This window comes from Pseudomonas sp. YJ42 (assembly GCF_047225135.1).
In the GTDB taxonomy this organism is placed as follows: Bacteria; Pseudomonadota; Gammaproteobacteria; order Pseudomonadales; family Pseudomonadaceae; genus Stutzerimonas; species Stutzerimonas stutzeri_E.
On record NZ_CP178378.1, the window covers coordinates 1,263,233 to 1,319,053 of the forward strand.

At 60.6% G+C, this 55,821-nt stretch carries 60 protein-coding genes (2 of these 60 only partly in view); 8 read left to right on the forward strand and 52 right to left on the reverse strand.

Annotated features, from left to right (window positions below):
* The 6 genes from ACL0K2_RS05515 to ccmA all read right to left on the reverse strand — a co-directional run.
* Positions 1–790 carry the 5' portion of a heme lyase CcmF/NrfE family subunit gene (locus ACL0K2_RS05515; RefSeq protein ID WP_239611894.1) on the reverse strand. 1,184 nt of this gene lie to the left of the window's left edge, so 790 of the gene's 1,974 nt are visible here — the first part of the coding sequence; its start codon is at positions 788–790; the stop codon falls past the left edge of the window.
* The gene (gene ccmE / locus ACL0K2_RS05520) at positions 787–1,254 is read right to left on the reverse strand and encodes a cytochrome c maturation protein CcmE (RefSeq protein ID WP_413043972.1); all 468 of its coding nucleotides are present in this window, start codon (positions 1,252–1,254) and stop codon (positions 787–789) included. The genes ACL0K2_RS05515 and ccmE overlap by 4 nt, the downstream gene beginning before the upstream one ends.
* Positions 1,251–1,427, reverse strand: coding sequence for a heme exporter protein CcmD (gene ccmD, locus ACL0K2_RS05525; protein WP_045162709.1), 177 nt, complete (start codon positions 1,425–1,427; stop codon positions 1,251–1,253). Before ccmD ends, ccmE begins: the two co-directional genes overlap by 4 nt.
* On the reverse strand, positions 1,424–2,179 hold the full coding sequence (locus ACL0K2_RS05530) for a heme ABC transporter permease (protein ID WP_239611893.1): 756 nt from the start codon (positions 2,177–2,179) through the stop codon (positions 1,424–1,426). The genes ccmD and ACL0K2_RS05530 overlap by 4 nt, the downstream gene beginning before the upstream one ends.
* 154 nt (positions 2,180–2,333) lie before the next feature.
* Positions 2,334–3,005, reverse strand: a complete 672-nt coding sequence (ccmB, locus tag ACL0K2_RS05535; protein ID WP_045162711.1) for a heme exporter protein CcmB — start codon at positions 3,003–3,005, stop codon at positions 2,334–2,336.
* Positions 3,002–3,637: a cytochrome c biogenesis heme-transporting ATPase CcmA gene (ccmA, locus tag ACL0K2_RS05540; protein ID WP_045162712.1), complete on the reverse strand. Its 636-nt coding sequence runs from the start codon at positions 3,635–3,637 to the stop codon at positions 3,002–3,004. The genes ccmB and ccmA overlap by 4 nt, the downstream gene beginning before the upstream one ends.
* A 132-nt stretch (positions 3,638–3,769) precedes the next feature.
* Here ccmA and ACL0K2_RS05545 point away from each other — a divergent pair, with 132 nt between their 5' ends.
* Both ACL0K2_RS05545 and ACL0K2_RS05550 read left to right on the forward strand, forming a co-directional pair.
* Positions 3,770–5,293 (forward strand): flagellar hook-length control protein FliK, encoded by a 1,524-nt coding sequence (locus ACL0K2_RS05545; protein WP_413043973.1) that lies wholly within the window; start codon positions 3,770–3,772, stop codon positions 5,291–5,293.
* Entirely contained in the window at positions 5,290–5,613 is a 324-nt protein-coding gene (locus ACL0K2_RS05550) for an EscU/YscU/HrcU family type III secretion system export apparatus switch protein (protein ID WP_239611891.1), read from the forward strand. The genes ACL0K2_RS05545 and ACL0K2_RS05550 overlap by 4 nt, the downstream gene beginning before the upstream one ends.
* Here the strand turns inward: ACL0K2_RS05550 and ACL0K2_RS05555 are convergent.
* The 15 genes from ACL0K2_RS05555 to flhA form a co-directional block, all read right to left on the reverse strand.
* Positions 5,594–6,034, reverse strand: coding sequence for a rhodanese-like domain-containing protein (locus ACL0K2_RS05555; protein ID WP_045162715.1), 441 nt, complete (start codon positions 6,032–6,034; stop codon positions 5,594–5,596). The genes ACL0K2_RS05550 and ACL0K2_RS05555 overlap by 20 nt on opposite strands.
* 144 nt (positions 6,035–6,178) lie before the next feature.
* Entirely contained in the window at positions 6,179–6,592 is a 414-nt protein-coding gene (locus ACL0K2_RS05560; protein ID WP_413043974.1) for a DUF2802 domain-containing protein, read from the reverse strand.
* A 3-nt stretch (positions 6,593–6,595) separates the two neighbouring features.
* Positions 6,596–7,075, reverse strand: coding sequence for a chemotaxis protein CheW (locus ACL0K2_RS05565; RefSeq protein WP_019340623.1), 480 nt, complete (start codon positions 7,073–7,075; stop codon positions 6,596–6,598).
* Between the two features lie 80 nt (positions 7,076–7,155).
* On the reverse strand, positions 7,156–8,007 hold the full coding sequence (locus tag ACL0K2_RS05570; RefSeq protein WP_045162717.1) for a CheW domain-containing protein: 852 nt from the start codon (positions 8,005–8,007) through the stop codon (positions 7,156–7,158).
* Between the two features lie 85 nt (positions 8,008–8,092).
* Positions 8,093–8,881, reverse strand: a complete 789-nt coding sequence (locus tag ACL0K2_RS05575) for a ParA family protein (RefSeq protein ID WP_045162718.1) — start codon at positions 8,879–8,881, stop codon at positions 8,093–8,095.
* An 89-nt stretch (positions 8,882–8,970) separates the two neighbouring features.
* A complete protein-coding gene (motD, locus tag ACL0K2_RS05580) occupies positions 8,971–9,798 on the reverse strand; it encodes a flagellar motor protein MotD (RefSeq protein WP_413043975.1) in 828 nt (275 codons plus the stop codon).
* A 156-nt stretch (positions 9,799–9,954) separates the two neighbouring features.
* A complete protein-coding gene (locus ACL0K2_RS05585; protein WP_045162719.1) occupies positions 9,955–10,695 on the reverse strand; it encodes a flagellar motor protein in 741 nt (246 codons plus the stop codon).
* A complete protein-coding gene (locus ACL0K2_RS05590) occupies positions 10,695–11,789 on the reverse strand; it encodes a protein-glutamate methylesterase/protein-glutamine glutaminase (protein WP_045162720.1) in 1,095 nt (364 codons plus the stop codon). The genes ACL0K2_RS05585 and ACL0K2_RS05590 overlap by 1 nt, the downstream gene beginning before the upstream one ends.
* 47 nt (positions 11,790–11,836) lie before the next feature.
* Entirely contained in the window at positions 11,837–14,026 is a 2,190-nt protein-coding gene (locus tag ACL0K2_RS05595; protein WP_413043976.1) for a chemotaxis protein CheA, read from the reverse strand.
* A 12-nt stretch (positions 14,027–14,038) separates the two neighbouring features.
* Complete coding sequence (locus ACL0K2_RS05600; protein ID WP_413043977.1) at positions 14,039–14,833, reverse strand: protein phosphatase CheZ; 795 nt, start codon at positions 14,831–14,833, stop codon at positions 14,039–14,041.
* 23 nt (positions 14,834–14,856) lie between these two features.
* On the reverse strand, positions 14,857–15,231 hold the full coding sequence (locus ACL0K2_RS05605; RefSeq protein WP_172830728.1) for a chemotaxis response regulator CheY: 375 nt from the start codon (positions 15,229–15,231) through the stop codon (positions 14,857–14,859).
* A 118-nt stretch (positions 15,232–15,349) separates the two neighbouring features.
* Entirely contained in the window at positions 15,350–16,096 is a 747-nt protein-coding gene (gene fliA / locus ACL0K2_RS05610; protein ID WP_196298670.1) for an RNA polymerase sigma factor FliA, read from the reverse strand.
* Entirely contained in the window at positions 16,093–16,920 is an 828-nt protein-coding gene (fleN, locus tag ACL0K2_RS05615; RefSeq protein ID WP_045162724.1) for a flagellar synthesis regulator FleN, read from the reverse strand. The genes fliA and fleN overlap by 4 nt, the downstream gene beginning before the upstream one ends.
* 91 nt (positions 16,921–17,011) lie before the next feature.
* Positions 17,012–18,289 carry a flagellar biosynthesis protein FlhF gene (gene flhF / locus ACL0K2_RS05620; protein ID WP_413043978.1) on the reverse strand — a complete coding sequence of 426 codons (1,278 nt, stop codon included), beginning with the start codon at positions 18,287–18,289 and terminating at the stop codon, positions 17,012–17,014.
* Between the two features lie 16 nt (positions 18,290–18,305).
* Positions 18,306–20,426, reverse strand: a complete 2,121-nt coding sequence (flhA, locus tag ACL0K2_RS05625; RefSeq protein ID WP_239611884.1) for a flagellar biosynthesis protein FlhA — start codon at positions 20,424–20,426, stop codon at positions 18,306–18,308.
* A 235-nt stretch (positions 20,427–20,661) separates the two neighbouring features.
* Between flhA and sodC the strand changes: the two genes are divergently transcribed.
* Positions 20,662–21,183, forward strand: coding sequence for a superoxide dismutase [Cu-Zn] SodC (gene sodC, locus ACL0K2_RS05630; protein WP_413043979.1), 522 nt, complete (start codon positions 20,662–20,664; stop codon positions 21,181–21,183).
* A gap of 222 nt (positions 21,184–21,405) precedes the next feature.
* Here the strand turns inward: sodC and flhB are convergent, their stop codons facing one another.
* The 18 genes from flhB to fliE all read right to left on the reverse strand — a co-directional run bounded on the left by flhB (position 21,406) and on the right by fliE (position 36,929).
* The gene (gene flhB, locus ACL0K2_RS05635) at positions 21,406–22,542 is read right to left on the reverse strand and encodes a flagellar biosynthesis protein FlhB (protein ID WP_045162728.1); all 1,137 of its coding nucleotides are present in this window, start codon (positions 22,540–22,542) and stop codon (positions 21,406–21,408) included.
* A 36-nt stretch (positions 22,543–22,578) separates the two neighbouring features.
* A complete protein-coding gene (gene fliR / locus ACL0K2_RS05640; protein ID WP_045162729.1) occupies positions 22,579–23,358 on the reverse strand; it encodes a flagellar biosynthetic protein FliR in 780 nt (259 codons plus the stop codon).
* A 36-nt stretch (positions 23,359–23,394) separates the two neighbouring features.
* Positions 23,395–23,664 carry a flagellar biosynthesis protein FliQ gene (fliQ, locus tag ACL0K2_RS05645; RefSeq protein ID WP_019340606.1) on the reverse strand — a complete coding sequence of 90 codons (270 nt, stop codon included), beginning with the start codon at positions 23,662–23,664 and terminating at the stop codon, positions 23,395–23,397.
* Positions 23,665–23,676: 12 nt separating this feature from the next.
* Positions 23,677–24,453, reverse strand: a complete 777-nt coding sequence (gene fliP, locus ACL0K2_RS05650) for a flagellar type III secretion system pore protein FliP (protein WP_413043980.1) — start codon at positions 24,451–24,453, stop codon at positions 23,677–23,679.
* Positions 24,453–24,872: a flagellar biosynthetic protein FliO gene (gene fliO, locus ACL0K2_RS05655; RefSeq protein ID WP_045162731.1), complete on the reverse strand. Its 420-nt coding sequence runs from the start codon at positions 24,870–24,872 to the stop codon at positions 24,453–24,455. The genes fliP and fliO overlap by 1 nt, the downstream gene beginning before the upstream one ends.
* A gap of 1 nt (position 24,873) precedes the next feature.
* Entirely contained in the window at positions 24,874–25,341 is a 468-nt protein-coding gene (gene fliN / locus ACL0K2_RS05660; protein ID WP_045162732.1) for a flagellar motor switch protein FliN, read from the reverse strand.
* A 39-nt stretch (positions 25,342–25,380) separates the two neighbouring features.
* The gene (gene fliM, locus ACL0K2_RS05665) at positions 25,381–26,352 is read right to left on the reverse strand and encodes a flagellar motor switch protein FliM (RefSeq protein WP_045162733.1); all 972 of its coding nucleotides are present in this window, start codon (positions 26,350–26,352) and stop codon (positions 25,381–25,383) included.
* Between the two features lie 12 nt (positions 26,353–26,364).
* Positions 26,365–26,898, reverse strand: a complete 534-nt coding sequence (gene fliL, locus ACL0K2_RS05670) for a flagellar basal body-associated protein FliL (protein WP_413043981.1) — start codon at positions 26,896–26,898, stop codon at positions 26,365–26,367.
* Between the two features lie 342 nt (positions 26,899–27,240).
* The gene (locus ACL0K2_RS05675; protein WP_413043982.1) at positions 27,241–28,476 is read right to left on the reverse strand and encodes a flagellar hook-length control protein FliK; all 1,236 of its coding nucleotides are present in this window, start codon (positions 28,474–28,476) and stop codon (positions 27,241–27,243) included.
* Between the two features lie 133 nt (positions 28,477–28,609).
* Positions 28,610–28,918 carry an Hpt domain-containing protein gene (locus ACL0K2_RS05680; protein ID WP_045162791.1) on the reverse strand — a complete coding sequence of 103 codons (309 nt, stop codon included), beginning with the start codon at positions 28,916–28,918 and terminating at the stop codon, positions 28,610–28,612.
* A gap of 78 nt (positions 28,919–28,996) precedes the next feature.
* Positions 28,997–30,703 (reverse strand): SpoIIE family protein phosphatase, encoded by a 1,707-nt coding sequence (locus tag ACL0K2_RS05685; protein ID WP_413043983.1) that lies wholly within the window; start codon positions 30,701–30,703, stop codon positions 28,997–28,999.
* Entirely contained in the window at positions 30,704–31,009 is a 306-nt protein-coding gene (locus ACL0K2_RS05690) for an STAS domain-containing protein (RefSeq protein WP_045162737.1), read from the reverse strand. It lies immediately after the preceding gene.
* Between the two features lie 169 nt (positions 31,010–31,178).
* A complete protein-coding gene (gene fliJ / locus ACL0K2_RS05695) occupies positions 31,179–31,631 on the reverse strand; it encodes a flagellar export protein FliJ (RefSeq protein ID WP_025242397.1) in 453 nt (150 codons plus the stop codon).
* Between the two features lie 3 nt (positions 31,632–31,634).
* Positions 31,635–32,993 carry a flagellar protein export ATPase FliI gene (gene fliI / locus ACL0K2_RS05700; protein WP_045162739.1) on the reverse strand — a complete coding sequence of 453 codons (1,359 nt, stop codon included), beginning with the start codon at positions 32,991–32,993 and terminating at the stop codon, positions 31,635–31,637.
* The gene (gene fliH / locus ACL0K2_RS05705; RefSeq protein ID WP_413043984.1) at positions 32,983–33,768 is read right to left on the reverse strand and encodes a flagellar assembly protein FliH; all 786 of its coding nucleotides are present in this window, start codon (positions 33,766–33,768) and stop codon (positions 32,983–32,985) included. The genes fliI and fliH overlap by 11 nt, the downstream gene beginning before the upstream one ends.
* A 16-nt stretch (positions 33,769–33,784) precedes the next feature.
* Positions 33,785–34,804 carry a flagellar motor switch protein FliG gene (fliG, locus tag ACL0K2_RS05710; protein ID WP_045162741.1) on the reverse strand — a complete coding sequence of 340 codons (1,020 nt, stop codon included), beginning with the start codon at positions 34,802–34,804 and terminating at the stop codon, positions 33,785–33,787.
* Positions 34,797–36,584, reverse strand: a complete 1,788-nt coding sequence (gene fliF / locus ACL0K2_RS05715) for a flagellar basal-body MS-ring/collar protein FliF (RefSeq protein ID WP_045162742.1) — start codon at positions 36,582–36,584, stop codon at positions 34,797–34,799. Before fliF ends, fliG begins: the two co-directional genes overlap by 8 nt.
* 15 nt (positions 36,585–36,599) lie before the next feature.
* Positions 36,600–36,929, reverse strand: a complete 330-nt coding sequence (gene fliE / locus ACL0K2_RS05720) for a flagellar hook-basal body complex protein FliE (RefSeq protein ID WP_045162743.1) — start codon at positions 36,927–36,929, stop codon at positions 36,600–36,602.
* A gap of 284 nt (positions 36,930–37,213) precedes the next feature.
* On the opposite strand from fliE, the gene ACL0K2_RS05725 reads away from it, so the two are divergent.
* Positions 37,214–38,413 carry a benzoate/H(+) symporter BenE family transporter gene (locus ACL0K2_RS05725; RefSeq protein WP_045162744.1) on the forward strand — a complete coding sequence of 400 codons (1,200 nt, stop codon included), beginning with the start codon at positions 37,214–37,216 and terminating at the stop codon, positions 38,411–38,413.
* 18 nt (positions 38,414–38,431) lie between these two features.
* On the opposite strand, the gene ACL0K2_RS05730 is transcribed toward ACL0K2_RS05725, so the two are convergent.
* Positions 38,432–39,193 (reverse strand): SDR family oxidoreductase, encoded by a 762-nt coding sequence (locus ACL0K2_RS05730; RefSeq protein ID WP_045162745.1) that lies wholly within the window; start codon positions 39,191–39,193, stop codon positions 38,432–38,434.
* A 213-nt stretch (positions 39,194–39,406) separates the two neighbouring features.
* On the opposite strand from ACL0K2_RS05730, the gene ACL0K2_RS05735 reads away from it, so the two are divergent.
* Entirely contained in the window at positions 39,407–40,411 is a 1,005-nt protein-coding gene (locus tag ACL0K2_RS05735) for an NADP-dependent oxidoreductase (RefSeq protein ID WP_413043985.1), read from the forward strand.
* Positions 40,412–40,466: 55 nt separating this feature from the next.
* On the opposite strand, the gene pyrF is transcribed toward ACL0K2_RS05735, so the two are convergent.
* Complete coding sequence (gene pyrF, locus ACL0K2_RS05740) at positions 40,467–41,162, reverse strand: orotidine-5'-phosphate decarboxylase (protein ID WP_045162746.1); 696 nt, start codon at positions 41,160–41,162, stop codon at positions 40,467–40,469.
* Between the two features lie 150 nt (positions 41,163–41,312).
* On the opposite strand from pyrF, the gene ACL0K2_RS05745 reads away from it, so the two are divergent.
* Entirely contained in the window at positions 41,313–41,480 is a 168-nt protein-coding gene (locus ACL0K2_RS05745; protein WP_080890622.1) for a DUF2897 family protein, read from the forward strand.
* Positions 41,481–41,614: 134 nt separating this feature from the next.
* Positions 41,615–44,197: an EAL domain-containing protein gene (locus tag ACL0K2_RS05750; protein ID WP_413043986.1), complete on the forward strand. Its 2,583-nt coding sequence runs from the start codon at positions 41,615–41,617 to the stop codon at positions 44,195–44,197.
* A gap of 15 nt (positions 44,198–44,212) precedes the next feature.
* Here ACL0K2_RS05750 and ACL0K2_RS05755 read toward each other — a convergent pair whose 3' ends face one another.
* From ACL0K2_RS05755 to ACL0K2_RS05785, 7 genes are all read right to left on the reverse strand, one after another.
* Positions 44,213–44,761, reverse strand: a complete 549-nt coding sequence (locus tag ACL0K2_RS05755; RefSeq protein ID WP_413043987.1) for a hypothetical protein — start codon at positions 44,759–44,761, stop codon at positions 44,213–44,215.
* A gap of 25 nt (positions 44,762–44,786) precedes the next feature.
* Positions 44,787–46,217: a PLP-dependent aminotransferase family protein gene (locus ACL0K2_RS05760; RefSeq protein WP_413043988.1), complete on the reverse strand. Its 1,431-nt coding sequence runs from the start codon at positions 46,215–46,217 to the stop codon at positions 44,787–44,789.
* Between the two features lie 115 nt (positions 46,218–46,332).
* Positions 46,333–47,136 (reverse strand): OmpA family protein, encoded by an 804-nt coding sequence (locus ACL0K2_RS05765; protein ID WP_045162751.1) that lies wholly within the window; start codon positions 47,134–47,136, stop codon positions 46,333–46,335.
* Positions 47,133–47,444, reverse strand: a complete 312-nt coding sequence (locus ACL0K2_RS05770) for a DUF4398 domain-containing protein (protein WP_413044443.1) — start codon at positions 47,442–47,444, stop codon at positions 47,133–47,135. Before ACL0K2_RS05770 ends, ACL0K2_RS05765 begins: the two co-directional genes overlap by 4 nt.
* 49 nt (positions 47,445–47,493) lie before the next feature.
* On the reverse strand, positions 47,494–48,318 hold the full coding sequence (locus ACL0K2_RS05775; protein WP_413043989.1) for a substrate-binding periplasmic protein: 825 nt from the start codon (positions 48,316–48,318) through the stop codon (positions 47,494–47,496).
* A gap of 129 nt (positions 48,319–48,447) precedes the next feature.
* Complete coding sequence (locus ACL0K2_RS05780) at positions 48,448–49,377, reverse strand: electron transfer flavoprotein subunit alpha/FixB family protein (RefSeq protein ID WP_413043990.1); 930 nt, start codon at positions 49,375–49,377, stop codon at positions 48,448–48,450.
* Positions 49,378–50,127, reverse strand: a complete 750-nt coding sequence (locus tag ACL0K2_RS05785) for an electron transfer flavoprotein subunit beta/FixA family protein (RefSeq protein ID WP_045162755.1) — start codon at positions 50,125–50,127, stop codon at positions 49,378–49,380. It lies immediately after the preceding gene.
* 332 nt (positions 50,128–50,459) lie between these two features.
* Here ACL0K2_RS05785 and ACL0K2_RS05790 point away from each other — a divergent pair, with 332 nt between their 5' ends.
* Positions 50,460–52,115: an electron transfer flavoprotein-ubiquinone oxidoreductase gene (locus ACL0K2_RS05790; RefSeq protein WP_045162756.1), complete on the forward strand. Its 1,656-nt coding sequence runs from the start codon at positions 50,460–50,462 to the stop codon at positions 52,113–52,115.
* Between the two features lie 211 nt (positions 52,116–52,326).
* Here ACL0K2_RS05790 and ACL0K2_RS05795 read toward each other — a convergent pair whose 3' ends face one another.
* The 4 genes from ACL0K2_RS05795 to ACL0K2_RS05810 form a co-directional block, all read right to left on the reverse strand.
* A complete protein-coding gene (locus ACL0K2_RS05795; protein ID WP_045162757.1) occupies positions 52,327–52,536 on the reverse strand; it encodes a cold-shock protein in 210 nt (69 codons plus the stop codon).
* Between the two features lie 239 nt (positions 52,537–52,775).
* Positions 52,776–54,611 carry a Gldg family protein gene (locus tag ACL0K2_RS05800; RefSeq protein ID WP_413043991.1) on the reverse strand — a complete coding sequence of 612 codons (1,836 nt, stop codon included), beginning with the start codon at positions 54,609–54,611 and terminating at the stop codon, positions 52,776–52,778.
* Between the two features lie 10 nt (positions 54,612–54,621).
* On the reverse strand, positions 54,622–55,353 hold the full coding sequence (locus tag ACL0K2_RS05805; protein WP_045162759.1) for an ABC transporter permease subunit: 732 nt from the start codon (positions 55,351–55,353) through the stop codon (positions 54,622–54,624).
* A protein-coding gene (locus ACL0K2_RS05810; RefSeq protein WP_413043992.1) for an ABC transporter ATP-binding protein crosses the window boundary here: on the reverse strand, positions 55,350–55,821 show its 3' portion. 452 nt of this gene lie beyond the right edge of the window; the window shows 472 of its 924 coding nt (coding positions 453–924); its start codon lies off the right edge, out of view — the gene reads right to left on this strand; its stop codon occupies positions 55,350–55,352. Before ACL0K2_RS05810 ends, ACL0K2_RS05805 begins: the two co-directional genes overlap by 4 nt.

Consider the following 55,821-nt stretch of genomic DNA (forward strand, 5'->3'; position numbering starts at 1 on the left):
CCAGCGAATGAATCAACGCCGTGCCCACCAGCCAAGGCATGAAGGACGCATTCTCCACTGGATCCCAGAACCACCAACCGCCCCAGCCCAGTTCGTAATAGGCCCACCAGGAGCCGAGGGCGATACCGATGCCCAGGAAGGCCCAGGCGATCAGCGTCCAGGGGCGCGACCAGCGTGCCCAGGCGGCATCCAGGCGACCTCCAAGCAGTGCGGCAATGGCAAACGCAAAGGCTACCGAGAAACCGACATAGCCCATGTAGAGCATCGGCGGATGAACCACCAGACCGAAATCCTGAAGCAACGGATTGAGGTCCCGTCCGTCCATCGGTGCCTGCGGTAGCAGCCGTTCGAAGGGGTTTGACGTGACAATCAGGAACAGCAGGAAGCCGATGCTGATGAGCCCCATGACGCCCAGTACCCGAGCCAGCATGTCTTCCGGCAACTGGCGCGAGAAGATCGATACCGCGAAGGTCCAGCCCGCCAGGATGAAGGCCCATAACAGCAGCGACCCCTCGTGTGCCCCCCACACCGCGCTGAATTTGTAGTACCAGGGCAAGGCGCTGTTGGAGTTCTGCGCAACATAGGCCACGGAGAAATCATCCACCATGAAAGCGTAAGTGAGGCAAGCGAAAGAGAACGCCAGGAACGAGAACTGTCCCCACGCGGCCGGTTGCGCCAGCCCCATCCATTGCTGATCACCCCGCCAGGCACCGATCAATGGAAGCGTGCCTTGTACCAAGGCCAGGCACAGCGCCAGAATCATCGCCAGATGACCGAGTTCAGGGATCATTTCGCGTACTCCTGCTCGCCACCCACGTAGGGCTTGCTCTTGCCGCTTTTCTCAAGTGCTGCCGTGACTTCTGGCGGCATGTAATTTTCGTCATGCTTGGCCAACACCTCGTCAGCGACCAGCATGCCGTCGGCATTCATGCGCCCCAAGGCGACGATTCCTTGCCCCTCACGAAACAGGTCAGGAAGAATCCCTTGGTATTGAATGGTCACTGACTGAGCGTAGTCAGTGACACGAAAGGTCACCGTCAGCGAATCGTTGCTGCGTTGTACCGACCCCTCTTCGACCATTCCGCCCGCACGGATCCGCGTGCCTTCCGGCGCTTCGCCCGCGGCGATCTGCGTCGGCGTATAGAAGAGGTTGATGTTCTCTTGCAGAGCAGACAATGCCAGCGCCACCGCGATACCGACGCCAGCCAGAATGGCCAGTACGATGTACAGACGCTTCTTGCGCACAGGATTCACTTCATTTCCTCCCGGCGCAAACGACGCGCCTCGTCTTGCAAATAACGCCGACGCGCCATTACCGGCAACGCCACGTTGAGAATCAGGACCGCCAGGCTGATGCCATAAGAAGTCCAGACATACAGGCCATGGTTGCCCATGGCAATGAAGTCGGAAAACGAGGAAAAATTCATAAAGCTTTACCCGCCAACGCTTTCACCTCGGCTTTTACCCAGCTGCTTCGCGACTCGCGGCGCAGCACTTCCAGGCGCATGCGCATCAGTAGCACCACGGTGAAGAAGCAATAGAAGCCCAGCACCATAACCAGCAGTGGCAGCCACATCTCGGCCGGCATGGCCGGCTTCTCGGTAACGGTGAAGGTCGCCGGCTGATGGAGCGTGTTCCACCATTCCACCGAATATTTGATGATCGGAATGTTGACCACCCCGACGATGGCGAGCACCGCGCAGGCCTTGGCTGCGCTGTCACGATTGCTGATCGCCTGCCCCAGCGCAATGATGCCGAAGTACAGGAACAGAAGGATGAGCATCGAAGTAAGCCGGGCGTCCCATACCCACCAGGCGCCCCAGGTCGGCTTGCCCCACACCGCACCGGTGAGAAGCGCGATAAAGGTCATCCAGGCGCCGATCGGCGCGGCCTGCTGCAGGGCGACGTCGGCGAGCTTCATCTTCCAGACCAGGCCGACAATGCCGGCGACGGCGAGCATTACGTAGATAGATTGCGCCAGGAAAGCGGCGGGCACGTGGATATAGATGATGCGAAAGCTGTTGCCTTGTTGGTAATCCTGCGGCGCAAAGGCCAGGCCCCAGACGACGCCGACACCGATCAGCAGCAACGCGGCCCAGCCCAGCCAGGGCATCCAGCGGCTGCTGATCTCGTAAAACCATTTGGGCGAACCCAGTTTGTGGAACCACGTCCAGTTCATAGAACCCGCCTCACATCCACCACACAGGGCGATACTGCCTTGAAAAAGGGCAGCCGCCTCTTGCCCGCGATCAGTAAACTCATCGTTATCGAAACCACTCGTCTCGTATCGGTGACTCGCGCTCCGCTATCGGATAGATCCATGATGCAGTCCGTCATTCGCCAACGCTGATTTTCAGGCCGGCCGCTATTGCAAAGGGTGTCAGGGTAACTGCCAGAGCAGTCAGGCTGGAAAGCCATAATAGGTGTCCGAGCGCAGGTAGCCCCTGCAACGCTGCCTGCAGTGCCCCGCTGCCGAGGATCAGCACGGGGATATAGAGTGGGAGAATAAGTAGTGCCAACAGCAGGCCGCCACGCTTGAGTCCCACGGTCAACGCCGCCCCCACCGCTCCTAGCAGGCTGAGCACTGGTGTGCCCAGCAGCAACGAAATCAGCAGGACCGGTAGCGCACTGGCCGGCATTCCCAGCATGAGACCCAGTAACGGGGCGAGCAGCACCAGCGCCAGCCCGGAAAACAGCCAGTGTGCCAGCACCTTGGCGAGAACCAGAAGCGCCAACGGGTGCGGCGAAACGACCCACTGCTCGAGCGAACCATCCTCGAAATCGCTGCGAAACAGTCCGTCCAACGAGAGCAGCACCGCCAACAGCGCAGCAACCCAAATCAACCCAGGTGAAATCGTTTGCAGCAATTGCGATTCGGGGCCGACCGCCAACGGAAACAGGGCGATGACGATGGCAAAGAAAACCAGCGGGTTGGCCAGTTCCGCCGGCCGACGGAACAGCAGACGCGTTTCGCGAGCCAGCAGCAGGGTAAAAACGTTACTCATGCGGCTCGCTGCCCCAGATCTATTTCGCGGAAGCCTGCCGGCATCTCGGCGAGCGAATGATGCGTCGTCAGTACGACCATGCCGCCCTGCTCGCAGTGGGTCGCCAGATAGCGTTCGAGCTGCGCCACGCCATGTTTGTCCAGCGCTGTGAAGGGCTCATCGAGAATCCACAAGGGTGGGGGCGACAGATACAACCGAGCCAGGCCGACGCGGCGCTGCTGTCCTGCGGAAAGCGTGTGACAGGGCACATCTTCGAAACCGCGCAAGCCTACCGAATCAAGCGCTTGCCAGATCGCATCGCGCGTCGCAGGCTGATGCAGTGCGCACAACCAGGAGAGATTCTCCTCGGCAGTGAGCAGCCCCTTGATACCCGCTGCATGGCCGATCCACAACAGATTGCGGGCCAATTCATCGCGCTGGCTTTCGAGGTCTCGCCCGTTGAGCAGCACCTTGCCTGAGGTCGGCTGCATCAGACCGGAGAGCAACCGAAGCAGGCTGGTCTTGCCACTACCGTTGGGGCCGGCGATCTGCAACATTTCCCCTTTGGCGATCCGCAGGTCTAACCTCTCGAACAGAAGACGCCAGTCCCGCTCACAGGAAAGCGCTACAGCTTCTAGAAAGGGACTGGACACGCTAGGGCTACCTCAAGATGGAAGAAGCCCGGCCGCTACATCGTTAGCGAGCCGGGCGGCCGGAATTATACATGCCGAGCCCCTGCACCAAAGGCCACAACGGCGAAAGGTTGTAAGAGCATTTAAGTAAAAATGACCGAGATCAAGAGTACCCAGGCAATCCCCTCTTCCGGCCCGTCTCGTCCGGTAACGACTTCGGCCGAGATGGCACTGAAGCTGTTGCAGCCGATGCAGGGGTTGCTTGTCGCGGGGGAAAGTGCCGACGCCGAGGTCGTCAGCATCAAGGAGGCGCTGCAAAGCTTTCAGCTGACGCTGCGACTTACACTGACCAACGGACGACAGGCGACGGTCGAAACCAGCAGTCCCAAGGCCGCTGTACCCGGGACAGCCATGCTCATTACCGCCGTGTCCGACACCCGCCTGATGGCCGCGCTGCAACCCGGTAATCGCCAGCCGCAGAGCAGTATCGATCTCACCCAACTGCCGGTAGGGAGCGTGGTGCAAGGCAAGGTGACGGCCAGCCAGCAGGCACAGCAGGACGGGAAGACGGTATTCAAGGTCGTGATCAGCCTGCTCAACTCGCCGCTTGCCGGGCAGAAACTGAACGTCGAGTCGGCGATCCCGCTGGCGCCGGGCAATTTGGTAACGGCCCGAGTCCAGGGCGACCAGTCGCTGGCGTTCATGCCACTGAGCGGTCGCCTCGATCAGTTGGTGCTGGGGCAGCAATTGACTGCGCAACATAGTCGTCAGGGGTCGATCGAAGGATTGCTGGGCGCACTGGGATCCGGCAGTGGACTGCCCGAACGGTTGCGCGGTGCGGCCGAACGTCTGCTCGGCCTGGTCCCGGACATGCAACAGCTCGGTGACGCCAAAACCGTTGCCCAGGCGCTGGCGCGCAGCGGTGTCTTTCTCGAAGGAAGTCTGTTGAACAGCCACGAGAGCAGCCTGCCGACGGACATGAAGGCGGCCCTGCTGCGCCTGATCGCCCAACTGCCCGGACTACCCGGCGGCGGACCTATGACGGCGGCACAGGCCGGTGCCGCATTCGGACAGGCATTACCGGCCTTCGCCCGCAATGCGTTGGGTGCCTTAGGACAACCGAACACCCGCCAGATGGCGCAGACCTTTCCGTTACCGAGCCGGTTATTGCCCAACGCCGAGGACGAGCCCGACCTGGAGCTGCTGCTGAAGCTCGCCGCTGCCGCCGTGTCGCGATTGCAGACTCACCAGCTGTCCAGCCTCGCCCAGACCCAGACCAGCCCGGACGGCACGCAAGTCACGACCTGGCAGATCGAGGTGCCGATGCGTGATCAGCGCGATATCGTGCCGTTGCAGGTGAAATTCCAGCGCGAAGAAGAGCCCCAGCACAACCGCAAGGAAAAGCCGGACATCCTCTGGAAAGTCGAGCTTGCGTTCGACGTAGCGCCCTTGGGCCCGCTACAGGTTCAAGCGCAACTACTCCAGGGCAGCCTGTCTAGCCAGATATGGGCAGAACGCAGCGGTACCGCAGAACTGATCTCGACAGAACTCGATCATTTGCGTCAGCGGCTGGTCTCGGCCGGACTGAATATCGGGGAGCTCGCCTGCAGACAGGGCACGCCGCCCCAGGGGCCTCGCACATCACTGGATCAACGCTTCGTGGACGAAACCGCATGACCGCCAACACACCGCGCCAAGCCATCGCCCTTACCTACGATGGCGCCACCACGCCAACGCTGTCCGCCAAGGGCGACGACGAGCTGGCCGAAGCGATACTGGCAATAGCACGCGAGCATGAAGTGCCGATCTACGAAAATGCAGAGCTGGTGAAACTGCTGGCGCGTCTGGAGCTGGGGGATGCCATTCCAGAAGCGCTCTATCGCACCATCGCCGAAATCATCGCATTTGCCTGGTACCTGAAAGGCAAATGCCCACCAGGATTTACCGAGCGACAGGACTCTTCATCCACCCTGCGCCTCAATGGGCCTGAGCGTTAAGGGTCCTGGCATCGTCGAACCGACCTTTTTCCTGGGGGAAATCTGCCAAGGTCCAGGCGAAGTAACCCTGACGGAAATAGAACACCTGCTGGTAGCCCCACGCCACGGCCAGCCGTGCCGCCTCGGCGCTGGCTGGACAGACTTCACTGTCGCAATAGACCACCAGCGGCACGCTTCTTGGCCACTGGTTCTGCGACAACCCGAAGAATTCTCGCGCGAGCTCCATATGCACTGCGCCCTCGATATGCCCCCACTCCCATTCACGGCTCGGACGCACATCGACGAATACCGCCCCAAGCGCATGGAGCTGCCTGGCCTGGTAGACATTGACGGTCATTGCACCTTCGACTTCGATCGGTGCTTCCCCCGCGTAAAGCCAGGTAGGACTCACCAGCAGACACAGCATCAGAATGCGCAGCATCACATCCTCCTCGCCCGCCGTCGGGCACGGGCCCGCACCAGACACGGCGAAGCCTTGTCCAAATTGGAGGAAGCAATGGTCATATCGTTCACTGCCACGGCCTGACGGCCGGACAGAGGTCACGAAACCGCGAACAAACGAACGCTAGCCCGGATTGCGGCGCGACTCATGCAGCTTGCGCATCAGTTCGGCTTCGGACTGAGAAAGGCCACAGGATTGCGTCAGATCGTCGATGCTGGCCCCCATACCGACCAGCTTGGCGGCCTGGGAGAAGGTGAAATTATTCAGATCGCGTTGTTCGAGTTGGCTGAGCTTTTCCGGCAGTGGCGTAACGATCCGAGACAACTCCTGCAGGTCGTTGCCCATGCGTACGCTGCTTTCCAGATAGTTTTCCAGACGAGCCCCGAGCGCTTTGATGCGCTTGTCCCGGGCAGCATCCTCCCGCGCTTGCAGCTCGGCATGCTGTCGCTGGCGACGGAACAGCCAGATGCAGCAGCCCAGCAGTGCCAGGCAACACAGCGCAAGCGCGACGACCGCCGCGACCAGCGACGCGATCATGTGTCAGATGCTCTCAAGTTCCGCCCATTCTTCTTCGCTCATCATCTTGTCCAACTCGACCAGAATCAGCAGCTCGTTGTTCTTGTTGCACACGCCCTGGATGAATTTCGCAGACTCATCGTTACCGACGTTGGGGGCGGTTTCGATCTCCGACTGCCGCAGGTAAACCACCTCGGCCACGCTATCGACCAGAATGCCGACCACCTGGCGATCCGCCTCGATGATGACGATGCGCGTGTTGTCGGAAACGGGCGCGGTGTCCAGGCCGAAGCGCTGACGCGTATCGATCACGGTGACCACGTTGCCACGCAGGTTGATGATGCCAAGCACGTAGCTTGGAGCGCCCGGCACCGGCGCAATTTCGGTATAGCGCAACACTTCCTGAACCTGCATCACGTTGATGCCATAGGTTTCGTTATCCAGACGGAAGGTTACCCACTGCAGGACCGGATCATCGGAACCCTGTGCGGAAGTCATCTTCATAGCCCCACCTCTTCATATACCGCTGTGGCGGTCGATTCTATCGGTTACTGGGGCGCTTGCGCGCACCCTCGGTTGTTCAATTACGACGGGACGCCCTTGAGCTGACGAGTCGCGCCGCTGGCGATCAGCTCCGCAAGTGCGGCCACGTCTACCAGCGCGCACATATGATCGATCACCGTCCCGGCCAGCCATGGCCGCTGGGTACGCTGCGAACGCCATTTGACTTCTTTCGGGTCGAGGCGGATCGAACGACTGACTTGATGCACCGCCAGCCCCCACTCATACCCTTGTACCGAAATTACGTACTGAAGGCCCTCGCGGAAATCATCGCGATAGCGCTCCGCCATGACCCAACGCGCGGTATCCAGCACTTTCAGATTGCCAGCCTGGCACGGCAATATGCCGAGAAACCAGGAGGGCTGACCGAACAGCGGAGTCAGATCGTGCCCGTCGAGCGGATAGATCGAACCGAGACTGACCAGCGGCACCGCCAGCGTCAGACCGGCCACATCGAACAATAGGCACTCGAACGGCTCCTCTCCCCATTCCGGCTGGCTGTTCCGGGCCGCCGGCGGGCCGCCTGGCGCCTGCCCCTGCAATCTGAAATTGGCAATCGGCTCGACCGGTGCCGACGATGGCTGCGCCGGTGCTTCGGGCGGTAACTCAAGCAACGCTTCCGGCTCGACTATTACCGGCACAGGAGTCACCGCCACAGGAGCCGGCGCTGGCTCAAATGCTGGTTCAGGCATCGCAACGTGCCGCAGCGGAACCACCCGCTGAATGTCGCGCTGCTGCTCTTCGAGCACTGCGGCCTGAAACTCGTCGAGGCTGACCGAATCGGCCAATTCCATGACGGCATCCTGCAAGAGCGCGTCGAGATAAGACTGCAGCGTCTGTTGCGAACGGCTTTCTGTAAGAACGGTACGGCTCATGAAACCAACTCGTGCAAACCCACTGGATAGGCTATCGGCCGCCGCCACGGCGAACTTGAACCACAATCTGATCCGTACGTCGCCATCAGGCCACCTGCGGCGAAGCTTGTGCCGCCAATAACGTCTTGAGTAGCGCCCGATAGGCGAGCACCGCGCGACTGTTGGGGTCATATTGCGAAGGTGTGACGCCTGCGCGACTGGCATCGCGCAAGCGCGTGTCGATCGGGATGAAGGCTTGCCACAGATTGGCCTGGTAGCCGTTACGCAGCACTTTCAGGGTGTTCATCGAAGCCTGGGTACGCCGGTCGAACATGGTCGGCACGATGGTGTAGGGCAATGCCTGCTTGCGCGATCGATTTATCATGCTCAACGTGCTGACCATCCGCTCCAGGCCCTTCATCGCCAAAAACTCCGTCTGCACAGGGATGATCAGTTGCTGGCTGGCCGCCAATGCATTGACCATCAATACTCCGAGCAGCGGCGGGCTATCGATGATGGCGTAATCGAAATCCTGCCAGAGCTGCGAAAGACTCTTGGCAACGACCAGGCCGAGGCCGTTCTGCCCAGGCGACTGGCGTTCCAGGGTCGCCAGCACCGTGCTCGACGGCAACAGTGACACCCGCTCATGGCTCGTCGGGAGCAGCAATTGCCACGGCAGCCCTTCGGGCACGACGCCCTGATGCTGAAACAGATCGAACACGCTGCGATCAAGATTATCCGGATCGTGACCGAAATAACTGGTCATCGAGCCATGCGGGTCGAGATCCAGCGCCACGACCCGTTTGCCGGAATCGGCCAGCAATCCGGCAAGTGCGATTGAGGTGGTGGTCTTACCCACTCCGCCTTTTTGATTGGCTACAGCCCAGACTCTCATAACTCTCTTTCCATCCGGATCGAACCAGACCGGGAACGGCCGTGTCGGCTTGGCCGACGACGGAGAATTGACGACGCCGCGAGCGGCACCTAATGACCAGGAGCGGTTGCAGATTGTGTGCCAGAGTGCAAAGCCGCGCCGACTGCCTGGGCGTTGCCACTGCCGACACCACTTACGCTGCGGCGTACATCAAGGTTACGCGAGATAACCAGAATCACTCGACGATTGCGCGCCCTGCCCTCTGCGGTCGAGTTGTCCGCGATAGGTTGGAACTCACCATAGCCCACCGCCGCCAGGCGTGACGCATCGACGCCATCGGCGGCCAGCATTCGCACCACACTACCGGCGCGCGCAGCAGAAAGCTCCCAGTTGGTGGGAAACTTGTCCGTATTGATCGGCAGGTTATCGGTGAACCCTTCGACGTGAATCGGGTTATCGAAGGGCGCCAGAATCCCGGCGACTCGCTCCAGCAGGGCGAATGCATGGTCGTTGGGCAACGCATCGCCGCTGGGAAACAACAGGCTGGAATTCAGCTCGATCTCGACCCAAAGCTCATTGCCCCGAATGGTGAGCTGATTCGAGTCGATCAGATCGGCAAAAGCGGTCTGCATACTCTGCATGATGCTTTGCAGCGGATCGATAGGCTCTTGCGACGCTTGCGGGTCGTCGACTTCGGATATGTTCGGCTGGGTGGTACGAGGCCGCTCTTCGCCGACCGGAATCGGCTTGACGGCGCGGTCGGCCTGATTGAACACGCCTACCAGCGAATCGGACAGGATTTTGTACTTGCCCTCGTTAAGCGAGGAGATCGAATACATCACCACGAAGAAAGCGAACAGCAAAGTGATGAAATCCGCGTAGGAAACCAGCCAGCGCTCGTGATTCTCCGGTTCCTCGTGAATTCTGCGTCTAGCCATGATCAGACGATTCCCGACAAGGACAGACACGCAGCCACGACGACCCGTGCGCTCGGCGCGCCAGCGCAGTGACGGATAGTGATGGTGACCTGAGCATTTGCCATGTTCGTTCTCGTATCCACAGCGGCGAACGTGCGCGCTGTCGGCTTGCGTCACTCAGTCTACGAAGCCCTGCAACTTCATTTCGATCGAGCGAGGATTCTCCCCTTCGGCGATCGATAGGACGCCTTCGAGCAGCATTTCACGGTAGACGGTCTGCTTCTGCACCACGCTTTTGAGCTTGTTGCCGATCGGCAGAACCAGCAGGTTCGCAAAAGCAACGCCGTAAATGGTGGCAACGAATGCGACGGCAATGCCACTGCCCAACTGACTGGGATCGGCGAGGTTGCCCATCACGTGTATCAGCCCCATCACGGCACCGATAATGCCCACCGTCGGTGAATAACCGCCCATGCTCTCGAACACCTTCGCGGCGCGCAGATCGCGGGCTTCCTGGGTATACAGATCGACCTCGAGGATGCTGCGGATCACTTCCGGCTCAGCACCATCGACCAGCAGCTGCAAGCCTTTGCGCGCGTAGGGATCAGGTTCGGTTTCTGCGATCGGCTCGAGCCCCAGCAGTCCCTCTTTGCGCGCCGTGGCACTCCAACCGGTAACCAGGCTGATGCCGTGAGCCATATCGACCCGCGGCGGGAAAAGGATCCAGCCGACCACCGACATAGCGCGCATGAACACCGCCATCGGCGTCTGCAGCAGCACGGCGCCCAGCGTCCCGCCCAGCACAATCAAGGCGGCTGGTCCATTGAGCAAGGCCGAGACATGACCGCCCTCGAGGAAGTTGCCCCCGACGATGGCGACGAACGCAAGAACCAGCCCGATTAGGCTGAGCACATCCATCAGAGGCACGCCTCACTCAGGTGGCGGCCGATCTCATCGAGGTCATAGACGGCGTCGCTGAGGTTGGCTTTCACTACCGCCATCGGCATCCCGTAGATGACACAACTGGCCTCATCCTGGGTCCAAACCTGGCTGCCGCTCTGCTTGAGCATCCGCGCGCCTTCGCGGCCATCAGCGCCCATACCGGTGAGCACCACCGCCAGCACCTTGTCGCTAAACGCCTTGGCCGCAGAGCCGAAGGTCACGTCCACGCATGGCCGATAATGCAATCGCTCGTCGCCAGGCAGGATGCGCACCGCGCCACGCCCGTCGACCATCATCTGTTTTCCACCGGGCGCCAGCAGCGCAAGGCCTGGGCGCAACAGATCCCCATCCTCGGCTTCCTTCACGCGAATCTTGCAGAGTTTGTCCAATCGTTCGGCGAATGCCTTGGTGAAAGCTGCGGGCATGTGCTGAATCAATACGATGGGAGCCGGAAAATTGGCGGGAAGCTGGGTCAGCACGCGCTGGAGCGCGACCGGCCCCCCCGTCGAAGTGCCAATCGCGACCAGCCGATACGATTTGCGACGGGGTGCCGGTGCCGCTGGCGCGGGTGCCGCCGCACGCGGCGTAGCCGTTGTCAGCCCCGCCGGAGCGGAGACGCTACGAGTCGGTGCCGCAGAAGATGTAACGCTGGGCGTACTGCCGTAGCGGCGGTTGCTGCGCGAGATCGTATTGATCTTCTCGCAGAGCAGTTGCTTGACCTTGGCCGGATTGCGGGAAATGTCCTCAAAATTCTTCGGCAAAAAGTCCACAGCCCCGGCATCCAGCGCATCGAGCGTCACTCGGGCGCCTTCGTGGGTAAGCGATGAGAACATCAGCACGGGCGTTGGACAACGCTGCATGATCTGCCGCACGGCGGTGATGCCGTCCATCATCGGCATCTCGTAATCCATGGTGATGACATCGGGCTTCAATGCCAATGCCTGATCGATTGCCTCACGCCCGTTGGTAGCGGTTCCAATCACCTGGATATTGGGGTCTGACGAAAGAATTTCCGATACACGGCGGCGGAAGAAGCCGGAATCGTCCACCACCAGGACCTTGACTGCCATAAAACACTCCTAGCGACAGCGGTCCGTATAAAACCGCTTGCTACTGATCAGATCCGGCGCGCGTAGCGCTTGAGCATGCTCGGAACATCCAGGATCAAGGCGATACGCCCGTCCCCGGTAATGGTTGCGCCGGACATGCCGGGCGTGCCCTGCAGCATCTTGCCCAATGGTTTGATCACCACCTCCTCCTGCCCCACCAGTTGATCGACGACGAAGCCGATGCTCTGGTTGCCGACGTTCAGGATCACCACATGACCCTCGCGCTGCTCCTCATGCTCGGCACCACGTACCAGCCAGCGCTTGAGATAGAACAGTGGCAGCGCCTTGTCGCGCACGATGACCACTTCCTGACCGTCCACCACGTTGGTGCGGGAAAGATCGAGGTGGAATATCTCGTTGACGCTGACCAGCGGGAAGGCGAAGGCCTGGTTGCCCAGCATCACCATCAGCGTGGGCATGATCGCCAGCGTCAGCGGCACCTTGATGACCACCCGGGAGCCCTGGCCCTTGCTGGAAAAGACGTTGACCGTGCCGTTGAGTTGCGAAATCTTGGTCTTGACCACATCCATGCCGACACCGCGGCCGGACACATCGGAGATCTCCGATTTGGTGGAGAAGCCTGGTGCAAAGATCAGGTTGTAGCACTCCAGATCGCTGAGGCGATCGGCGGCATCCTTCTCCAGGAGACCCTTTTCGACCGCCTTGGCGCGTAGGATGTCGGCGTCCATTCCCTTGCCGTCATCGGTGATCAGCAGCAGGATGTGATCGCCTTCCTGTTCGGCCGAAAGCACCACCTTGCCGGTGCGCGGCTTGCCAGCGGCTTCGCGCTCCTCCGGCGTCTCGATACCGTGATCGACCGCGTTGCGCACCAAGTGCACCAGCGGGTCGGCCAAGGCCTCGACGAGGTTCTTGTCCAGATCGGTCTCTTCGCCGACCAGCTCCAGGTTGATCTCTTTCTTGAGACTGCGCGCCAGATCGCGAACCAGACGCGGGAAACGACCGAACACCTTCTTGATTGGCTGCATGCGCGTTTTCATCACCGCGCTCTGCAGGTCGGCCGTCACCACATCCAGGTTGGACACGGCCTTGGACATGGCCTCATCGCCGCTATTGGAGCCAAGGCGGACCAGGCGGTTTCGCACCAGTACCAGCTCGCCGACCATGTTCATGATCTCGTCGAGCCGCGCCGTATCGACCCGTACGGTGGTCTCGGCTTCGCTCGCGGGTTTCTCGGGCCCCGGGGCGGCCTTGGACGCCGCTTCCGCTTTTGCCGGTGCCGCTGGCTTGCTGGGTGTCGGTGCAGCTGCAGGCTTGGCAGGTGCGCTTTTGTTCGCTGCGGGTGCGACCGTCGGCGTGGGCTTTGCTGTGGGAGTCGGCGCCGCCGCTACAGGTGCGGCCGTTTCCGGCTCGAACTTTCCTTTGCCGTGGAGTTGGTCCAACAGCGCTTCGAATTCGTCGTCGGTAATTTCATCGCCACCCGGCGCGGCAGGTTTGACCTCAGCCTCAACCTTGGCGGCGGAAGCAGCAGTCGGTTCGGCGAACTGACCTTTGCCGTGCAGCTGATCAAGCAATGCTTCGAACTCGTCGTCGGTGATCTCGTCACTGACAGGCGTTTCGGCAGCTGGCTGGGCAGGTGCCGGCTCAGCAGCAAACTGCCCTTTGCCGTGGAGTTGATCGAGCAGCGACTCGAATTCTTCGTCGGTAATCTCGTCAGAAGCCCCGACAGGCGGCGTTTCGGCGGACTGATCCAGCGCGCCGAGAAACTCCTCGAATTCATTGTCCGCCGTCACGACTTCGGGCTCGGGCTCAGGCTCGGCTGGCGCTTCGGCCACCGGATCTTGTGCGTCAGCCGGCTCGGCCAAACGCGCCAGTGCCGCCAGCAGCTCGGGGGTCGCAGGGGTAACAGTGGTGCGTTCGCGCACCTGGGCGAACATTTCGTTGACGGAGTCCAGTGCTTGCAGCACGACATCCATCAACTCCGAGTCGACGCGACGCTCACCCTTGCGCAGGATGTCGAAGACGTTTTCCGCGATGTGGCAGCATTCCACCAGCTCATGCAGCTGGAGAAAACCGGCACCGCCTTTGACCGTATGGAACCCGCGAAAAATCGCATTGAGCAAGGCTGTATCATCGGGGCTGCTTTCCAGCTCCACCAGTTGCTCTGACAATAGTTCGAGAATCTCGCCGGCCTCTACCAGGAAGTCCTGGAGGATTTCTTCATCGGCGTCGAAGCTCATATTCACCTTCCCCTAAAAGCCCAGGCTCGAAAGCAGATCATCGACATCGTCCTGCCCGGATACGACATCCTCACGTATATCGGCATGCATCTGCGGACCTTCACCATTGGAAGGCTCTTTTTCGTGTTTTTTCTTTTCTTGCTCGGCGCGCATCGCTTCGCGGTCATGCTGGATGCCCGCTACGCGGTCGACCTGTCCGGCCATCAGCACGAGATTGAGCAGGTTGCTTTCGAGTTCGGTGATCAGCCGCGTCACCCGCTTGATCACCTGACCGGTCAGATCCTGAAAATCCTGGGCCAGCATGATTTCGCTGAGATTCTGCGACAGCTGGCTGCTGTCGTTCATCGAGCGCTGCAGATACTGGTCAATACGCCGAACCAGATCTCTGAACTGCTCGGCATTCATCTCGCGGCGCATGAAGCGCTGCCAATCGGCGGTCAGGCTCTGCGCTTCGTAACTGACGTAATTCACCAGCGGAGCGGATTCTTCGACCAGGTCCATCGTGCGATTGGCCGCTTTTTCGGTCATCTCCACCACATAGGAAAGCCGATCGGTGGCATCGGTGATCGGTGACGGGTCACCGCCCGTGGCACAGGTGTCCATTTCAAGCTTGACGATGGCGTTATGCAGCTCGCGGGTGAGCTTGCCGACTTCCAGATAGAGCCCATGATTGCGGGCCTGGTTGAGCTCGTTGAACATCTGCGTCGCTTCGTCGAAGCGGCCCTGCTGCAGACTTTCGATCAATTGAGGTGCGTGAGCCTTCAGAGTCGCTTCGAACTCTGCCAGGCTTTGATCTGCTTGCGTCATAGTGCCCTCGCGGCGTTACTGCTTCAGCCGTTGACGCGCTCGAAGATCTTTTCAATCTTCTCTTTGAGCACTTGGGCCGTGAATGGCTTGACCACGTAACCGTTTACGCCCGCCTGCGCGGCCTCGATGATCTGATCGCGCTTCGCCTCGGCGGTGACCATCAGCACCGGCAGATGCTTCAGGCGCTCGTCGGCGCGCACGGCGCGCAGCAGATCGATGCCGCTCATACCGGGCATGTTCCAGTCCGTGACGAGGAAGTCGAAACTGCCGCTTTTCAGCATCGGCAACGCGGTGGTGCCGTCGTCCGCTTCAGCGGTGTTGGTAAAGCCCAGATCGCGCAAGAGGTTCTTGATGATCCGTCTCATGGTCGAAAAGTCATCGACGATGAGGATTTTCATGTTCTTGTCCAAGTACACCTCCGTAAATCCCGAAATCCCAGAACCGGCTCACGGTCTGTTGCGGGCCTCATGAATGAAGCTCGTAAGCGGCCTCTAATACTGTTTTGCGAACCGCCCGTCAGCGGGCGCGCCACTCGCCGAGGCGAGCCCGCAGACGTGCCGCGCACTGACTGTGCAGCTGACTCACCCGCGATTCACTGACGCCCAGCACCTGGCCGATTTCCTTCAAATTCAACTCTTCGTCGTAATACAGCGAAAGCACCAGCTTCTCACGTTCGGGCAAGTTGCCGATGGCCTCGGCCAGCGCCTGTTGAAAACGCTCGTCTTCAAGATCGCGGGACGGTTCCGGATGGGTGCTGGCAGCATCCTCCTCGAACTCCCCATGCTCGCCTTCCTGCAACAGATCATCGAAGCTGAACAGGCGGCTGCCCAGGGTGTCGCCCAGAATGCCGTAGTACTCATCGAGACTCAATTTAAGTTCGGCCGCAACGTCCTGATCTTTAGCATCTCGGCCCGTTCTGGCTTCGATTGCCCGGATCGCCTCGCTGACCATACGAGAGTTGCGATGCACTGAGCGCGGCGCCCAGTCACCCTTACGGACCTCATCGAGCATGGCGCCGCGGATGCGAATGCCGGCATAGGTCTCGAAACTCGCGCCCTTGCCCGCATCGTATTTTTTTGACGCTTCCAGCAAACCGATCATCCCGGCCTGCATCAGATCATCAACCTGCACGCTCGCCGGCAAACGCGCCAGGAGGTGATAGGCGATGCGCTTGACCAACGGCGCGTACTGATCGATGAGCTGATACTGCGAATCTTTAGCCTGAGCTTTGCTGTTATACATACCGAGTCCAGCCGCTGTTATTCATGAGGCTCTGCGGCGGGCCTGACCAGGCGCTCCACAAAGAATTCCAAATGACCACGTGGCGATGCCGGCAGCGGCCAGGTGTCCACTTTCTGCGCGATGGCCTTGAAGGCCAGCGAGCACTTGGCTCGCGGATAAGCCTCGTACACGGCGCGCTGCTTCTGTACTGCCTTGCGCACCGCCTCGTCATAAGGAATGGCGCCGACGTACTGCAACGCTACATCAAGGAAGCGCTCGGTCACCTTGGTCAGCTTCGCAAACAGATTGCGGCCTTCCTGCGGCGCGTGCGCCATGTTCGCCAGCACACGGAAGCGGCTGATCCCGTAGTCGCGATTGAGGAGCTTGATCAGCGCGTAGGCATCGGTGATCGAAGTGGGTTCGTCGGTCACCACCAACAACACTTCTTGCGCGGCACGCACGAAGCTCACTACGCCGTCACCGATACCCGCCGCGGTGTCGATGATCAGCACGTCGATATCGTTGCCGATTTCGCTGAACGCCTGAATCAACCCCGAATGTTGCAGAGTAGACAACTGCACCATGCTCTGAGTGCCGGAGGCCGCGGGTACGACACGGATGCCGCCCGGCCCTTGAATCATTACGTCACGCAGATCGCACTCGCCGGCAATGACGTCTGCCAGGGTGCGCTTGGTGGTCAAACCCAGCAGTACGTCGACATTGGCCAGTCCAAGGTCGGCGTCGAGCAACACCACTCGGCGACCGAGTTCGGCCAGGGCCAGCGACAGATTGACCGACACGTTGGTCTTGCCGACGCCACCCTTGCCGCCAGTCACTGCAATAACCTGTACGGGATGAATACCCATTTTCACACGCCTATCTCTTGCTGGAGCCCTTGGGCCATCGATGCGTTCAGCCCGAACGCGCCATCTTTGTATGTGTCACGGAGCAAAGCGTTCACCCGACCTTCCGTGAAGAACCGTTGTACAGACCGGAGAACATGTCGGCCATGGTTTCCTCGCTGGGATTGTCTTCGGATTGCAGACTCACTGCACGGCTAACCAGCTGGTGGCTACGCGGCAGGTGCAGATCATCGGGGATACGCGGCCCGTCGGCGAGGTAGGCGATGGGCAGATGCTGGCTGATGGTCAGACCAAGCACATCACCCAGGCTCCCGGCTTCATCCAGTTTAGTCAGAATACAGCCCGCCAGCCCGCAACGGCGGTAGTGGTGCCAGGTCGCCTTGAGCACCTGGCTCTGGCTGGTGGACGGCAGTACCAGGTAGTTTTTCGATTTGATGCCGCGGTCAGCCAGCGCTTCGAGCTGCACATTCATCATCGGATCACTGGCCGGCAGGCCGGCGGTATCGACGAGGATCAGACGCTTGCGAGCCATCGGTGCCAGCGTCTTGCTCAGCGGCTGGGTAGGATCGATTTGAATGACCGGTACATCGAGAATGCGGCCCAGCGTCTTCAATTGCTCATGCGCACCGATACGATAGTTGTCCATGCTCGCCAGCGCGATGCTCTGCGCGCCGTGCTTGAGCACGTAGCGCGCCGCGAGCTTGGCCAGCGTAGTGGTCTTGCCCGCACCGGCCGGACCGACCAGCGCGATGATACCGCCCTCTTCCAGCGGCTCGACCTTGCTGACCTTGATCGCTTGCGCCAGGTACGCCAGCACCATACGCCAGGCCTGGCGCGGCTCGGACACGGTCGCAACCTTCTCCAGCAAGGTACGCGACAGCTCGGCCGGCAGCCCGATACGCTGCAAACGGCGCCAGAGGCTGGCCTGCTGCGGACGACGATTCTGCTCCTGCCCCCAGGCGATAGAACCCAGCTGCATTTCGATCAGCTCACGCAGCCCCTGCAGTTCGGACTGCATGGCTTCCATCGCACGCGAATCGGCAGCTGCCGGAGCGGCGGCCGGCTTGGGCTGCGCCATTGCGGCAGGTTTCTCGTCAAGCAGTTGACGATCCTGGCCTGACTGGACGCGCGACGGTGCGCTCAATTCGGCATGAGCGTCGGCGATTCGCGCCTGAGTTTTGCGCAACTCGGCTTCGAGCGCCGGGTTTGGCTGCTTGGGCGCGGTATCCATCGGATAATCAAGCACAGCGGTCAGCTCGACGCCGCCAGCAACACGACGGTTGCCCGTGATCACGGCATCGGCGCCCAACTCGTCACGAATCATTTTCATGGCGATACGCATGTCGGCTGCGAAGAAACGTTTGACCTGCATGGCCTATAACCCTCGGTTAATTCTGACCCACCGTGGAAACGATGGTGACCTGCTTGTTATCCGGTATTTCCTGATAGGCCAGGACATGAATGTTCGGTACCGCCAGCCGGGCGAATCGCGACAACATCGCGCGGACCGGACCCGCTACCAGCAGAATCGCCGGCTTACCTAACATTTCTTGACGCTGTGCCGCTTCTACCAGGGACCTCTGCAACTTTTCGGCCATTCCGGGCTCGAGGAGAATGCCATCTTCCGAGCCTTGTCCTGCCTTCTGAAGGCTATTGAGCAATATCTGTTCCAATCTTGGCTCAAGGGTGATCACAGGCAGCTGCGGCTCTAGTCCCACAACGTTTTGCACGATTGCACGAGAGAGCGCGACACGTACCGCCGCCACCATCGCGGCGGGATCTTGACTCTTGACGGCGACGTTGGCGATGGCCTCGGCAATGGTCCGGATGTCACGCACCGGCACCTGTTCCTGCAGCAAGGCTTGTAGCACCTTGAGCAACGTGGAAAGCGAAATCATCCCCGGCACCAGCTCTTCGGCAAGCTTCGGCGAACTCTTGGCCAGCAGTTGCATCAGTTGCTGGACTTCCTCATGACCGAGCAGCTCATGGGCGTGCTTGTGCAGCACCTGGTTCAGGTGCGTCGCCACCACGGTACTGGCGTCCACCACGGTATAGCCAAGGGACTGCGCCTGATCGCGCTGGCTGGCCTCAATCCATACCGCCTCCAGGCCGAACGCCGGATCCTTGGCTGCGATACCGTTAAGCGGGCCGAATACCTGCCCCGGATTGATCGCCAGCTCGCGATCCGGATACACCTCAGCCTCGGCCAGGCTCACCCCCATCAGCGTCAAGCGATAGGCATTGGGCAGCAGGTCGAGGTTGTCACGGATGTGAACCGATGGCATCAGGAAGCCGAGGTCTTGCGACAGCTTCTTGCGCACACCCTTGATCCGCGCCAGCAACTGTCCACCCTGGTTGCGATCGACCAGCGGTATCAACCGATAACCGACCTCCAGACCCACCATGTCCACCGGCGTCACGTCGTCCCAGCCCAACTCCTTGGTCTCGGCGGCACGCTGAGCAGGCAGCATTTCCTGTTGCTTCTGCACCTCCTGCTCGGCTTGTTGCTTGACTTGTTTCTGACGATGCCAGATCCAATAGGCGCCACCGGCCGCAACGGCACCAAGACCGAGAAACGACATGTGCGGCATGCCAGGGACCAGGCCCATGGCGATCATGATGCCCGCCGATACCGCCAACGCCTTCGGCGAGGCGAACATCTGCCGGTTGACCTGCTGGCCCATGTCCTCGGAGCTGGTGACGCGAGTCACCATGATGGCAGCAGAGGTGGACAGCAGCAGCGAAGGGATCTGTGCAACGAGGCCGTCACCGATGGTCAGCAGCGCGTAAACCTGACCAGCCTCGCTGAAGCTCATGCCATGCTGCGCCATGCCGATACCAACACCGCCAATGAGGTTGATGAACAGGATCAGCAGACCGGCAATGGCGTCACCGCGGACGAACTTGCTCGCACCATCCATCGAGCCGTAGAAGTCCGCCTCGGAGGCCACTTCGACACGGCGGAGCTTGGCTTCGGCCTGATCGATCAGACCGGCGTTGAGATCGGCATCGATTGCCATCTGTTTGCCGGGCATGGCATCCAGGGTGAAGCGCGCGCTGACCTCCGAGATCCGCCCGGCACCCTTAGTGACGACGACGAAGTTGATGATCATCAAAATCGCGAAGACCACGATACCCACAACGTAGTTGCCGCCAATGACCACGTTGCCGAAGGCCTCGATCACGTGACCGGCAGCAGAACCCCCTTCGTGACCATTGATCAGCACGACCCGCGTCGAGGCCACGTTCAGCGCCAGGCGCATCAGGGTGGCGACTAGCAGGATCGTCGGAAACACTGCGAAATCCAGCGGCCGCAATGCGTAGACGCTGACCAGCAACACCACGATCGAAAGGGCGATGTTGAAGGTGAACAGCAAGTCCAACAGGAACGGCGGCACCGACAACATCATCATGCCCATCATCACGAGCAACAGCAGCGGAACGCCGAGGTTGCCGCGTCCCGCGCCGGTCAGGCCGTTACGAATATTGATGAGTTGCGTGCGATCCACGTACACCCCGTCAGAACAGAACAAAGAATTGACGCAAAACGCGCCCTGCCGAGGCTATAGCAAGAAGAGGTCCAACTTCGCCGAGGGCTTACAGCTGCCGATCCAGACGCCTGCAGTGAGGCAGTGTTCGAACCGACCGGGCGCTGGACAGTCTCACGGGAAGCATGTCGTCGCGACGCCATCGCACGACACCCCTGACGGCCACGGCCGTCGCAGACAACACAGGAGTTTTGCCATGAAACAGTGGATCATCGCGGCCTTGGCCGGCTGCACGGCCATGAGCCTACAAGCCGAAACCCTCAGCGTGCCGATGAAGGCGGTCACAGCCGAGGGTGTTGGCGAGTCCGTCGGCACCGTCAAGATCGAGAGCAGCCAGTACGGACTGGTGTTACGCCCTGAGCTGTCCGGCCTGGACTCCGGCGCGCATGGTTTCCATATCCACGCCAAGGGCAGCTGCGAACCCGCGCAGAAAGATGGCGAAACCATTGCCGCCGGGGCCGCTGGCGGTCACTGGGATCCGAAGAACACCGGCAAACATGGCGAGCCCTGGGGTGAAGGGCATATGGGCGATTTACCCGCGTTGATGGTCGACGGCGACGGCAAGGCCAATCAGCCGGTGCTGGCACCACGCCTGAAAAGCCTCGGCGACATCAAGGGCCTGGCGTTGATGGTTCACAAGGGCGGCGACAACCATTCCGACCATCCGCAGCCGCTCGGCGGCGGCGGTGCGCGGGTTGCCTGCGGGGTGATTGAATAAGAGCAGGTGAAGGCTGGAAGGCTGGAAGGCTGGAAACAGCTTCGACCGTGGGGCAAAGCCTGACGCACTGCTTTTTGTGGGAGGCCCGACCCGGGCCGAAGCTTTTGGCCTTTCAGCAGCCAGCAAGCCCGCATTCGCCGCGGGGCGCGCCTCCCACACTCAAGCTTCGGCTTCCGCTTCGGCATTAAGCCTCCGGCCTCCAGCCTCCAGCGCTTTTTTCGGCTACTCGTCCCGCCGCAGGTCCGGCGGAATCGGCAGGCTACCCAGCGGATCGGGGCGCTTGCCCTTGCCGGAACGGTACTGGCGTAGCTGATAGACGTACGCCAATACCTGCGCCACCGCCAAGTAGAGTCCCGCCGGGATTTCGTGCTCGAGCTCGGTGGAGTAGTACACCGCCCGTGCCAATGCGGGGGATTCGAGCACCGTCACCTGGTGTTCCCTGGCGATCTCACGAATCTTCAACGCGACGAAATCGCCGCCCTTGGCCACCAGCATCGGCGCACCACCTTTGGCGCCGTCATATTTCAATGCCACTGCAAAGTGGGTCGGGTTGGTGATGACCACATCGGCGTCCGGCACCGCCTGCATCATCCGTCGCTGAGCGGCATCGCGCTGCAACTGACGAATCCGCGATTTGACTTCGGGTTTACCTTCGCTGTCCTTGTATTCGTCGCGCACTTCCTGCTTGGTCATCATCAGCTTCTGCTTGTTGTCCCAAAGCTGGAATGGCACGTCCACTGCCGCGATAAGAATCAGCCCGCAGGCCATCCACAGCGCGCACCAGCCCACCACATTGACGCTGTGCATGATGGCCAGATCCAGCGGTTGCTTGGCGATCGACAACAGATCGTCCTGGTAGGCGCTGAGCACCGCCAACGCCACCAACAACACCACCAGAAACTTGCCCAACGCTTTCAGCAGTTCGACCAGCGCCTTGGTCGAAAACATGCGCTTCAAGCCGGGACCGGGATTCATCCGGCTGAACTTGGGCGCCATCGCCTTGGCCGAAAACAGCCATCCACCCAGAGAAATCGGACCGACAATTGAGACGATGAGCAACACGATCAGCAGCGGCATGACCGCTTCGAGCGCGATCATGCCGCTGCTCATCAGCAGTCTCACCATAGCGGCCTCGTCCAACAGCGTCTCGCGACTGAGCTCGAAGCTGCCCTGCATCATCGCCATCAGACTCCCCGCCAGCCCACCACCGGAGGCCAGCAGCCCGCCAATTCCTCCCAGCGTCACTGCCACGGTGCTCAATTCGCGGGAACGGGCAAGCTGGCCCTTTTCTCGGGATTCACGGATGCGTTTCTCCGTGGGTTCCTCGCTTTTATCGGCACCGCTTTCGCTTTCAGCCATGCGAGGGCTCCGGACACGGTTGAGAAGGCAATAGCATCAGCGTAGCCCGATGAGTTCGCGCAACATGCCCAGCGCTTCGCTGACGAAGGTCTGGTATTGCGCAAGGATGTCAGCCATGCCGATCCAGACGATGATCAGACCGAGCACCAGGGTCAACGGAAACCCGATGGAGAAAATATTCAGTTGAGGCGCCGCACGAGTCATCAAGCCGAACGCCAGGTTCACCACCAGCAATGCGGTGATCGCAGGCAAAACCAGCAACAATCCCGCCCCCAGCACCCAACCGAGCTTGCCCGCCACTTCCCAGAAATGGTTGGTGCCGACCAGCCAACCGCCAATCGGCAGCGTGGTGAAGCTTTCAGTGAGGATCTCCAGCACCACCAGGTGCCCGTTCATGGACAGGAAAAGCAGGATCACCAGCATGTTGAAAAACTGGCCGATCACTGGCACCGAGACGCCGTTTGCCGGATCGACCATCGACGCGAAGCCCAAGCCCATCTGCATGGCCAGCATCTGACCGGACACGATGAAAACCTGGAAGAAAAGCTGCAGGACGAACCCCAGCATCACGCCAATCAAAATCTGTTCGGCGATCAATACCAAGGCCTGCGCACTCAGTGCCTCGACGACCGGCACCGATGGCAGTGCTGGCACCAGCACCACCGCGATGGCAATCGCGAGGTACAACCGCACACGCATCGGCACCAGCTGGGTGCCGATGATCGGCATGCTCATCAACAGCGCCGCGATGCGAAACAACGGCAGCAGGAACTGCCCAACCCAGGCGCCGATCTGCGCATCGCTGAGTTCAAGCACAGGCGTGCGCCTTGCTGGATGCACTGATCATCATGACTACCCGATGATCAGCGGAATGTTCTGAATCAGGCCCTGCGTGTACTCCATCAGCTCGCGTACCAGCCAGGGGCCCGCCCAGATCAGGGTCATCAGCATGACCAGCAGACGCGGCAGAAAACTCAGGGTTTGTTCGTTGATCTGCGTGGCCGCCTGAAACATCGCTACCACCAAGCCGACCAGCAGACTCGGCACCACCAGCACGCCGACGATCATCGCAGTCATCCACAGGCCTTCTCGAAACAGGTCAACCGCGACTTCGGGTGTCATCCTGCCCTCCCCCTATAGCGTGCCGAAACTGCTGGCGAGCGTGCCGATGATCAAGCCCCAGCCATCGACCAGCACGAAGAGCATGATTTTGAACGGCAACGAGATGATCAGTGGCGACAGCATCATCATGCCCATCGCCATCAGCACGCTGGCCACCACCATATCGATGATCAGGAACGGGATGAAGATCATGAAACCGATCTGGAAGGCGGTTTTCAGCTCAGAGGTTACGAACGCCGGCACCAGGATGGTCAGCGGCGCGGCGTCCGGCGTCTGGATGTCAGTCCGCCGCGAAAGCCGCACGAACAATTCGAGATCGCTTTCACGGGTCTGCGCGAGCATGAAGTTTTTCAACGGCACCTCGGCCCGCGCGATCGCATCCGGCGCCGACAGTTGCTCATTCAAATAGGGTTGCAGCGCGTCGTTGTTTATCCGCTCGAACACCGGCGCCATGATGAACAATGTGAGAAAAATCGTCAGACCGACGAGGATCTGGTTCGACGGCGTCTGTTGCAGACCCAACGCCTGACGCAAGATTGAAAAGACGATGATGATCCGGGTAAAGCTGGTCATCAGCATGACGAACGCCGGGATGAAGCTCAGCGCCGTCATGATCAGCAGGATCTGCAGGCTGACCGAATATTCCTGCTGGCCCTGCGCATCGGTACTCAAGGTAATCGCCGGTATCGACAGCGGGTTATCGCCCTGAGTGATCACACCTGCGGCATCCTGGCCCAAGGCAAACGGCGCGGCCAATACCAGCAGGACCGTCAGCAACAATCGAAGCATCAGTGCTTATCCTTCTGGTCCCTGCCGAGCAGCTCCATCAGGCGCTGGGCAAACTCCGGATTGGCTGGTTCGGCGTCCGGCAGATGAACCGGCTCTTCAAGCACGTGCAGCGGCGTGATGCGACCCGCACTCAAGCCGAGCAGCACCTGTTCGCTGCCGACCTGGACCAGCACCAGACGCTCGCGGGGGCCGAGCGCGTGGCTGGAGATCAGCTTGATGGCCTGGTTGCCGCGCGGGTTGAGTTGTTGCATCCGACGCAGCAACCAGGCGAGCAGAAAGATCAGACCTATCACCAGCAACAGACCGAGCAGCAGCTTGGTCATCTGCGTGCCCATTCCGGTAGTGCTCATGCTTGTCGTGGGTTCGGCGGCCATCACCGGCAAGGCCAGCAGCAGCGAAAGGAAGGACAGGATTCGCATGTCAGCGCAACTTCTTGATGCGTTCGCTCGGACTGATCACGTCAGTCAGACGGATGCCGAACTTCTCGTTCACCACCACCACCTCGCCGTGGGCGATCAGGGTGCCGTTGACCAGTACGTCCAGTGGCTCGCCCGCCAGCCGGTCAAGTTCGACCACCGAGCCCTGGTTGAGCTGCAACAGGTTGCGAATACTGATCTCGGTGCTGCCGACCTCCATAGAGATGGACACCGGGATGTCCAGGATCACATCCAGATTAGGGCCGTCGAGACCGGCCGTTGCGGCCGCCTTCGGGCTGCTACCGAACTCCTCCAGTGGCGCACGTGGTGGCGCCGGAGCCGCTGCCGGCCCTTGATTCAGCAGCGCGTCGATGTCGTCCTGGTTGGCATCGCCGGCCTCGGCCAACGCCGAAGCCCACTCATCGGCAAGCGCCTGTTCTTCGGCTGAAGTGTTTTCATGTTCGTCTGCCATCGCTAATCCTCGACCGGCTGATAATAGTTAGGAGTTGAATCAACGGGGTCGCAATACGGACTCAAGCACCTGCAGCGCCAGGTTGCCCTTGTGCGCGCCCAGCTTGACCTTGAAGGCGGGCATGCCATTGGCACGCATGATCATGTCTTCGGGCATTTCCACCGGAATCACGTCGCCCGGTTGCATATTCAGAATGTCGCGCAATTTGAGTTGGCGCCGTACGACCGTCGCACCGAGCGGCACGTTCACATCGAGCACGTCCTCGCGCAGGGCATTCACCCAGCGCTCGTCCTGATCGCTGACGTCCGATTGGAAGCCGGCGTCGAGCATTTCGCGGATCGGCTCGATCATCGAGTACGGCATCGTCACATGGAAATCGCCACCGCCGCTTTCGAGTTCGATATGGAAAGTCGACACCACGACCACTTCGCTGGGGCTGACGATGTTGGCCAGCGCCGGATTCACTTCCGAATGCACGTATTCGAAGTTGACGTCGAGCACCGCATGCCACGCCTCTTTCAGATCGACGAACGCCTGGTCCAATACCATTCGTACGACGCGCAATTCGGTGGGTGTGAATTCGCGACCTTCGATCTTGGCGTGCCGACCGTCACCGCCGAAGAAGTTGTCCACCAGCTTGAACACCAGCTTGGCATCGAGAATGAACAGCGAGGTGCCACGCAACGGCTTGATCTTGACCAGGTTTAGGCTGGTCGGCACATACAGCGAATGCACGTACTCACCGAACTTCATCACCTGCACCCCACCCACCGACACATCGGCCGAGCGGCGTAGCAGGTTGAACATGCTGATGCGGGTATAACGGGCGAAACGCTCGTTAACCATTTCCAGGGTGGGCATGCGCCCGCGGACGATGCGGTCCTGGCTGGTCAGGTCGTAACTTTTGATGCTGCCCGGCTCGGCGTCGCTTTCGGTATCGACCAGACCGTCGTCGACCCCGTGCAGGAGCGCGTCGATCTCGTCTTGCGAGAGCAGGTCTTGAACAGCCATCTACAACGCCCCCTATTGCAATACGAAGTTGGTGAACAGCACTTGCTCGATCGCAAGCTTGCCGATTTCCTTCTGCGCCAGCTCCTGGACGCTAGCAGTCGCCTGCTGTCGAAGCATCTCCTGCCCGACCGGCGTGGCCAGGGTGGCGAATTCCTGACTGGAAAACAGCATAACCAGTTGATTGCGCAACAACGGCATGTGTTCCTTCAACGCGTCGAGCGCAGCCTGATCACGTGACATCAACGCCACGCTGACCTGCATGTAATGCTGGCGACCACCGACGTTTGCGAAGTTGACGATGAAGGCGGGCGCCAGCACTTCATAGGTCGCTGCCTGCCGCTGCGGCGCCGCCTGGGAATGCTCGGCCTCGTCCGTGTGCGCCGGTTCGGATGCGCCACGGGACATGAAGTAGATCGTTCCGCCTATCGACAGTCCGACCGCCAGCAGCACGCCGAGTACGATCAGGATAATCAGCTTCAGCTTGCCCTTCCCCTCGGTTGGAGCTGCAGGACTCGCTACGTCTGGGGGTCCTTGTTTCTTAGCCATGCCAAATATCCGTCATCACAAGTGTTTTCACTCGCATCAAAGCGTTACGAGCAACTGCTGTGCCAAAGTATCGGCCAGGCAGCGCGCGCCGTAAACGATTGCCATGCGCCGATCACCAATTTGCGACCAAGAGCCCACCGCCCCACTGATACAAAAAAACCGGGCGCGAAGCCCGGTTCTCTGTGACTAGCGGTCTGTACGGCTAGTTGGTTCCACTCAAGTTCGGATGACCGAGGTTCCGAGACAAGCGCTGCGACAAGCCTTAGTGGGGGAGCAGCAACGCAGTACCTGGGTCTTAAGCGCAGAAATCGACTCGCTGACTAGCCACACCCACGCCAACGGTCATGCGTAGTAATCAACCAGACCGCGGTCGCCACCGGTGCGACCGGTGCTGATTTCCATCGTGCCGCGAACGCTCTCCTCGTCCCCGCCAGCGGCTGAGCCGGTCACGCTCCTGCCCCGCGATTCGCCGCCGCGATCACCCTGCCAGCCGCGGGACTGGTCGGAAACGTTCACGTCCATGGTCATGCCCTGCTGTGCAAACATTTCCCTTAGCCGGTGCATCTGCCCTTCCAGTGCGTCACGGACACCCGCATGAGGACTGAGGAAGGTCACCTGGGTCTGGTCCTTGTGCATGTCGATACGAACCTCCATACGCCCCAATTCCGCCGGATCGAGCTGGATTTCGGCGGATTTGAGGTTCTGGCTGGACAACCACATCACCCTGTCGACCACTGCCTCGCTCCAGCCGGATTGCTGCATCTGCACTGGCTGTCCCGGCACCATGGCTGGCCGCTGTGCCTGCATCTGATTCTGCTGAGCAATCGCCTGTGTCAGTGGATTGAGCCGGTTAATCGCAGCGTCGCTGGCGCTAGTGCGGCTTTCCTTCGGCACATCAAGCTTGTCGAGTAGCTCGCTGAAGCCCTCTTCGAGCGAGGGCTCGTCAGAATCTTCACCGAGCTCCTCACCCGCAATCAAGCTCGCCGGAAGCGCATCATCGACGTCTGCGGACGCTTCATCCGGCAGGAGGAGATTCGAGAAGGGGCTCTTCTGGGCGGCAGATTGGAGTTCCACCGAACGCTGCCCGGCCAGTGCCGTATCACCTTCCCCTTCGCTCTCCTCTGTTGTCGCCGTAGCCGCTGCCGTCGCTTGTGCCAGGCCAACCAGGAACTCATTGCCGGTCAGGGGCGGCGCGGCCGGCTCCGCGCTGATATCCCCTTGCCCGCCCATGCCGAACAGCAGGAGCGGATCGAGTTCGGTCTCAGCATTTTGCAAGTCCCCGTCCTCGGACTCGACAGGCAATTCGTTGCCGGCTTCAGCCGTGACCGGCTTTTCGGTGCCGCTAGCCTCGGCGGTTTCCTGACTCGGCTTTTCGCCTGCCGGCTTGTCACGGACAGGCTTCGCTGCGCTTTCGTGACGTTCGACCGGCTTGGCCTGACGCTCCTTGGCATAGACGTTGGCGAAGCTGGAAGGCTCGTCCCGACTGGCTTGAGGGGCAGCCTTGGTGGAGGCATTCGCGGCCTTGACGGCAGCGGTGGGTGCCTTGATATTGAGTAACAGATCGGGGGAAACGGCCATGGGTCTTTCCGCTCAGGATGATGACGTGCATCTCCTAAAGCAAAACCCAGGCCAGCGACATAGCTGATCAATTACGAAAGAGCTCGATAGCTTCCCTGAAGGCTTTCATGGAGCGCGTCAGCGCGCCACGACATCAGCCAGACCCGCCATAACGCTGGCGTTCGGCTCGATAGAGGATTCGTACGATGGCGAACTCGCGCTCAATGCGTTCGATCAGCTCGCACGCAGCATCGAGCAGTTCGAGCCGTGCGGTTTCTTCCAGCTCGCGACAAAGTTCCGCCAGCAGCGCCGCACCCATATTGCTGCAACTGCCCTTGAAGCTGTGGGCAGCCTGACGCAGATTTTCCGCATCACCGCTCCGGCCGGCGCTCTGCAACAGACGCAGCCGCTCTTCCGAGTCGGCGAGAAAAGTATCCAGCAGTACCGGATACTCCGCTTCCATCACATCCTGGAGGGACGCCAGTACGCGGCTGTCGAGGTGATCGACCACGGATATGCTCCTGGCTGGAAAAACGACGAATTATGCATGACCGGACCAGTGAAACTCCACGTTCAAAGCCTTACCATCCGGTTGCCAACAAAAGTGATCGCTCAGTCGGCTAATCATGCGCAAACCCCGCCCTCCCAGGCATTCGGCGCAGTACTGCTTGTTCAGTACTCCCTGCACGTCGAACCCCGGACCGCTGTCACGCACGCCGATGCGTAGACAGCCCTTCGCGTCTTCGGATTTGACGCTCAGGTCGATGGACACGAAGCCGTCGGTAAGCGCGTCCAGTCGCCGTTGACGCTCTTGATAGTAGCTTGCAAAACCGTTGGCATCGCACTTCAACGATGAGTCTAGCAACAGCACGCCGTGCTCCAGCGCATTGGCGTAGAGTTCGGTCAACACGGTGTATATGGTGCCGGCACGATGACGCAGGGGTGAGATCTGCAGCAGCAGTTGCATCGTCATCGGCAAAGGATTGGCCGTGCGCAAGCTGCTCGGGCGAAGTTCGAAGCTGACCGACCAATCCTTGGCCCGCACCTGTTGCGAACCTAGCGGATAAATATCGAGCGGCTGAAACGCAACCTGGACGGCCTGATCGATCATGCTCACTTCGACCAGGCTCATATCGTCAAGTATTTGACCGTGAAAGGCGAGCAGCGCCTCCTCAATTTCATCGAACAGTGCGCAGGGCTCCAGGTTCGCGTCCATGACGGCCAGCAGCCGCTGCTCACCGAACAACTCATCATCAGCATTGCAGCTTTCCAGAATCCCGTCGGACATCAGCAGCAGGCGGTCGCCAATCGCCAGCGGCAAAGTCTCGAAGCTGTCATCGAAAGAGGATGCGTCCAGCACCCCAAGCGGCAGATGTCGGGAGCGCAGCGGCAAGCGTTCGCCGCCCGAAGCCCTGAGCAGATAGCCGTCCGGCAATCCGCCATTCCATACCCGCAGCGAGCCTTGCTCGAGGTTGATATCCAGCAACGTGGCACAGCAGAACATTTCCACGGGCAGGATCAGTTTCAGTTTGGTATTGATCTCGCGAAGGATCTCGTTGCTGGAATAGCCCTTGGCGGTCATCCCGTAAAAGGTCTCGGCCAGCGGCATGGCACCGATCGCGGCAGGCAGTCCATGGCCGGTGAAATCGCCCAGCAGCACGAACATCCTGCCGGCCGGCGCGTGCGCAGCCAGCAACAGATCGCCGTTGAACAGGGCGCGCGGCGACTGCCGGTAGCGGATGTTTGGGGCATTCAGGCAGCCGGCATGAGCCACCTTGTCGAAGATCGCCTTGGCCGCGTTCTGCTCGTCGAGCAGTTGCTGGTTACGCCGAGCGATGAGATCACGCTGTTCCAGCACCGTGGCCTGCAAACGACGCAGGCGATGCATGGCCTGGATCTTCGCTTCGAGGATGATCGGGTTGTAGGGCTTGGCGATGAAGTCGTCGCCGCCTGCTTCGAGGCAACGCACCAAGGCCTCGTTTTCCGTCAGTGAGGTGAGAAAGATGATCGGCACCAGCTCGTTGCCGGCCAGGCGCTTGATCTGCCGAGCAGCCTCGAACCCGTCCATCACCGGCATCAGTGCATCCATCAACACCAGTTGCGGCCGTTCGCCTTCGAAGCGCCGTACCGCTTCGGCGCCATTGGATACGGTGGTCACGCGATGCCCTTGGCGACCGACGATGGCGGCGAGCAGCATGCGATCGGCCGCGCCATCCTCGGCGATGAGTATGGAGAGCCGGCGAGGCATTCAGGCGATCGCGAACAATTGTTCGAAGTTGGAAACCGAAAGAACCTTTCGCACATCCGGATTGCAGTTGATCAGGCGAATGTCGGCTTTGTCGCTGCCGCCATGGTCGCGTAGCAGCAACAACATGCCGAGTGCTGAACTGTCGAGATAGGTCGCGCCGCTGAGGTCGACTACATAACGGTTGGGCGTGTTGCCGGTACGCTGATAGGCGTCGCGAAAGGCCTGATGAGTGTTGAAATCGAAGCGCCCTTGAATGGTGATAGTCAGCTCCTGTCCATCTGCCGATAGCTGTGAACTGATGGTCATGTAGCGCTCCTGATCCAATGCGAGAACTTGACTGCCATATTGGCTGGACGGCGCTGGTGCATCGTCAAAACGGCACCTCGACCGTTGGTGCCGGCGACATCAGTAACCAGGCGTGCTGTAGCAAACAGGCTGATGAAGATGTAGCACCCAAACCCCCGCTCAGCAAGCTTCAATCCTGTTTAGGTCGGCCCGCCAGCCGTTGCGAAAATTCATCGAGGAGTTTCTGCTCACGCTTGTCGGCCGCCGTTCGTGCTTCCTGCAGGTAGCGTTCGACCAGTTTGCGCAAACCATCCAGACGTGCACGGCGCTGCTGCCATTGCTCGCGGAGCTTGTCGAGGTTGTTGCGATGCCAGTCGACGCTGCGCTGCTGTTGGCCTATGGCCGACTCGAGCTGCGAAAGGAATCGCTGGTAATTCATCAGCCACTGACCGGAGACACCCTGACTGCCCTGACTCAGCCACTGCTGCTGGTAGTCACCGAAATACTGGCGCAATTCGCCCAGCTTGGCTTCGGCCTGGGACAGTTGCGCCTGACCTTGCCCGAACAGTCTCGCGGCGTCGCGCTCGGCGCGCTCAGCCATGTCGATTACGGGCGCCAGGCGCGCGGCACGGCTCGCCGACAAGGTTTAGCTCGCCGCCTTGGCGTTGAATACGCTGGCCAGCAGTGCCTCGCTATGGGCCAAGTGTTCGGCCTCGTCCAAACCCTGTCGAAGATAGCGAACCATCTCCGCCTGCCGGGCGATGGCCAGGTCGGTTTCAGGATCGCCGCCGGGCACGTAGGCGCCGACGCTGATCAGATCGCGGCTCTGCTGATAGCGCGACCACAGCTGTTTGAAGCGCTGCGAGTGACGGACATGCTCGGGACTGACCACCTGTGGCATGACCCGACTGATGGACGCTTCGATGTCGATCGCTGGATAGTGCCCTTCCTCCGCCAGCCGACGTGACAGCACGATGTGCCCGTCGAGCACGCCTCGCGCCGCATCGGCGATCGGGTCCTGCTGATCGTCGCCCTCGGACAGTACGGTGTAGAACGCGGTGATCGAGCCACCGCCCTCCTCCGCGTTTCCGGCGCGTTCCACCAGGCTGGGCAGCTTGGCGAAGACCGAGGGCGGATAGCCCTTGGTCGCCGGCGGCTCGCCGATGGCCAAGGCAATTTCGCGCTGGGCCTGGGCGAAACGGGTCAGCGAATCCATCAGCAGCAATACGTTCTTGCCCTTGTCGCGGAAATATTCAGCGATGCGCGTGCAGTACATCGCCGCGCGCAAACGCATCAAGGGCGCATCGTCGGCAGGCGATGCAACCACCACCGAGCGCTTGATGCTCTCTTCGGTAAGGATGTTCTCGATGAACTCCTTGACCTCACGGCCCCGCTCGCCGATCAGCCCGACCACAATGACATCGGCCTCGGTGAAGCGCGTCATCATCCCAAGCAGCACCGATTTACCCACACCGGTACCGGCGAACAGGCCGAGACGCTGTCCGCGGCCGACAGTCAGCAAACCGTTGATGCTACGAATGCCGACGTCCAGCGGCTCGCTGATCGGGTGGCGCTTGAGCGGGTTGATCACCGGGCCGTCCATCGGTACCCAGTCCTCGGCTTTCATCCCACCCTTGCCGTCCAGCGCGCGGCCGGCACCGTCGAGCACGCGGCCGAGCATCGAGGTGCCCATGGGCAGACGGCCGGTATTGGCCAGCGGCACGACCCGCGCACCGGGAGCGATGCCGGCGAGGCTGCCGACCGGCATCAGATACAGCTTGCCGCTGGAGAAGCCCATCACCTCCGCCTCGACCTGCGTCGGGTGATAGCTGTCTTCGTTGATCACCAGGCAACGGCTGCCGACGGCGGCGCGCAGCCCTTCGGCCTCCAATGTCAGGCCGACCATGCGCAACAACCGACCCTCGAGGATCGGTTGGCTGGGGAGCTTGATCGCTTCGCCGTACGCTTCGAAACGCTTGGCAAAGCTGGTTCGTTCAAGGCGCATCAGCGCTCTCCGAATCCGTATCCAGGTTCAGATGCAGGTCAGCTTCCGGTGGGCTGGTGGCGTTTTCGCGCTGTTGCTCGAACAGCTGCTTGATGGCCTGAGCCAGGCGCGTTTCGACACTGGCATCGATCCGGCTCTGCTCGGTCTCGATCCGGCAGCCGCCGGGCAGCAGGTCGCTGTCCTCGACGATCTTCCACGTCTCTTCGTGGCGTTCGCGAAGCGCTTTGACCAGCTCGAAATCCTGCGGATTGATGGCGATGCGCACATTGCTGGCGCCCATGGGCAGCAGCTTCAGAGCCTCGCGCAGCACCTGCCGGATCTGGCTCGAATCGATCAGCAAGTCGCGCTGAATCACCTCGCGAGCAACCTGGCTGACCAGCGTGACCATGGCGTGTTCGAGATTACGATCCTGGTCGGCGATGGGCTCGAGCAACTGCGTCATCAATTGCTCGAGGCTGCCCAGCTTGGGCGCCAGCGCCGCTTCGGCTTCCTGCCTAGCTTTGAGCTGGCCGGCATGAAAGCCATCTTTCTCGCCCGTGCTGAAACCTTCGTTATAGGCCTCCTGACGGATCGCCTCAAGTTCGTCGAGTGTCAAGGGTTTGACTTCCTCGACGGGGACATCCTCGCTGCGCGACAGGTCTTCGGCGGCCGGTTCGACAGTCGCCTCAGGCTCTTGCGGCTCCGCACCCAGCGGATCGAAGCTTGGCAGCGCCCAGCGATCGAAGACATTGACGTCCTTCGCGCGGATTACGTCGCTGGGGTTTTCCTTGGACATTGCAGCTCACTTAGATTTAGATCATTTCTTCGCCACCCTTGCCACCGAGGACGATCTCTCCGGCTTCGGCCATGCGGCGGGCAATGGTGAGTATTTCCTTCTGTGCGCCTTCGACTTCGCTGATGCGTACAGGCCCCTTGGCTTCCAAGTCGTCGCGCAGCAATTCGCCCGCGCGTTTCGACATGTTCTTGAAGATTTTCTCCTTGATCGCTTCGTCGGCGCCTTTGAGCGCCATGACCAGCACATCCGAGGATACTTCGCGCAGCAACACCTGGATGCCCCGGTCGTCGACATCGGCCAGGTTGTCGAAGACGAACATCAGGTCTTCGATTTGCGAAGACAGATCTTCGTCGACATCTCGGATGGCGTCCATCAGTTGGCCTTCGACCGAGCTGTCGAGGTAGTTCATGATATCCGCGGCGCGCTTGACCCCACCCAGCGTAGCGCGAGTGGTATTGGCGTTGCCGGAGAACTGTTTCTCCAGGATCAAGTTGAGTTCTTTCAGCGCCGCCGGCTGGACCGTATTGAGCGAGGATACGCGCAGAACGATATCGAGCCGCACCTTGTGGTCGAAATGCGACAGCACCTCGCCCGCCTGGTCGGGGTCCAGATAGGCCACCACGATCGCCTGGATCTGCGGGTGCTCGTAGCGGATCACGTCGGCGACCGCACGCGGCTCCATCCATTTCAGACTGTCCAGACCGCTGGTGTTGCCGCCCAGCAGGATGCGATCGATCAAGCCACCAGCCTTGTCCTCACCCAGCGCCTGGGTGAGCATCTTGCGTATGTAACCATCCGAACCAACCCCAAGGCTGGTCTGATCGCCAACGATCTCGACGAACTCACCCATGACCTGTTCGATCTGGTTCTTCTGCACGTTGCGCAGCTGCGCCATCGCAGTACCGACCTTTTGCACTTCCTTTGGACCGAGATGACGCAGGACCTGCGCCGCATCGGCTTCGCCCAGCGAGAGCAGCAGGATCGCGGCCTTGTCGACCTTGTTCAGCTTGTTGGCGGGAACTCGTGCATCACTCATCGGCGTTGATCCACTCTTTGACGACCTGAGCCACCCGGCCCGGATCTTCAGCTACCAAATTCTTGATGGCATTCAATTGCGCATCGTACCCCTCGGTCGGGCTCGGGAGCATGATGCTCTGTGGCCCGCTCAGACTGACCCGATCACTGGACAGCGCACCATCCATACCGTCCATTTCGCCTAACGCGGCATCGCCGCCAACAGCCTGAAGCTCCTTGCCTTTCCCGGCTTGGGTCAGATTGTTCAGGACTGGCCGCAGCACCCCGAATACCAGCACCAGTATGAAAAGCACCCCGAGTACTTGTTTGACGATGTCCCAGAACCACGGCTGCGAATAGAACGGGACGTCGATAAAGGTTTCATCCAGCGAGTCGGTAGCGAACGGCGCGTTGATCACGCTGACGCTGTCGCCACGGCTGGCGTCGAAACCGACGGCGTCCTGAACCAGCCGGGTGAGGCGGGCCAATTCTTCGGCGGTCCGCGGAACACGTGTAGTCTGCCCATCAGCAGAGACCGTCACCTGGTCGTCGAGTACCACGGCAACCGACAGACGGCGCAGGCGGCCTTGCTGCTGTTTGGTGTGACTGATCGAACGGTCCAGCTCGTAGTTGCGGGTCGCCTGCTCGCGCTTGTCGGCCGGATACGGCGCCAGCATGGGCTGGCCGGTCGCAGGGTCCATGATCTGCTGACCATTGGCGTCGAGCAACGGTTGTCCAGAGGCGATGGCGCCGGCAGCGGCGGCCTGTCCGGCTAGTGCATTTTCCGGTGCGGTCGCCGGGCCTGGCGGCTGGTTGCTCAGCGCGCCCGGAACACCCTGCGGCCCGAGACTGCTCTGCCGTTGCTCGCTGACGCTCTGCTCGCTGCGCAGCGCCGGTTGATCCGGATTGAAGGTTTCTGAAGTCGACTCGACGGCGCTGAAGTCGACGTCGGCGGACACTTCGGCCTTGTACCGACCGTTGCCCAGCACCGGCTGCAGAATGCTCTGTACGCGTTGGGTATAGAGACTCTCGATCCGACGGCTATAGTCGAACTGCTTGCCGGCCATGCTCAGCTCGGTGAGCTCCTGCTGGTCCGACAGCAGATTGCCCTTCTGGTCCACTACGGTGATCTGCGACTTGGTCAGCTCAGGCACGCTGGTGGCGACCAGGTTGATGATCGCCATGACCTGGCTCGGCTCAAGGCTGCGGCCCGGATAGAGCTCTACCAGCACCGACGCGCTGGGCTTGCGCTCGTCACGCACGAACACCGAGCTTTTCGGGATCGCCAGGTGCACGCGGGCGCCCTTGACGTTATTGAGGCTGGACACGGTGCGGCCCAATTCGCCTTCGAGGCCACGGCGGTAGCGGGTGGCTTCCATGAACTGGCTGGTGCCGAGGCCCTGCTCCTTGTCGAGAATCTCGAAGCCGATATTGCTATCGGTCGGCGCTATGCCGGCGCTGGCGAGCTTCAGCCGCGCACGGGCAAGATCATCGGCCTTGACCAGCAAAGCACCGGAGGTGGGCTCGATGGTGTAGGAAATATCGGCCGCCGCCAGGGTCTCCATGACCTGATTGGCATCCATCCCGGCGAGGCTACCGAGCAACGGGCGATAGTCCGGCTGCTGCGACCAGAGCACCACGGCGAAGCCGATGGCGACACTCGCAGCCAGCCCGACCAGCAGGCCGATCTGCCGCAGCATCGACATTTCGGAAAGATTTTCCAGGAAAGACAGACCCAGCAGGGGCTTTTTCGGAGCGTCCGAATCAACCGGCACTGGAACCTTGCTAAGCGCTTCAGCCATTATTCAAACCCTGCCTTAAACCGGCATCTGCATGATGTCTTGATACGCCTGGACCAGCTTGTTACGCACCTGGGTCATGGCCTGAAAGGAAACGCTGGCTTTCTGCGACGCGATCATGACGTCGGTCAGGTCGATACCGCCCTGCCCCATCTCGAACGCGGTGGCCAACTGACTGGAGGCTTGCTGGGTTTCGTTCACCTTGTTGACGGCCTGGCCGAGCATGTCGGAAAAGCTCGGAGCGCCCACTTCTGGAGTGGCGGTCACGGGCTTTGAGCGTGCCATTGCATCGGTCTGCATGGCCCGCATTTCCAGCATCAAGCGATTGAATTCAATACCCTGGCTCATCTCTTCCTCCAACAGCTGCGGTTTTTTTGACGCTTCGCAGCAAGCACCATGTGAATAGCAACATCGATGCCAGTGTTCGGATCAGCAGCCAGGCCGGTACGAAAACGGGAGACAAACGGTATTCGGCACGGCGGCACTGTTACGCTGATCCCGCTTACGGCTGTACCGCGACGCCGTGCGTTGCCTGTCATAGCCTGCGCGTCAAGCAAAGATCGTGCGCAACGGCCTCCGCCCTTGCTCCAGATACACAGCGTCTTTTCGCCCCTGAACCGGATCCAGACCCGATGACCGTCACCGCTACCACGCCCTTGCTTCGGCCTCTCAAGGACAGCTCAGCCTCAACCGTCGTGGCCGGCTTCATTGCCATGCTCACCGGCTATACCAGCTCGCTGGTGCTGATGTTTCAGGCCGGCCAAGCGGCGGGCCTCAGCAGCGCACAAATCTCATCCTGGATCTGGGCCCTATCGATCGGTATGGCGCTGTGCAGCATCGGCTTGTCGCTGCGCTATCGGACGCCGGTGGTGATCGCCTGGTCAACGCCCGGCGCGGCGCTGCTGATCAGCAGCCTACCCGGCGTTCCCTATGGCGAAGCGATCGGCGCGTTCATCTTCAGTTCGGCACTGATAGCGCTGTGCGGACTCACCGGCAGCTTCGAACGCCTGATGCGCAAGGTGCCCGCGTCGCTGGCGGCAGCACTGTTGGCCGGCGTGCTGTTCAATATCGGCAGCGAGATTTTTCGCGCGGTGAACGTACAGCCCGTGCTCGTACTCGGGATGTTCTTCAGCTATTTGCTGGCCAAGCGTCTGCTGCCGCGCTACGCGGTGCTCTCGGCGCTGATTGTCGGCTGTGTGCTGTCCGGTGGGTTGGGCCTGCTCGACTTCGGTGGCCTGAGCCTGGAGGTTGCGATACCGGTGTGGACCACGCCTGCGTTGTCCTTCGCCGCGGTATTCAGCATCGGCATACCATTGTTTGTTATTGCCATGGCGTCGCAGAACATGCCGGGGCTGGCCGTATTACGCGCCGAGGGCTATCAGGCGCCCGCCTCGCCGCTGATTTCCGTCACGGGTATCGCGTCGGTTCTGCTCGCCCCCTTCGGTTCCCATGGCATCCACTTGGCTGCGATCACCATGGCCATCTGCGCCGGGCCGGAGGCCCATCCGGATCCGTCCCGACGTTACACTGCGGCGGTCTGGTGCGGTCTGTTCTACGGTATTGCCGGCATTTTCGGCGCAACCCTGGCCGCATTGTTCGCCGCCTTCCCGCCGGCGCTGGTGCTATCCATCGCGGCGCTGGCATTGCTCGGCTCGATCGGCAGCGGTTTGACCCAGGCGATGCAACTGCCGCGCGAGCGCGAGGCAGCGTTGATCACGTTCATGGTCACGGCATCGGGCCTGACCCTGTTCGGCATCGGCTCCGCCTTGTGGGGACTGGTGGCGGGCGTGTTGACGCTGCTGATCGTCAATGGGCGCAAAACTGCGGGCTGAGCGCTGCGGTCAACGGGTTCAGATAGCGGTCGCACCGCCGTCGACCGCCAACGCATGGCCGGTGGTGAACGCGGCGCCATCACTGCAGAGGTAAAGCACCGCCGCAGCGATTTCCTCGACCTTGCCGATACGCCCGACCGGATGCATCGCCGCGGCAAATTCGGCCTTGCGCGGATCCGCTTCATAGGCGCGGCGGAACATGTCGGTGTCGATGACGGCAGGACAGACAGCATTGACCCTGATCTTCTTCTTGGCGTATTCGATCGCCGCCGATTTGGTCAAACCGATGACGGCATGCTTGGATGCCGAATAAATGCTCATCTTCGGTGCCGCTCCCAGACCCGCAACCGAGGCGGTATTGACGATGGCGCCGCCACCCTGAGCCAGCATCAGCGGTAACTGGTGCTTCATGCATAGCCAGACACCTTTGACATTGACGCCCATGATGGCGTCGAACTCGGCTTCGCTGCCTTCGGCCAGGCGACCCTGTTCGATCTCGATGCCCGCATTGTTGAAGGCATAGTCGATACGACCGTAAGCAGCCACCGCTTGCTCGGTCATCGCTTTGACATCGTCATCGCGGGTCACGTCGCAGCGCACGAACACTGCCTCTCCCCCCGCCTTGCGGATGGCTTCGGCACAGGCTGCGCCACCCGCCTCGTCCAGATCTGCCACGACCACCTTCAGCCCCTGCTCGGCGAACGCCAGCGCCGTCGCGCGGCCAATTCCCGCAGCAGCTCCAGTAACCAACGCAACCTGACCGGAAAAACACATGCTCATGCTGGATACCCTATCGATTTAAAGAAGGCGTCGAGTCCAAAAGTGACTACAAGCCAAACGCTGGTCATGGTTATACCGCCATCCTCTGCTCCGATTAAGCCCGGGCTGGCTATATCACTCAGGCAGATGCCACTGCATTCCAACATTCCCGCCTTGCTTGCAGTGATGACCTCTGCGAGCTACACCAAGCTTTTGCACACACCAGAGGCTTCCATGGACCAGACCAACCGCCAGTTTCTACTGGCCAAGCGCCCCGTCGGGGCGCCCACCCGCGGCACCTTCGAGTTCGTTGAACAACCGCTGGGCGAACCCGGCCCGAACCAGATCCTGGTCAAGAACGAATACCTGTCGCTGGATCCTGCCATGCGCGGCTGGATGAACGATGCCAAGTCCTATATCCCGCCGGTGGGTATTGGTGAGGTAATGCGTGCGCTTGGTGTGGGCAAGGTAATCGCGTCTCAGCATCCCGGCTTTGCGAAAGGTGATTACGTCAACGGCGCGCTCGGCGTACAGGACTATTTCCTCGGCGAGCCTAAAGGCTTCTACAAGGTCGATCCGAACCAGGCGCCGCTGCCGCGCTATCTGTCTGCGCTGGGCATGACCGGTATGACTGCTTACTTCGGCCTGCTGGCGGTGGGCGAACCCAAGGCAGGAGAAACCGTGGTGCTGTCGGGAGCCGCCGGTGCCGTAGGCAGCGTTGCGGGGCAGATTGCCAAGATCAAGGGTTGTCGCGTGGTAGGGATCGCAGGAGGGGCCGACAAATGCCGCTTTCTCACCGACGAGCTGGGCTTCGACGCCGCAATTGACTACAAGAGCGAAGACGTCGCGGCGGGGCTTAAACGTGAATGCCCGAAAGGCGTCGACGTTTACTTCGACAACGTCGGTGGCGATATCCTCGACGCGGTACTGACGCGCATCACCGTTGGTGCCCGCATCGTGATTTGCGGCGCGATCAGCCAGTACAACAACAAGGAAGCGGTCAAGGGACCTGCCAACTACCTTTCCCTGTTGGTCAATCGGGCGCGCATGCAGGGCATGGTGGTGATGGATTACGTGCCACGCTATCCGGAGGCCATGAAAGAAATGGCTGGCTGGATGCAGAGCGGCGAGCTGAAGAGCAAGGAGGACATCGTCGAAGGGCTGGAGACGTTCCCCGATACCCTGATGAAACTGTTCACCGGCGGCAACTTCGGCAAGCTGGTATTGAAGGTCAGCTAACTCGCTTGGATAGCGGACGGGCACCGTACTTCGGCGACCATCCGCTATCCAGGGTTCAGGCCAATTCCGCAACCACTGCCGCCAGCGCCTGGGACGGATCCGCCGCCTGTGCGATGGGCCTGCCGATCACCAGATAATCCGACCCCGCCGCCATCGCCTCGGCAGGCGTGAGAATACGCCGCTGATCATCTGCCTTGCTGCCGGCCGGACGAATGCCCGGTGTCACCAGTTGCAACTGTGCAAAGTGCGCTTTCAAGGATTGCGCCTCCAGCGCCGAGCAAACCAGCCCATCCAGTCCGGCCTCTGCTGCCAGCCCGGCCAGTCGCAGCACCTGCTGCTGCGGCTGCACATCGAGACCGATATCGGCCAGGTCCGTCTGCTCCATGCTGGTCAGCACTGTGACGCCGATCAGTAGCGGTTTGTGCCCCCCCACCTTATCCAGGGTCTCGCGGCAGGCCGCCATCATCCGCAGACCTCCAGAGCAGTGCACATTGACCATCCACACGCCCAGTTCCGCCGCTGCCTTGACCGCCATCGCCGTGGTATTGGGTATGTCATGGAATTTCAGATCCAGAAATACCTCAAATCCTTTACTCTGCAGCGCCTCGACGATCTGCGGACCGCAGCGGGTGAACAGCTCCTTGCCGACCTTGACACGGCAAAGCGCCGGATCGAGCTGTCCGGCCAGGGCCAGCGCAGCATCACGGGAGGGAAAATCGAGCGCAACGATGAGGGGAGTCTGGCAAGTCATGGCGATTCCTCGGCAAATTTCGGCGCGCATTGTCGCAGAAAACCATCATCGAAGCGGACCGGATGCCGTTGACGGTATGGTCGCGCAATGGCGCAGCTACATGCGCAAGCCTAAGGTTAAAAGCAGTCCCGCCACCATCAGGAGATAAACATGCCTTGGTACATCTGGTTATTGCTGGTCCTGGTGATCGGTATCATCGTCGGAGGGCTGATGACCCTACGCGCCAGCGCTCACAAGATTCCGCTGACCGAGGAGCAGAAACAGCGGATCGCCCAGCGAAACGCCGAGGCGGACGCCAAGGACGCGCGCGATAAATAGCCGTCGGCGCGCTGGACAGCCGGCCGAACCGGCGCCTTTGCCCCCTCACATCAGGCGATTAATTGACTCGGCAGTCAGTGATGGCTTTCCGCCTTCATTCGAGCAATCATTCTGCCTCCTACAAGGAAGCATCGATGCCATCAGATTCCGCTTCGGCCCAGGCCGGAAGTCCCAAAGCCCACGCCGCGTTTTCGAGGCGGATCCTCCCCGGTTTTGCCTGCCTGTTGGCCGCTGCACTGCTGGCTGCGGCGATCGCCGTCATACATATAGCCCAGACCATTGATCGCGACGCACTGACCCAGGAGCATTTTCTCGCCGGCAAGGCATTCGAATCGCATATGCGCGGCATGTCTCGTCATGTCGCGGACAACGGGTTCTGGGGCGACGCCTATGCCAATCTAAGCAAGCGGACCAATCTCAACTGGGCTTATGACCAGGCGAACCTCGGCCCTTCTTTATACGACGACTTCGGCTATGAAGCGGTCCTGGTGGTCAACGCCGACGGCGAAACGACCTATTCGGTGATCCGCGGGGAACTGGTGCAGGTCGATGCACGGCGCTGGCTCGGCAACGGGCTGGAAATTCTGCTCGCGCAGGCCCGTGAGGCGGTCGAGGAGGAAGAAACCTCTGCCGGCCTGCTTTCGGCTGAAGGTCTCCCGGCTATGGTGGCCGCTGCGGTAATGACGCCAGGCGGCAGCGATATCGATGAGATGGACGGCCCCGCCTCGGTTCTGCTTTTTGTCGATGTGATGGATTCTGACTGGCTGCTCCAACTCGGCCGTGAATATGCGATCGAAGGTTTGCGTATCGACGACGAAAACCCTCGCCCGCAAAACGCCGTTGTCTCTCTGAATATGCTCGATGGAACACTCCAAGGATTTACCTGGAACGTCTCCCAGCCAGGCCGCTACCTTTTATGGATGACTCTGCCGGTGCTTGCCGCGGTCACCCTTGGACTCGGGGTCCTTGCCTGGCTGCTCCTGCGTCAGGCGCTGAAAACCGTACGGCTGATGGATGCCAGCTACAAGCGGCTGTCGAAAAGCCGCACGGCATTGGCCGCCAGTGAAGAACGCTTCCGCGATGTGGCAGAAGCCGCATCCGATTGGATCTGGGAAACCGACCAGAATGCTCGACTGACTTACCTATCGAGTCGCTTCGAAGAAATCACCGGCCATGAACCCGCCGCCTGGATTGGCCGCCCCTTGATCGATCTGCTGAATACCGATCATGCCGCACTCCAGGACTGGCTGGCTGCGCCACATAGGACACCGTTGCGCTGCAGCTACCAGGCGGCGAATGGCTGCGAACGGCATTGCCGGCTCTCCGCTCGCGCGATCTATCGAGAGGACGAGCCATTGGGCTATCGGGGTACCGCAAGCGACATTACCGAAGAGACCCGGGCCCAGGCACGCGTGCAGTACCTCTCGCAGCACGACGCCCTGACCGGCCTGCCGAATCGCAACCGGCTGCGCGACTATCTGGAAGCCAAGCTCGCCTCGCTTACCAGCGGATCTCGGCTGACGGTCCTGTACATCGATCTGGATCGCTTCAAGCCGGTAAACGACACCCTGGGCCACGGTGCCGGGGACGAGGTGTTGATCGGCGTATCCAACCGACTCAAGCAGTGCATCAGAGGCGACGACCTGGTCGCTCGCCTGGGTGGCGACGAGTTCCTCATGGTCATGAGCCGTCTACAGCTCAACGAAGATGTGGACAAGCTTTGCGCCCGGATTGTCGCCGCGGTCAGCGAACCCTTCATTTACGAAGGCCAGCAGATCTACATTGGCGCCAGTATTGGCATCGCCATGGCGCCCACCGACGCGACACAGGCCAACGAACTCCTGCGCTGCGCGGATATCGCCCTGTATCAGGCCAAGGCCGACGGACGTGGAACCTGGCGATTCTATGGCAGCGAGATGGACAAGCGGCTGTTGGAACGGCGTCGCCAGGAAGACGAACTGCGCCAGGCGATTGCCGAAGGCCAGTTCGAGGTTCATTACCAGCCTCGGTATTTCAGCGAGGACATGAGCATTAACGGCGCCGAAGCCTTGCTGCGCTGGCGGCACCCTGCTCGAGGCCTTCTGCTACCCGAGCACTTCATCCCGCTGGCGGAAGAGACCGGGCTGATAGTCCCGCTCGGCGAGTGGGTCCTGCGCCAGGCCTGCATCGAAGCCACAGGCTGGGCGAGCACGCTCATGATCGCGGTCAACCTGTCGCCGCTGCAGCTACGCAACGACGAGTTATCCGAAATGGTTCGGACCGTTCTGGAAGAAAGCGGGCTCCCGGCCAACCGTCTTGAACTGGAAATAACCGAAACGGCATTGCTCCAGGAAAATCAGCGCACCCTGGACGTGCTCAACGAACTGAAGGCCATCGGTGTCCGGCTCGCCATGGACGATTTCGGTACCGGCTATTCTTCCCTGAGCAATCTGCGTAGCTATCCGTTCGACACGATCAAGATCGACGGCAGCTTTGTCTCCGGCATGGAACGTTCGACCGCGGACCATTCCATCGTCAAGGCGCTCATCGATCTCGGCCGAGGCTTGCGCATGCGTGTCACGGCCGAAGGCGTGGAAACCTCGGAGCAACTGACGCAATTGCTCGCCGATGGCTGTAGCGAGATTCAGGGCTTCCACATGAGCCATCCGCTTCCGGCCCAAGAGTTGCGCGCCTTGCTGGCCGGTGTCGGCGGGACCTTGAGCCGAAGCCCTGCGTGACAGCGTCCGCGCGGGTTACCGTTTGAGCTCGATGTTGATCTGGGCCCCGTCGATCAGCGCTTCGTCCTCATTCAAGCCCTGCAGCAGGCGTCCGCTCATCTGCACCGAGCGTGAACTCTCACCTGACTCGAATAATGGCGGCAATAAACGTATCGACGCCGTATCCGCGTCCGGCTCGAGCTCCTCGGCCCAATCCTCGGGAAGGCTCAAATCCAGCTCCGGCTCGGGCAGCTCGACGCGTTCGATCGCGACGTCCTTCTTCGGCGCTGGCGGGGCGACCGGTTTGGGCTCAGGCGTCGGCACGACACGCTCGGATGGCAGCGTTTCAGGGTCACCGGCGGTCACCGGCTCGACTTCAATCTCGATTTTCGGGGGCTTACCCACTTCACTTTCGACACGCCCGAGCGCGGGATCGGGCGCGGGCTCGAGCGGCGCTGCGAGCCCGCGATCAACCACGCCAGACCGAACTTCGGGTTTCGCCGGTGCACCGGGTTGAGAAGGCAACTTATCGCCGTCGCAAGCGCCGAGAAACGGTAATGCAAGCAGCAAACTCAACCATCTCATAGGACCACGTCCTCCTTCGGTCCGATCAGTTCGATTGCCGGCACAGCCCTCCTGCCAGCTCACCCAGGGTTTTCAATGCTCGCTCTGCCTCGGACGTCCAGGGCAGACCGCAATTGAGCCGCACGCAGTGATTGAACTGCTCGGTGTTGCTGAAAATCAGCCCCGGCGCGATGCTGATTCCTCGCTCCAGCGCCTGTACGTGCAGCTCCTTGGTATTCACCCGGGCCGGCAAGCTGACCCAGAGAATGAAGCCGCCGGTGGGCCGGGTCATCTGCGTTCCTTCCGGAAAATAACGCTGCACTGCCAACTGGAAGGCACTGAGGTTACTGCGATACTCATGCCGGATGTAGCGTAGATGCCGATCATATCCACCGTTCTCCAGATAGGCTGCTACGCCCATCTGGGTAACACTGCAGGCCGAATGCGTGCTGAAGGTCTGCAGGCGCTGAATCTCCTCTCGATAGCGTCCCGGCAGAATCCAACCAATGCGCACACCCGGCGAGATGGTCTTGGAAAAGCTCGAGCAATAGATCACTCGCCCCTCGTCATCGTTGGACTTGAGCGCCTTGATGGACCCCGCATCGAACATGAGTTCGCCGTAGATATCATCTTCGACAATCTGAATGTCGAAATTCGCCGCCAACTTGAGCAATTGCTTTTGCCGTACGTCCGGCATGCTGCCACCCAAGGGGTTGCTCAGCCGCGCGGTGAGCACCAGCGCCTTGATCGGCCACTGGCTAGCAGCCAGTTGCAGCGCTTCGAGACTTAGTCCGGTATCCGGGTCGCACGGAATTTCGATGACTTTGAGCCCCAGCAGATCGGCCAGTTGCAGCAAGCCGTAGTAGCTGGGTGACTCAGCTGCGATCAGGTCGCCCGGTTTGGTCAATACGCGCAAGGACATCTGCAGAGCATCGACACAGCCGTGGGTGATCACCACTTCGTCCGGGCCTACGATCACGCCGGCATCGCGCATGCGGATCGCCACCTGTCGACGCAGGGGCTCATAGCCGGGGCTGAACATATAGCTGAACGCCCGCTGGCTCTGGAAGCGAGTGATCTTGGCGAGTTGTTGGTGCAAGGCGCGCGCTGGCAAATAGTCCACATGAGGCACGGCAGCGCCCAACGGGATAAGCCCGTCGCGGCGCGATTCGCTGAGGACCTGGTTGATGATGCTGCTGCGCGTGACCAGCGTCGGCCGCTCGACCTGCGCGATATCCGGGGTCGGGGCGGTCAGCGCCGGCGTGTGGTGCACATAGAAGCCCGATTGCGGACGCGCCCGGATCATGCCTTGGTCTTCTAGGTTGGCATAGGCTTGCAGGACCGTCGCATGGCTGACGTTCAACTGCATGCTCATCTTGCGCACCGAAGGCACACGCTCACCGGGCCGGTAGACGCCGCGCCGGATATCTTCAGCGAGCTGGTGTGCAATGCGCTGATAAAGCAACAGATTGGTCATATCGTCCGTCTCCGCCAACTGGACCATAACAGTAGTACAACACCGTTATGTACGACCAATACAGTTACTCGCAAACTCGCCGACACAGTCTGTTACAGCCCTGGCACGGATGCTGTCAGCGAGGGCTACTGAGTCGCCCCTGCTCGTCGGAAAACAGAATCTCGACCCGCCGATTCTGTGCTCGGCCACGCACCGATGCGTTTTCGGCGACCCGATATTGCTCACCGTAGCCAATCACTTCCATACGCCGCGGATCGATACCCAGGCTCTGCATGAAGTCGCCCACCGCCTGCGCTCGGGCCTTGGACAGGGCAAGGTTTTCGGCGGCATCACCCCGATTGTCGGTGTAGCCCTCGATGCGGACTCTGCGGTTGGGATTGAGCTGCAGGAAATGCACGACCTTGAGTAGCGTGCGATTGGCCGAGGGCTCCAGGTCGGCGCTGGCCGCCTTGAACAACACGTCCCCTAAGGTCATCACCAGACCGCGATCTGTTTCGGACGCCGCCAGACTGATCAGCTGATCCTCCATCCATCGACCCTGGTGCTGCAGGTCGAGCAGCCGGGCTTCCTGCAGAGCCTGACGCAAGCGCTCGTGCTCAATGGCGAGCTGGGTAGCGCGCCGCTGATTCTGCATCTGCTCGCTGTGCTGGCGAGCGATCTCGCTATACCGTTTGCTGAGATAGGCGTAGTGATCAACGTCTTCTGCGCTGCCCCAGTAGCCGGCGAAACGCTGGGCTCGCTCCAGCGATTCGGCCGCGCGCATCATGTCCTTCGGCGCATCGCGCAGGATCTGCGGATCGTCACCGACGCTCTGAAATGCAACAACCGCTTGTTCCAGTTGTTGCTGCGATTGCTGCGTTGCGCATCCCTGGAGCCCGGCAAGCGTCACCAGCAATACGGACGTGAGAACAGGCTTCACTGCAAATCCCCCAACTGGTCGCGTAGCCGTGCAATACGGCGAGCCAGCTCTGCCAGCTCCTGCTGACTCTTGTCATTCAGAACGCTGGCCTCCGCCAGCCTAGCGTCCAGCTCCGCTTTTTCGGCGAGCCGACGGGCCTGCCGGTAGTCCTCGTCCTTCATTGCTGCAACCGCAGCCGTGAGTTGTTCTTTGGCCAGCGCCAGCTCTGGCGTCTGATCCGACGCGCCCACTGAGCGCGCCTGGGTCAGCGCCTGCTCGGTGAGACGCAGCTGTTCGGTAGGTGCCGGGTCGTTGGCGCAGCCGACCATCGCCGACAGCATGAGCATGTAGGAAAGATGCTTTATCAAAAGAGAGATCCTAGCGTTGCGAATTGCTTGTCGGCGCCGGCTGTTGCTTCCAACGCTCGAGATTTTCCACCAGCAGTTGCTGCGACACACCGGCAGCGCGCAATTCTGTCATTTTTATCGCGAGCTGTCCGCGCAACCACGGGCCGTTGCAGGCGGAGTCGTGCGCCACTGCGAGATGCATACCACGACTGAAGACCGGAGGTTCCAACCGCTGAATATCAGCAAGCAGCCCTCGCGGGTCGGCTTGGGCGACAGCGCTGTACCGCTCGTGCAACACGTAATCGGCTTTGCCCGCCAGCAGCCTTTGCACGGCTTCCGTCAGGCTGGGCGACGAGCGCAAGCGAAGATGATCCTTGGCATATGCCTGAAACTCACCACCGAAGCGGGTCGATGCGACGTAGGCACCCGAGCGACCCGTCAGATCTTCACGACTGGCGTAAAGGAAGCCAGGCTCATTGCGTACCCAGGCAGACATTTGCAACGTAACGATCGACGGGTGGATGAAATCCAGATGCGCCAGCTCCCGCAGGTCGAGCACCGCATCGGCCAGCAGATCCACCCGGCCGCTACGCACCTCCTCGAGCGCCTTGGCGGCATCGCCCGTATAGAGAAGCTCGAGCTTCAGATCGAGTGAATCGGTAATTTTCTTCAGTAAATCGGCATTCGCACCGATCAGGCGCTTGGGATTCTGCGGATCGCGCCACAGGAACGGCGGATTATCCGCGCCACCTGTTGCGATCAGCCGATCACACTTGGCAGCCGCCGCGTTCGCCACCAGAGGAGTTACCAGCAGCAAGGCGATCAAGGCGGATTTCAGCGGAACGGCACAGCGCATGGAAAACCTCATCATGGGGAATCGAACAGGCACTGTCGGTGCCAGTTCGGGATATTACCATCGGCCAGCGCAGCCGAGCTGCCATAAAAAAACCCGCTGCAAGAGCGGGTTTTTTCCGAAGCGGCTCGATCAAACGAGTCGCTCGAGTTCCGGCACGATCTCGAACAGATCGCCCACCAGGCCGTAATCAGCCACCTGGAAGATCGGCGCTTCTTCGTCCTTGTTGATCGCCACGATCACTTTGGAGTCCTTCATGCCTGCCAGATGCTGGATCGCACCGGAGATGCCGACGGCGATGTACAGCTGCGGCGCGACGATCTTGCCGGTCTGACCAACCTGCATATCGTTGGGCACGAAGCCAGCGTCGACCGCCGCGCGCGAAGCGCCGACAGCAGCGCCGAGCTTGTCGGCCAGCGCATACAGATGCTTGAAGTTGTCACCGTTCTGCATGCCACGACCACCGGAAATGACGATCTTGGCAGCGGTCAGTTCGGGACGGTCGGACTTGGCCAGTTCTTCGCCAACGAAAGCGGAAACGCCCGCGTCACCGGAGCCGGAAACCTGCTCGACACTGGCCGAGCCGCCTTCGGCATTGACCGGATCGAAACCGGTGGAACGCACGGTGATGACCTTGATCGGTGCGCTCGACTGCACGGTGGCGATGGCATTACCGGCATAGATCGGGCGCTTGAAGGTGTCGGCGCTTTCGACGGCGATGATTTCGGAGATCTGATCAACGTCCAGCAGCGCCGCAACGCGTGGCAGAAAGTTCTTGCCGTTGGTGGTGGCAGCGGCGAGCACATGGCTGTAGCTCTTGGCCAGGCCGGCGATCAGCGGTGCGACGTTTTCCGGCAGCTGATGGGCGTAGGCGGCATCGTCGGCGACCAGCACCTTGGAGACGCCTTCGATCTTGGCAGCCGCCTCACCGATGGCACCGCAACCGCTACCGGCTACCAGTACATGAATATCACCACCAATGGCTTTTGCGGCGGCCACGGTGTTGAGGGTCGCAGCCGCGAGGACGGCGTTGTTGTGTTCAGCGATAACCAGGATAGTCATTTAGATTACCTTCGCCTCGTTCTTCAGTTTCTCGACCAGTTCAGCCACGGACTTGACCTTGATACCGGCGCTGCGAGCAGCCGGCGCTTCGACTTTCAGGGTCTTCACGGTGGAGGTGGTGGACACACCCAGCGCGTCTGGCGTCAGGACTTCCAGCGGCTTTTTCTTGGCCTTCATGATATTTGGCAGCGACGCGTAGCGAGGCTCGTTCAAACGCAGATCGGTAGTCACGATTGCCGGCAAGTTCAGCGCAACGGTCTGTGCGCCGCCATCGATTTCACGCTCGACCTTGACCTTGTCGCCTTCCACTTCGACCTTCGAGGCGAACGTGCCTTGGGCGTATCCGGTCAGCGCGCCAAGCATCTGGCCGGTCTGGTTGTTGTCGCTGTCGATGGCTTGCTTGCCGAGAATGACCAGCTGCGGCTGCTCCTTGTCGACGACGGCTTTCAGCAACTTGGCCACGGCCAGCGAGTTGAGCTCTTCGGTCGATTCGACCAGCACGGCGCGATCAGCACCCAGCGCCAGCGCAGTACGCAGCTGCTCTTGAGCGGCGGTCGGACCGATGGACACCACGACGATTTCGCTCGCAACGCCCTTTTCTTTAAGGCGCACGGCTTCTTCCACGGCGATTTCGCAGAAGGGGTTCATCGACATCTTGACGTTGGCGAGGTCGACGCCGGAGTTGTCCGCCTTGACGCGAACCTTGACGTTGTAATCGACCACTCGTTTGACAGCTACAAGAATCTTCATGGATTCCTCGTTACTCTCCGGTGAATAGGATATCGCCGAGGCGAACCGAGCCATGCTCGAGGTCCGGACCGTCAATTCAGCCGCGGAACCAGTTCGGCGAGCGCAAAACTGCCCGTATCTTGACTGCTGGCAACGGGCGGGGTCAACAACGCATATACCCCGCTATAAGCCGCAGTTTCGCGATTCTAACAGCCTTGAAGAAAATTCAAACAAACGTTTGTATTGGACCCTTACCGACGTCTATATATAATGCGGCAGCTCGGCTTGGTCAGGGAAACGATCCAGCCCTCCACTATCTACATAACAATCAAGCCTTGAGTAGGAGATAGCCAATGGAACGCGAATACATGGAATTCGACGTAGTGATCGTCGGCGCCGGCCCCGCGGGCCTGTCCGCTGCCTGCCGGCTGAAGCAGAGAGCGGCCGATGCTGGTAAGGAAATCAGTGTCTGCGTCGTCGAGAAGGGTTCCGAGGTAGGCGCCCACATTCTATCCGGCGCGGTGTTCGAGCCTCGCGCACTCAACGAACTCTTTCCCAATTGGAAGGAGCTCGAAGCGCCATTGAACACCCCGGTCAAGCGCGACGACATCTACTTGCTCAAGAGCGCGGAAGCCGCTCGCAAGCTGCCCAATGCACTGGTTCCGAAAACCATGCATAACGAAGGCAATTACATCATCTCCCTAGGCAACCTATGCCGCTGGCTGGCACAGCAGGCCGAAAACCTCGGCGTCGAGATTTATCCCGGTTTCGCAGCTCAGGAAGCGCTCATCGATGAACAGGGCGTGGTTCGCGGCATCCTCACCGGCGACCTTGGCGTGGACCGCGAAGGCAATCCGAAGGAAGGCATGTACACGCCGGGCATGGAGCTGCGCGCCAAGTACACTCTGTTCGCCGAAGGCTGCCGTGGCCATATCGGCAAGCAACTGATCAACCGTTTTCAGCTCAATGCCAATGTCGACCCGCAGCACTACGGCATCGGTATCAAAGAGCTCTGGGACATCGACCCGGCCAAGCACGAGCAGGGCCTGGTGGTGCACACCGCAGGCTGGCCACTGAACGATGCCAACACCGGTGGCTCGTTCCTTTATCACCTCGAAAACAATCAGGTCGTGGTCGGGCTGATCGTCGACCTGTCCTATAGCAACCCGTTCCTCTCGCCGTTCGATGAGTTTCAGCGCTACAAGCATCACCCGGTGATCAAACAGTATCTCGAAGGCGGCAAGCGAGTTTCCTACGGTGCGCGCGCCATCGCCAAGGGCGGCATCAACTCGCTACCGAAGATGGTCTTCAATGGCGGCGCATTGATCGGTTGCGATGCCGGCACGCTCAACTTCGCCAAGATCAAGGGCAGCCATACCGCGATGAAGTCCGGCATGCTGGCCGCCGAAGCGGTGGCCGATGCCTTGTTCGCAGGCCGTGAAGGCGGTGACGAGCTGACCGGCTATGAAGAGGGCTTCAAGGCCAGCTGGCTTTACCAGGAACTCTATGCCAGCCGCAACTTCGGCGCAGCGATTCACAAGTGGGGTGCGGTCAAAGGCGGGGCGTTCAACTTCATCGATCAGAACATCTTCGGCGGCAAGATTCCGTTCACGCTGCACGACACCAAGCCGGACTACGCCTGCCTGAAGACTGCGGCTGAGTCGAAGAAGATCGATTATCCCAAGCCCGACGGCAAGCTCAGCTTCGACAAGCTCAGCTCGGTATTCCTTTCCAATACCAACCATGAAGAGGAGCAGCCCGTCCATCTCAAACTGACCGATCCGAGCATCCCGATCGAGAAGAATCTGCCCCTGTACGACGAGCCCGCCCAGCGCTACTGCCCGGCTGGCGTCTACGAGGTGGTGGACAATGACGACGGCAGCAAACGCTTCCAGATCAACGCGCAGAACTGCGTGCACTGCAAGACCTGTGACATCAAGGACCCGGCCCAGAACATCACCTGGGTCGCACCGGAAGGCACCGGCGGGCCTAACTACCCCAACATGTAACGACGTCCCTGAAACGACGAACCCCGCCTCTATGGCGGGGTTCGCGTTTTGGGGCTCGACATATTCGCAGTACGCACAGCCTGGATTAAGAGGCTGGACATCGACGCTCTTCGCGAGCGACAGCCCATCAAACAAAAGCCCCGGCCGATGGCCAGGGCTTTGTCAGCAATGGGCCTGCTTACCGACAGGCTTGCATTTATGCAAGCGGCTATCAGAGCCCTGCCACGTCCTCGGCCTGCAGGCCCTTCTGGCCTTGGGTGACCGAGAATTCCACTTGCTGACCTTCGGTCAGAGAGCGGTGGCCTTCGCCACGAATAGCCTGGTAGTGAACAAACACATCCGCACCACTGCCACGCTGGATGAATCCATAACCCTTGGCATCATTGAACCACTTGACGGTTCCGGTTTCGCGCTCAGCCATTACTACTTCTCCAACTCGATTCTTATTATTCCCCGTTCGGGAAGGGACTCTCAGGCCTGCCCCGCTGAGGACACCTGCCAGCGGCAATATACCGGAGCAGGCATGACAAGCGCGTTGCAGGCCATCGACGGACGAGTATAGAACAGGAAAAATTCTCGTCTTGAGTTTTTACAGTCGTTCATAGCGATGACGCCTCACGCTTGAACCGCCATCGCAAATCAACACCGAGCCCGCACTGATCAACCCGCTCTGCGCCGACGCCACAACCACCGCAGCAGCACGCCCACCGTCAACAGCAACGGCACCAAGGCGATATTGAAGAACTTCAACGTGCGGCCCAGCGCATCGATATCGGCGTTGAGCTGATAGCGAACCTCGCGCAGTTCCTTGCGAATACGCAGTTTCTCTTTTAAGTAACCCTGCAGAGCGGCTTGTTGCTCATCCGTAAGCTCTATCGCGCCTTCGGCGTTCGGGCCCTGCAATTCGGCGAGTTGCGCTTCGGTAGCGGCCAGCCGCTGCTGTAGCACCTCTTCCTTCTCCCGGAAGCGATTCTCGGCCTGTCGCTGCAATTCCTCGACCACCACGAACGGCCTGGCGAAGCGACCGCGTGAGCGCACACTGATCAGCGCATCGGTACCAGACAGGTTGTCCAATGCATTGACCACGAAGGTGCCGTTGTCGGCCCAGGGCTGCGGCATACGCTGCCCGAAGAAGTCCTGCACCTGCACCCACATGCGATCGGCCAGCAGATCTGTGTCCGCGACGGCGATAACGTTGATGCTGGCACTTTCCTTCAATCCATCTTTACGGCCTTCGATGCCATCGGGATAGGCCGACTGCGCCGGCCCCTGAATACGCGCCGCAAGCGTGTAACGCTCACCCGTGGGCTCCAGATCACGCAGGAGTTCCTCGGGATTTTCCAGCGTCGCGAAGCGTCCTGCCTCGATCGGCATGGCATAACTGGAGCTCTGGATCAACGGGATAAAACGGGTCGTGGCGCCCTCCAGCGGTTCGAGGAAGCCGGCGGTCGCCATATTCAGGCTTTCCAGCGAGGCAGTGGTTACATCCTCGGTATCCATGGTGTGCTGCGGCAGGCTCAGCCAGCCCGGATGGCGGACCGGCCGGCGCTCGGCACCCACCCCGACCGACATCGCATAGGACGCATCGGCGACAACCTCGCCGGGCGCCATGCGCACGCCCCACGCCTTGAACAGCGGTTCCAGATCCGAGGTCTTGCCCTCGCCGAACTCGCCCGGCCCGATACCCATGCCCGGATCGGCTTCGCTAAAGGGATCGAGGAACACCAGCAACTTGCCGCCGCGCATGACGAACTGGTCGATCGCATAGAGCGTCTGCTCCGGCAGCTCCTTGGGATGCACCAGCATCAGCACCGATACGCTGGCCGGGATCATGTCGACGTCGCGCTTGAGACTCTCGATATGGAACTGCTGACGAATGTCCTCCAGCACCATCCAGGGCGGTGTCGCCTGCTGGGTGCGCATATCGAAACCGCCCGTGATCGGCAGTCCGGAGAGCACCCCGACAACCGGCATCTGCGCCGACGCCAGGCTCTGCACCAGGCGACTGATTTCGTACTCGAGGAACTCCTCCTGATCCAGCGGGAAGAAGGGGATGCTCTGCGTTTGCCCATCGGCGTTGGTGCCGGCCAAACCGAAGTAGACCTTGTCGCCACCCTGATTCAGCGGTACGGCCTGCAGGCCTAGCTCAGCGGCGCGATCCTCCTCTTCGGAGAACGGTTCGGGGTCAATCACATGCAGCTTGAGCTTGCCATCAGCGGCGCGCTCATACGCCCGCAGCATTTCCTCGACGCGCCGGGCATAGTTGCGCAACGCTACGAGATCTTTGGTCGCCTCGTCCGAATAGAAGAAATTCAGTTCGATGGGCTTCTCAAGCCCCTCGAGAATGGTCTCGGTACCTTCGGAGATGGTGTAGAGCTTCTGCTCGGTCAGGTCCAACCGCGCGTCGGTGAACACCAGGCCGGAAAATACGTTGAATGCCAGGAAGGCCAATGCGATCAGCAGCAGCCCAGCACCCGAATACATCACTCGTTTCATGTGGGCTTCCTTACGCCGCTTTCTTCAGATCGACGACCACAGCGGTAGCCGCCAGCCAGGCGATGATCAGCGTGACGAAATACAGCAGGTCACGCAGGTCGATAACCCCCTTGCTAAGAGAATCGAAGCGGATCAGGAAGCTCAGCGAAGCCACCGCATCGACCAGCCACTGCGGCGCCCAGGCGAAGGCATCAAGTACCATCGGCAAACCGCTGACGATGAACAGGAAGCACGCGCTCACCGCGAGGATGAAGGCAATCACCTGATTCTTCGCCAGCGCCGACATGCACGAACCGATCGCCAGAAACGCCCCAGCCAACAGCCAGCTACCGAAATAGCCGGCGGCGATCGCACCGTTGTCCGGTTCGCCGAGGTAATTGACGGTAATAACCATCGGGAACGTCAGCAGCAACGCGATTCCGGCGAAGACCCAGGCCGCGAGAAACTTGCCGGTGACCGCCTCGAAACGGGTGATCGGCAACGTCATCAACAGCTCGATGGAGCCGGATTTGCGCTCCTCGGCCCACAGCCGCATAGCGATGGCCGGGATCAGGAACAGATAGAGCCAGGTATGGAAGCTGAAGAACGGAACGAGATCCGCCTGGCCGCGCTCGTAGAAACCACCCAGATAGAAGGTGAAGACCCCGGACAGCACCAGGAAGATCAGGATGAACACATAGGCGAGCGGTGTCGCGAAATAGCTGCCCAGCTCGCGCTTGAAGATCACTGGCAACTGACTCATAGCGCCTCCCCACGGGTCAATGTACGGAACACCTCGTCCAGTCGGCCGCGCTCCACGTTCAGCTCCTTCACCGCCCATCCCTGTTGGCTAACCAATGCATTGATCTGCGGAAAGATCACCTGTCCCGGTTTGGCCAGTACCGTGATGCTGTGATCCGATTCGTTGTGCTCGACGCCCGCCACGCCGGACAGCGCGGCCAACGCGATGTCATCCAGCGGGCCGTCGCTGACCAGCGTAACCGCCTGGTGATATTTCGATCGGCTTTCCAACTCGAAAGACGTGTCATCGGCAACCAATCGTCCACTGGCAATCACCACCGCACGGGTGCACACCGCGGCGACCTCCTCGAGAATATGGGTGGAAATGATCACGATCTTGTCGTGGGCCAATCCCTTGATCAGTTCGCGTACCTGATGCTTCTGGTTAGGGTCCAGGCCATCTGTGGGCTCGTCGAGGATCAGCACCCGG

Coding starts and splice junctions, on each gene's coding strand:
- ccmD (WP_045162709.1), bottom strand. CDS start 1,427: ATGAATTTTTCCTCGTTTTCCGACTTCATTGCCATGGGCAACCATGGC.
- ACL0K2_RS05530 (WP_239611893.1), bottom strand. CDS start 2,179: ATGAACTGGACGTGGTTCCACAAACTGGGTTCGCCCAAATGGTTTTAC.
- ccmB (WP_045162711.1), bottom strand. CDS start 3,005: ATGAGTAACGTTTTTACCCTGCTGCTGGCTCGCGAAACGCGTCTGCTG.
- ACL0K2_RS05545 (WP_413043973.1), top strand. CDS start 3,770: ATGACCGAGATCAAGAGTACCCAGGCAATCCCCTCTTCCGGCCCGTCT.
- ACL0K2_RS05550 (WP_239611891.1), top strand. CDS start 5,290: ATGACCGCCAACACACCGCGCCAAGCCATCGCCCTTACCTACGATGGC.
- ACL0K2_RS05555 (WP_045162715.1), bottom strand. CDS start 6,034: ATGCTGCGCATTCTGATGCTGTGTCTGCTGGTGAGTCCTACCTGGCTT.
- ACL0K2_RS05560 (WP_413043974.1), bottom strand. CDS start 6,592: ATGATCGCGTCGCTGGTCGCGGCGGTCGTCGCGCTTGCGCTGTGTTGC.
- ACL0K2_RS05565 (WP_019340623.1), bottom strand. CDS start 7,075: ATGAAGATGACTTCCGCACAGGGTTCCGATGATCCGGTCCTGCAGTGG.
- ACL0K2_RS05570 (WP_045162717.1), bottom strand. CDS start 8,007: ATGAGCCGTACCGTTCTTACAGAAAGCCGTTCGCAACAGACGCTGCAG.
- ACL0K2_RS05575 (WP_045162718.1), bottom strand. CDS start 8,881: ATGAGAGTCTGGGCTGTAGCCAATCAAAAAGGCGGAGTGGGTAAGACC.
- motD (WP_413043975.1), bottom strand. CDS start 9,798: ATGGCTAGACGCAGAATTCACGAGGAACCGGAGAATCACGAGCGCTGG.
- ACL0K2_RS05585 (WP_045162719.1), bottom strand. CDS start 10,695: ATGGATGTGCTCAGCCTAATCGGGCTGGTTCTTGCGTTCGTCGCCATC.
- ACL0K2_RS05590 (WP_045162720.1), bottom strand. CDS start 11,789: ATGGCAGTCAAGGTCCTGGTGGTGGACGATTCCGGCTTCTTCCGCCGC.
- ACL0K2_RS05595 (WP_413043976.1), bottom strand. CDS start 14,026: ATGAGCTTCGACGCCGATGAAGAAATCCTCCAGGACTTCCTGGTAGAG.
- ACL0K2_RS05600 (WP_413043977.1), bottom strand. CDS start 14,833: ATGACGCAAGCAGATCAAAGCCTGGCAGAGTTCGAAGCGACTCTGAAG.
- ACL0K2_RS05605 (WP_172830728.1), bottom strand. CDS start 15,231: ATGAAAATCCTCATCGTCGATGACTTTTCGACCATGAGACGGATCATC.
- fleN (WP_045162724.1), bottom strand. CDS start 16,920: ATGGGTATTCATCCCGTACAGGTTATTGCAGTGACTGGCGGCAAGGGT.
- flhF (WP_413043978.1), bottom strand. CDS start 18,289: ATGCAGGTCAAACGTTTCTTCGCAGCCGACATGCGTATCGCCATGAAA.
- sodC (WP_413043979.1), top strand. CDS start 20,662: ATGAAACAGTGGATCATCGCGGCCTTGGCCGGCTGCACGGCCATGAGC.
- flhB (WP_045162728.1), bottom strand. CDS start 22,542: ATGGCTGAAAGCGAAAGCGGTGCCGATAAAAGCGAGGAACCCACGGAG.
- fliQ (WP_019340606.1), bottom strand. CDS start 23,664: ATGACACCCGAAGTCGCGGTTGACCTGTTTCGAGAAGGCCTGTGGATG.
- fliP (WP_413043980.1), bottom strand. CDS start 24,453: ATGCTTCGATTGTTGCTGACGGTCCTGCTGGTATTGGCCGCGCCGTTT.
- fliO (WP_045162731.1), bottom strand. CDS start 24,872: ATGCGAATCCTGTCCTTCCTTTCGCTGCTGCTGGCCTTGCCGGTGATG.
- fliN (WP_045162732.1), bottom strand. CDS start 25,341: ATGGCAGACGAACATGAAAACACTTCAGCCGAAGAACAGGCGCTTGCC.
- fliM (WP_045162733.1), bottom strand. CDS start 26,352: ATGGCTGTTCAAGACCTGCTCTCGCAAGACGAGATCGACGCGCTCCTG.
- fliL (WP_413043981.1), bottom strand. CDS start 26,898: ATGGCTAAGAAACAAGGACCCCCAGACGTAGCGAGTCCTGCAGCTCCA.
- ACL0K2_RS05675 (WP_413043982.1), bottom strand. CDS start 28,476: ATGGCCGTTTCCCCCGATCTGTTACTCAATATCAAGGCACCCACCGCT.
- ACL0K2_RS05680 (WP_045162791.1), bottom strand. CDS start 28,918: ATGGAAGCGGAGTATCCGGTACTGCTGGATACTTTTCTCGCCGACTCG.
- ACL0K2_RS05685 (WP_413043983.1), bottom strand. CDS start 30,703: ATGCCTCGCCGGCTCTCCATACTCATCGCCGAGGATGGCGCGGCCGAT.
- ACL0K2_RS05690 (WP_045162737.1), bottom strand. CDS start 31,009: ATGACCATCAGTTCACAGCTATCGGCAGATGGACAGGAGCTGACTATC.
- fliI (WP_045162739.1), bottom strand. CDS start 32,993: ATGCGCCTTGAACGAACCAGCTTTGCCAAGCGTTTCGAAGCGTACGGC.
- fliH (WP_413043984.1), bottom strand. CDS start 33,768: ATGTCCAAGGAAAACCCCAGCGACGTAATCCGCGCGAAGGACGTCAAT.
- fliG (WP_045162741.1), bottom strand. CDS start 34,804: ATGAGTGATGCACGAGTTCCCGCCAACAAGCTGAACAAGGTCGACAAG.
- fliF (WP_045162742.1), bottom strand. CDS start 36,584: ATGGCTGAAGCGCTTAGCAAGGTTCCAGTGCCGGTTGATTCGGACGCT.
- fliE (WP_045162743.1), bottom strand. CDS start 36,929: ATGAGCCAGGGTATTGAATTCAATCGCTTGATGCTGGAAATGCGGGCC.
- ACL0K2_RS05725 (WP_045162744.1), top strand. CDS start 37,214: ATGACCGTCACCGCTACCACGCCCTTGCTTCGGCCTCTCAAGGACAGC.
- ACL0K2_RS05730 (WP_045162745.1), bottom strand. CDS start 39,193: ATGAGCATGTGTTTTTCCGGTCAGGTTGCGTTGGTTACTGGAGCTGCT.
- ACL0K2_RS05735 (WP_413043985.1), top strand. CDS start 39,407: ATGGACCAGACCAACCGCCAGTTTCTACTGGCCAAGCGCCCCGTCGGG.
- pyrF (WP_045162746.1), bottom strand. CDS start 41,162: ATGACTTGCCAGACTCCCCTCATCGTTGCGCTCGATTTTCCCTCCCGT.
- ACL0K2_RS05745 (WP_080890622.1), top strand. CDS start 41,313: ATGCCTTGGTACATCTGGTTATTGCTGGTCCTGGTGATCGGTATCATC.
- ACL0K2_RS05750 (WP_413043986.1), top strand. CDS start 41,615: ATGCCATCAGATTCCGCTTCGGCCCAGGCCGGAAGTCCCAAAGCCCAC.
- ACL0K2_RS05755 (WP_413043987.1), bottom strand. CDS start 44,761: ATGAGATGGTTGAGTTTGCTGCTTGCATTACCGTTTCTCGGCGCTTGC.
- ACL0K2_RS05760 (WP_413043988.1), bottom strand. CDS start 46,217: ATGACCAATCTGTTGCTTTATCAGCGCATTGCACACCAGCTCGCTGAA.
- ACL0K2_RS05770 (WP_413044443.1), bottom strand. CDS start 47,444: ATGGTCGGCTGCGCCAACGACCCGGCACCTACCGAACAGCTGCGTCTC.
- ACL0K2_RS05775 (WP_413043989.1), bottom strand. CDS start 48,318: ATGCGCTGTGCCGTTCCGCTGAAATCCGCCTTGATCGCCTTGCTGCTG.
- ACL0K2_RS05780 (WP_413043990.1), bottom strand. CDS start 49,377: ATGACTATCCTGGTTATCGCTGAACACAACAACGCCGTCCTCGCGGCT.
- ACL0K2_RS05785 (WP_045162755.1), bottom strand. CDS start 50,127: ATGAAGATTCTTGTAGCTGTCAAACGAGTGGTCGATTACAACGTCAAG.
- ACL0K2_RS05790 (WP_045162756.1), top strand. CDS start 50,460: ATGGAACGCGAATACATGGAATTCGACGTAGTGATCGTCGGCGCCGGC.
- ACL0K2_RS05795 (WP_045162757.1), bottom strand. CDS start 52,536: ATGGCTGAGCGCGAAACCGGAACCGTCAAGTGGTTCAATGATGCCAAG.
- ACL0K2_RS05800 (WP_413043991.1), bottom strand. CDS start 54,611: ATGAAACGAGTGATGTATTCGGGTGCTGGGCTGCTGCTGATCGCATTG.
- ACL0K2_RS05805 (WP_045162759.1), bottom strand. CDS start 55,353: ATGAGTCAGTTGCCAGTGATCTTCAAGCGCGAGCTGGGCAGCTATTTC.